This window comes from Myxococcus hansupus, from assembly GCF_000280925.3.
Lineage (GTDB): Bacteria > Myxococcota > Myxococcia > Myxococcales > Myxococcaceae > Myxococcus > Myxococcus hansupus.
In genome coordinates, this window is the sequence record NZ_CP012109.1 from 1,772,095 (window position 1) to 1,829,765 (window position 57,671).

General features: G+C 69.2%; 41 protein-coding genes and 3 tRNA genes (2 of these 44 only partly in view). 26 read left to right on the forward strand and 18 right to left on the reverse strand.

Annotated features, from left to right (window positions below):
* Both A176_RS07365 and A176_RS07370 read left to right on the forward strand, forming a co-directional pair.
* On the forward strand, window positions 1-1,531 hold the 3' portion of the coding sequence (locus tag A176_RS07365) for an ABC transporter permease (RefSeq protein WP_002634679.1). It extends 944 nt beyond the left edge of the window; only the last 1,531 of its 2,475 coding nucleotides appear in the window; its start codon lies beyond the left edge, outside the window; its stop codon occupies window positions 1,529-1,531.
* Window positions 1,532-1,863: 332 nt separating this feature from the next.
* Window positions 1,864-3,312 carry an FAD-dependent oxidoreductase gene (locus A176_RS07370; protein WP_044889536.1) on the forward strand — a complete coding sequence of 483 codons (1,449 nt, stop codon included), beginning with the start codon at window positions 1,864-1,866 and terminating at the stop codon, window positions 3,310-3,312.
* 65 nt (window positions 3,313-3,377) lie between these two features.
* Here the strand turns inward: A176_RS07370 and A176_RS07375 are convergent.
* The 7 genes from A176_RS07375 to A176_RS07405 all read right to left on the reverse strand — a co-directional run bounded on the left by A176_RS07375 (window position 3,378) and on the right by A176_RS07405 (window position 11,284).
* Window positions 3,378-3,454, reverse strand: a tRNA-Asp gene (locus A176_RS07375).
* A gap of 89 nt (window positions 3,455-3,543) precedes the next feature.
* A tRNA-Asp gene (locus A176_RS07380) sits at window positions 3,544-3,620 on the reverse strand.
* Window positions 3,621-3,634: 14 nt separating this feature from the next.
* A tRNA-Val gene (locus A176_RS07385) sits at window positions 3,635-3,706 on the reverse strand.
* 147 nt (window positions 3,707-3,853) lie between these two features.
* Window positions 3,854-7,159: an IPT/TIG domain-containing protein gene (locus A176_RS07390; protein WP_226994233.1), complete on the reverse strand. Its 3,306-nt coding sequence runs from the start codon at window positions 7,157-7,159 to the stop codon at window positions 3,854-3,856.
* Window positions 7,160-7,164: 5 nt separating this feature from the next.
* On the reverse strand, window positions 7,165-8,013 hold the full coding sequence (locus A176_RS07395) for a sugar ABC transporter permease (RefSeq protein WP_002634675.1): 849 nt from the start codon (window positions 8,011-8,013) through the stop codon (window positions 7,165-7,167).
* Window positions 8,010-10,190: an extracellular solute-binding protein gene (locus tag A176_RS07400; RefSeq protein ID WP_044889535.1), complete on the reverse strand. Its 2,181-nt coding sequence runs from the start codon at window positions 10,188-10,190 to the stop codon at window positions 8,010-8,012. The genes A176_RS07395 and A176_RS07400 overlap by 4 nt, the downstream gene beginning before the upstream one ends.
* Entirely contained in the window at window positions 10,187-11,284 is a 1,098-nt protein-coding gene (locus A176_RS07405; RefSeq protein WP_002634673.1) for an ABC transporter ATP-binding protein, read from the reverse strand. Before A176_RS07405 ends, A176_RS07400 begins: the two co-directional genes overlap by 4 nt.
* 238 nt (window positions 11,285-11,522) lie before the next feature.
* Here A176_RS07405 and A176_RS07410 point away from each other — a divergent pair, with 238 nt between their 5' ends.
* The 8 genes from A176_RS07410 to A176_RS07445 all read left to right on the forward strand — a co-directional run bounded on the left by A176_RS07410 (window position 11,523) and on the right by A176_RS07445 (window position 24,515).
* Window positions 11,523-13,961, forward strand: coding sequence for a glycogen debranching protein (locus A176_RS07410; protein ID WP_044889534.1), 2,439 nt, complete (start codon window positions 11,523-11,525; stop codon window positions 13,959-13,961).
* A 39-nt stretch (window positions 13,962-14,000) separates the two neighbouring features.
* Window positions 14,001-15,497, forward strand: coding sequence for a hypothetical protein (locus tag A176_RS07415; protein WP_002634671.1), 1,497 nt, complete (start codon window positions 14,001-14,003; stop codon window positions 15,495-15,497).
* Entirely contained in the window at window positions 15,488-17,854 is a 2,367-nt protein-coding gene (locus tag A176_RS07420; protein ID WP_002634670.1) for an alpha-amylase family glycosyl hydrolase, read from the forward strand. Before A176_RS07415 ends, A176_RS07420 begins: the two co-directional genes overlap by 10 nt.
* Window positions 17,855-17,903: 49 nt before the next feature.
* The gene (hemE, locus tag A176_RS07425; RefSeq protein ID WP_002634669.1) at window positions 17,904-18,950 is read left to right on the forward strand and encodes a uroporphyrinogen decarboxylase; all 1,047 of its coding nucleotides are present in this window, start codon (window positions 17,904-17,906) and stop codon (window positions 18,948-18,950) included.
* Between the two features lie 136 nt (window positions 18,951-19,086).
* Window positions 19,087-20,388, forward strand: a complete 1,302-nt coding sequence (fadI, locus tag A176_RS07430; RefSeq protein ID WP_002634668.1) for an acetyl-CoA C-acyltransferase FadI — start codon at window positions 19,087-19,089, stop codon at window positions 20,386-20,388.
* Window positions 20,388-22,628 carry a fatty acid oxidation complex subunit alpha FadJ gene (gene fadJ / locus A176_RS07435; protein WP_002634667.1) on the forward strand — a complete coding sequence of 747 codons (2,241 nt, stop codon included), beginning with the start codon at window positions 20,388-20,390 and terminating at the stop codon, window positions 22,626-22,628. Before fadI ends, fadJ begins: the two co-directional genes overlap by 1 nt.
* Window positions 22,629-22,716: 88 nt before the next feature.
* Complete coding sequence (locus tag A176_RS07440) at window positions 22,717-23,850, forward strand: mannosyltransferase family protein (RefSeq protein WP_002634666.1); 1,134 nt, start codon at window positions 22,717-22,719, stop codon at window positions 23,848-23,850.
* Window positions 23,847-24,515, forward strand: coding sequence for a class I SAM-dependent methyltransferase (locus tag A176_RS07445; RefSeq protein WP_002634665.1), 669 nt, complete (start codon window positions 23,847-23,849; stop codon window positions 24,513-24,515). The genes A176_RS07440 and A176_RS07445 overlap by 4 nt, the downstream gene beginning before the upstream one ends.
* Here A176_RS07445 and A176_RS07450 read toward each other — a convergent pair.
* Window positions 24,488-25,336: a ChbG/HpnK family deacetylase gene (locus tag A176_RS07450; RefSeq protein WP_002634664.1), complete on the reverse strand. Its 849-nt coding sequence runs from the start codon at window positions 25,334-25,336 to the stop codon at window positions 24,488-24,490. The two genes, A176_RS07445 and A176_RS07450, sit on opposite strands and share 28 nt — an antisense overlap.
* 7 nt (window positions 25,337-25,343) lie before the next feature.
* The gene (locus tag A176_RS07455) at window positions 25,344-26,135 is read right to left on the reverse strand and encodes a glycosyltransferase family 2 protein (RefSeq protein ID WP_002634663.1); all 792 of its coding nucleotides are present in this window, start codon (window positions 26,133-26,135) and stop codon (window positions 25,344-25,346) included.
* Between the two features lie 103 nt (window positions 26,136-26,238).
* Here A176_RS07455 and A176_RS07460 point away from each other — a divergent pair, with 103 nt between their 5' ends.
* The 5 genes from A176_RS07460 (at window position 26,239) to A176_RS07480 (ending at window position 32,122) form a co-directional block, all read left to right on the forward strand.
* Window positions 26,239-27,201 (forward strand): GGDEF domain-containing response regulator, encoded by a 963-nt coding sequence (locus tag A176_RS07460; RefSeq protein WP_044889533.1) that lies wholly within the window; start codon window positions 26,239-26,241, stop codon window positions 27,199-27,201.
* 170 nt (window positions 27,202-27,371) lie between these two features.
* A complete protein-coding gene (locus A176_RS07465) occupies window positions 27,372-28,955 on the forward strand; it encodes an ATP-binding protein (RefSeq protein ID WP_002634660.1) in 1,584 nt (527 codons plus the stop codon).
* Entirely contained in the window at window positions 28,952-30,409 is a 1,458-nt protein-coding gene (locus A176_RS07470) for a sigma-54-dependent transcriptional regulator (RefSeq protein WP_002634659.1), read from the forward strand. Before A176_RS07465 ends, A176_RS07470 begins: the two co-directional genes overlap by 4 nt.
* A 75-nt stretch (window positions 30,410-30,484) precedes the next feature.
* Window positions 30,485-31,330 carry an NAD(+)/NADH kinase gene (locus A176_RS07475; RefSeq protein ID WP_002634657.1) on the forward strand — a complete coding sequence of 282 codons (846 nt, stop codon included), beginning with the start codon at window positions 30,485-30,487 and terminating at the stop codon, window positions 31,328-31,330.
* Window positions 31,331-31,345: 15 nt separating this feature from the next.
* Window positions 31,346-32,122: a YdcF family protein gene (locus A176_RS07480; RefSeq protein ID WP_002634656.1), complete on the forward strand. Its 777-nt coding sequence runs from the start codon at window positions 31,346-31,348 to the stop codon at window positions 32,120-32,122.
* A gap of 359 nt (window positions 32,123-32,481) precedes the next feature.
* Here the strand turns inward: A176_RS07480 and A176_RS07485 are convergent, their stop codons facing one another.
* Entirely contained in the window at window positions 32,482-34,095 is a 1,614-nt protein-coding gene (locus tag A176_RS07485; protein WP_002634655.1) for a bifunctional metallophosphatase/5'-nucleotidase, read from the reverse strand.
* A 242-nt stretch (window positions 34,096-34,337) separates the two neighbouring features.
* Between A176_RS07485 and A176_RS07490 the strand changes: the two genes are divergently transcribed.
* A complete protein-coding gene (locus A176_RS07490; protein WP_002634653.1) occupies window positions 34,338-36,248 on the forward strand; it encodes an alpha-amylase family glycosyl hydrolase in 1,911 nt (636 codons plus the stop codon).
* A gap of 52 nt (window positions 36,249-36,300) precedes the next feature.
* Here the strand turns inward: A176_RS07490 and A176_RS07495 are convergent, their stop codons facing one another.
* The 5 genes from A176_RS07495 to A176_RS07515 form a co-directional block, all read right to left on the reverse strand.
* Window positions 36,301-37,047: an MBL fold metallo-hydrolase gene (locus A176_RS07495; protein ID WP_002634652.1), complete on the reverse strand. Its 747-nt coding sequence runs from the start codon at window positions 37,045-37,047 to the stop codon at window positions 36,301-36,303.
* Complete coding sequence (coaD, locus tag A176_RS07500) at window positions 37,044-37,541, reverse strand: pantetheine-phosphate adenylyltransferase (RefSeq protein ID WP_002634651.1); 498 nt, start codon at window positions 37,539-37,541, stop codon at window positions 37,044-37,046. Before coaD ends, A176_RS07495 begins: the two co-directional genes overlap by 4 nt.
* The gene (locus A176_RS07505) at window positions 37,541-38,752 is read right to left on the reverse strand and encodes an MFS transporter (protein ID WP_002634650.1); all 1,212 of its coding nucleotides are present in this window, start codon (window positions 38,750-38,752) and stop codon (window positions 37,541-37,543) included. The genes coaD and A176_RS07505 overlap by 1 nt, the downstream gene beginning before the upstream one ends.
* Complete coding sequence (locus A176_RS07510) at window positions 38,749-39,348, reverse strand: TetR/AcrR family transcriptional regulator (protein ID WP_002634649.1); 600 nt, start codon at window positions 39,346-39,348, stop codon at window positions 38,749-38,751. Before A176_RS07510 ends, A176_RS07505 begins: the two co-directional genes overlap by 4 nt.
* Before the next feature lie 162 nt (window positions 39,349-39,510).
* Window positions 39,511-40,341: an alpha/beta fold hydrolase gene (locus A176_RS07515; protein ID WP_002634648.1), complete on the reverse strand. Its 831-nt coding sequence runs from the start codon at window positions 40,339-40,341 to the stop codon at window positions 39,511-39,513.
* 188 nt (window positions 40,342-40,529) lie between these two features.
* On the opposite strand from A176_RS07515, the gene A176_RS07520 reads away from it, so the two are divergent.
* Window positions 40,530-40,880: a hypothetical protein gene (locus tag A176_RS07520; protein ID WP_002634647.1), complete on the forward strand. Its 351-nt coding sequence runs from the start codon at window positions 40,530-40,532 to the stop codon at window positions 40,878-40,880.
* Between the two features lie 50 nt (window positions 40,881-40,930).
* Here the strand turns inward: A176_RS07520 and A176_RS07525 are convergent, their stop codons facing one another.
* A complete protein-coding gene (locus A176_RS07525) occupies window positions 40,931-41,485 on the reverse strand; it encodes an adenine phosphoribosyltransferase (protein WP_002634646.1) in 555 nt (184 codons plus the stop codon).
* 407 nt (window positions 41,486-41,892) lie between these two features.
* Here A176_RS07525 and A176_RS07530 point away from each other — a divergent pair, with 407 nt between their 5' ends.
* The 4 genes from A176_RS07530 (at window position 41,893) to A176_RS40960 (ending at window position 49,035) form a co-directional block, all read left to right on the forward strand.
* Entirely contained in the window at window positions 41,893-45,159 is a 3,267-nt protein-coding gene (locus tag A176_RS07530) for a DEAD/DEAH box helicase (protein ID WP_002634645.1), read from the forward strand.
* A 145-nt stretch (window positions 45,160-45,304) separates the two neighbouring features.
* Window positions 45,305-47,041, forward strand: a complete 1,737-nt coding sequence (gene recN / locus A176_RS07535) for a DNA repair protein RecN (protein ID WP_002634644.1) — start codon at window positions 45,305-45,307, stop codon at window positions 47,039-47,041.
* A 60-nt stretch (window positions 47,042-47,101) separates the two neighbouring features.
* Window positions 47,102-47,899, forward strand: coding sequence for a Stp1/IreP family PP2C-type Ser/Thr phosphatase (locus tag A176_RS07540; protein ID WP_044889531.1), 798 nt, complete (start codon window positions 47,102-47,104; stop codon window positions 47,897-47,899).
* Window positions 47,900-48,117: 218 nt separating this feature from the next.
* On the forward strand, window positions 48,118-49,035 hold the full coding sequence (locus A176_RS40960; RefSeq protein ID WP_002634642.1) for a M23 family metallopeptidase: 918 nt from the start codon (window positions 48,118-48,120) through the stop codon (window positions 49,033-49,035).
* A gap of 99 nt (window positions 49,036-49,134) precedes the next feature.
* Here the strand turns inward: A176_RS40960 and A176_RS07550 are convergent, their stop codons facing one another.
* Together A176_RS07550 and rlmM are read right to left on the reverse strand one after the other, a co-directional pair.
* Window positions 49,135-49,842, reverse strand: a complete 708-nt coding sequence (locus A176_RS07550; protein ID WP_002634641.1) for a nucleotidyl cyclase domain-containing protein — start codon at window positions 49,840-49,842, stop codon at window positions 49,135-49,137.
* Between the two features lie 42 nt (window positions 49,843-49,884).
* On the reverse strand, window positions 49,885-51,087 hold the full coding sequence (rlmM, locus tag A176_RS07555) for a 23S rRNA (cytidine(2498)-2'-O)-methyltransferase RlmM (RefSeq protein ID WP_021781065.1): 1,203 nt from the start codon (window positions 51,085-51,087) through the stop codon (window positions 49,885-49,887).
* Between the two features lie 170 nt (window positions 51,088-51,257).
* Between rlmM and secA the strand changes: the two genes are divergently transcribed.
* The 5 genes from secA to frr all read left to right on the forward strand — a co-directional run.
* The gene (gene secA / locus A176_RS07560; protein WP_002634639.1) at window positions 51,258-54,086 is read left to right on the forward strand and encodes a preprotein translocase subunit SecA; all 2,829 of its coding nucleotides are present in this window, start codon (window positions 51,258-51,260) and stop codon (window positions 54,084-54,086) included.
* A gap of 369 nt (window positions 54,087-54,455) precedes the next feature.
* The gene (rpsB, locus tag A176_RS07565; protein ID WP_002634638.1) at window positions 54,456-55,430 is read left to right on the forward strand and encodes a 30S ribosomal protein S2; all 975 of its coding nucleotides are present in this window, start codon (window positions 54,456-54,458) and stop codon (window positions 55,428-55,430) included.
* Window positions 55,431-55,587: 157 nt separating this feature from the next.
* A complete protein-coding gene (gene tsf, locus A176_RS07570; RefSeq protein WP_002634637.1) occupies window positions 55,588-56,241 on the forward strand; it encodes a translation elongation factor Ts in 654 nt (217 codons plus the stop codon).
* Window positions 56,242-56,457: 216 nt separating this feature from the next.
* A complete protein-coding gene (gene pyrH / locus A176_RS07575) occupies window positions 56,458-57,210 on the forward strand; it encodes a UMP kinase (RefSeq protein ID WP_002634636.1) in 753 nt (250 codons plus the stop codon).
* 37 nt (window positions 57,211-57,247) lie between these two features.
* Window positions 57,248-57,671 carry the 5' portion of a ribosome recycling factor gene (gene frr / locus A176_RS07580; protein ID WP_002634635.1) on the forward strand. It continues 134 nt past the right edge of the window, so only the first 424 of its 558 coding nucleotides appear in the window; its start codon is at window positions 57,248-57,250; the stop codon falls past the right edge of the window.

Consider the following 57,671-nt stretch of genomic DNA (forward strand, 5'->3'; position numbering starts at 1 on the left):
GCGGCTCGTGCGGCAGATGCTCACCGAGAGCCTGTTGCTCTCCGTCGCGGGCGGCGGGCTCGGGGTCCTGTTGGCGGAGGCAGTGTTGCCCGCGTTGTTGGCCCTGGCGCCGGACAGCGCAGTGCTGCTGTCCGGGGACGGAGGGGGCGCGCAGGTGGGCATCGATGGCACGGTGTTGGGCTTCACACTGGCCGCGTCGCTCCTCACGGGCTTGTTGTTCGGGCTGTTGCCCGCGTGGCAGGCGTCGCGCACGGACCTCCAGATGGCGCTCCGCGAGGGTGCCCAGCGGACGACCACGGGCCCGGGCGGCGGGCGCACACGCACGTTCCTGGTGGTGGGTCAGGTGGCCTTGGCGGTGATGTTGCTCGTGGGTGCGGCGCTGCTCATCCGTGGGTTCTCCGCGCTCCAGAGCGTGCAGCCGGGGTTCGACCCGCAGGGCGTCCACGTGCTGCGACTGTCGCTCCCGGAGGGACGCTACGGAACGTTGCAGGCGCTGGAGCGCTTCGAGACGCAGGTGGAGGAGCGCGTGCGGGCGTTGCCGGGCGTGGAGGTGGCCGGGTTCACCACCTCGCTGCCCATGGACAGCGGGCCCAGCATGTCGTTCTCCATCGAAGGCAAGTACACGGGGGACGACAACGGCCCTGGTTCAGGCTGGGGGCAGTACCGCCCGGTGACGCCGGGCTACTTCGGCGCGATGCGCATCGGCCTCGTCCGTGGGAGGCTGCTGGCGGAGACGGACGTGGCGGGCTCGGAGCCGGTGGTGGTCATCAACGAGACGGCGGCGCGCAGGTTCTGGCAGGGCGAGGACCCGCTCGGCCAGCGCATCCGGGTGGCGCATACCGTGCCGTCCCTCCGGGATGAGGTGCCGCGCGTCGTGGTGGGCGTGGTGCGCGACGTGCGCGAGGACGGCCTGAATGACGAATCGCCCCCGGTGATGTACCTGGCGCCGGGGCAGATGTCGCAGGGCATCGCGTCGATGATCGTCCGGATGATTCCGCAGAACCTGCTGGTGCGCGCCAGGGGCGGTCACGCGGATGTCGTCGCGGCCGTTCAGCGAGAGGTGTGGGCGGTGGACGCGCAGCAGCCAGTGATGGAGACATTGAAGTTGGAGGACCACGTCGCGCGCTCGCTGGGTTCCGAGCGCTTCAACATGGTGTTGCTGGGGATGATGGCGGCGCTGGCGCTCGTGTTGGCCGCGGTGGGCATCTACGGCGTGTTGTCCTATCTGGTGAGCCAGCGGACGCGGGAGATGGGCGTGCGGTTGGCGCTCGGCGCCACGCGGGGTGAGGTGGTGAAGCTGGTGCTTCGGCAGGGACTGGGCGCGGTGGCGGGCGGGGTGGTGCTGGGCTGCGCGGGTGCGTTGGCGCTGACGCGGGTGGTGTCCGGCTTCGTCCACGGCGTCAGCGCCCTGGACCCGCTGTCCTTCATCGCCGCGCCGCTGGTGTTGCTGGGCGTGGGGCTGGTGGCCATCTGGGTGCCCGCGCTGCGCGCCTCGCGCGTGGACCCCATCATCGCGCTCAAGTACGACTGAGGCAGGCGGGGCCGTGGGGTGTGTCGCACGGGCCCGTCGCGTCGGGGGAGCGTCAGCGGATGGCGAAGCCCCAATCGTACGGCGTGCCCCGGTAGCGGCAGGTGACGCCGTCGCTCCAGGCCCACGTCCTGTCGAGCCGGCCGCCCGGGCAGTACCTCCAGTATCTTCGCATTGGACTCCTGCAGGGGGGCGGTGGAGCTTTCGAGCCCCGGGCCCGAGAGGGCATGTCAGACCGGTGATGTGCAATCTCTTCGGCGGGCGCGCGCGGCGCTGGGGAAGGCGGACCCCGCTGAGCAGCAGCGCCACGACATGAATCCTTGGAGGCTTGGGACTTGGAAACCTCTGGACGCAGATTCGGAAGCGCCGTGGTCATCGGTGGCAGCATGGCGGGGCTCCTGAGTGCGCGGGTGCTCGCGGACCACTTCGACAAGGTGACACTGGTGGAGCGGGATGTCCGGGGGGAGGGGCCCGCCGCGCGCAAAGGTGTTCCGCAAGGGCCGCACATCCACGTGCTGTTGGACACAGGCCGGCGCATCCTCGACAAGTACTTCCCGGACCTGTTCGAGCAGCTCCAGGTCCAGGGCGCCGAGTTCATCGACTCGAGTGGAGACCTCGCCTGGCACCACTTCGGGGTGTGGAAGCTGCGCCGCGCCAGCGGCATCCCCGGGATGCTGTGCACCCGGCCCCTGCTCGAGTGGAACGTCCTGCGCCGGGTGAAGGCGCGGCCCAACGTAGCGGTGCGCGAGGGCTGCTCCATCGAAGGGCTCATCTACGACGAGAAGGGCACGGGGCGCATCACGGGCGTCCGGGTCAAGACACCCCAGGGCGAGGCGTCGTGGGAGGCGGACCTCGTCGTGGATGCCAGCGGCCGGGGCTCGCGGATGCCTCAGTGGTTGGAGGCCATCGGCTACGCACGCCCGGAGGAAGAGCAGGTCATCGTGGACCTTTCCTACACGACGTGCCTGCACGAGCCGCCGCCTCACTTCCAGAAGGAATGGAAGGCGCTCTTCCTCTATCCAAGTCCTCCCAAGGCCTGGCGCGCGGGTTTCATCTCACACGTCGAGGGAGGCCGGTGGCTCGTCACCCTCAATGGCTACTTCGGGGAGCACGCGCCCACCGAGTACGCGGGGTTCCTCGAGTACGCGCGCTCACTGACGCGTTCGGACCTGTACAACTCCCTGAAAGAGGCCACGCCGATAGGGCCCATCTCCCAGCACAAGGTGAAGGACTGCCGGTGGCGGCACTACGAGAAGTTGACCCGCTTTCCCGAGGGGCTGGTCATCCTGGGAGACGCCGCGTGTGCCTTCAACCCCCTCTACGGGCAAGGCATGTCGGTGGCGGGGCTTGGCGCCGAGTTGCTGGACACCTGCCTTCGCGAGCAGACCGAACGAGGCGTGCTATCGGGCCTGGCGCAGCGCTTCCGCGAGCGGCTGCCTGAGTTCATCCGGCTCCCGTGGCTGTTAGGCACGGGCATGGACCTGCTGTATCCGCAGGCCGTCGGGAAGCGACCCTTCGGCTTGGGCTTGCTGCACTGGTACATCCTGCGGCTGATGGAGCGCACGTCGACCGACGCACACGTCCATCACCAGTTCTACCGGATACTGCACCTGCACGCGGGGCTGGAGGCGGTTCTCCAGCCCTCCGTGGCCTTGCCCGTGTTGGGCCACGGCGTCATGTCGCTCCTCCGCCCTCTTGAGCGGCTGGCGAATACCGAGACACGACCTCCCCCTGTCACGCCCCCGCCTCCAATCCCTGTCCCGGTCCAGAAGTCCACGGGGTAGCCGCCGCGGCCCGGGCCCTGAAAAACAAAAAGCCCAGCAACCCCGAAGGATTGCTGGGCTTCTTTTGGCGAGGAGTACGGGACTTGAACCCGTGGCCTCCGGCGTGACAGGCCGGCGTTCTAACCAACTGAACTAACTCCCCACATCGGTACGACACGCGGCAGGGTGAAACTTCTGCCCTCACCCTAAAGGCGAAGGGCCCGGAACCTTGCGGATCCGGGCCCTTCTATTTGGCGAGGAGTACGGGACTTGAACCCGTGGCCTCCGGCGTGACAGGCCGGCGTTCTAACCAACTGAACTAACTCCCCACATCGGTACGACTTGGGCGGAACAGGGATTGAACCTGTGACCATCGCCTTGTAAGGGCGCCGCTCTACCGCTGAGCTATCCGCCCGTCAGGCGTCCGCCGCGCATCGGTGAGGCGGGCTTGTACCGACCCCATCCGACACTGTCAAGCATACGTTTCAGCGCCTCGGATCATTCCACGAGGCCGCCCGGACGCTGATGGGCATCCGAGCGGCCAGCGGAAGGCCGTGCCTGCTTACGGGACGACCGTGCCGATGTCGCCGCCCGAGAAGCCGTTGGTGCTGCCTCCCCGGTCATTCCGGTCGCCGTAGCAGAAGGCCCCGCCGTTCACCGAGTAGCGGTACGCGTAGGACGTCCCAGCGGGCACGCCCGCCGGCAGGTCCACGGAGTACTGGTCGTTGTCGCCCTCATCGCTGAGGTACGTCGCGGCCACCCAGGTCCAACCCGAGACGCCCGGGTCGCTGCTCGCGGGGCCATAGCCGAGCTGCGCGACGACGCCCGCGCCCTGGCCACCGCCCGGGGTGACACCCGCCGCGTAGAGCTGGCCGTACACGGTCCGCGCGCCGCCCTCGGCGCCCACCGCCATGTCGAACGGCCACTGGAGGTTGCAGTAGCCAATCACCGTGTGGTTGCCCACGGTGAGGGCGTGCTGCTGCCCCAGGGTGTAGCCGCCCACGTCGCTGCCGTCCTTGTCGCAGTACGTCCACGTGGTGCCGTCCGTGGTGTAGCGCATGCTGACGGCGCGGTTGCCGGTGTAGGCCGGCGCCAGCGTGGCGGTGAACTCATCCGTGTCCGCCTCGCCGTCCGCCTCGTTCGCGTACGCCGCCGCCGTCCACGTGAAGGTCGCGGCCTGGGTGGACGCATTGGCGTCCGCGGCGCCGATGCCGACCTGCACCTGGACGCCCGCGCCCGGGCCCTCGCCCGCGGTGACGCCCGGGACGTGCACCCGGCCCACCACGTTGACGGCGTCGCCGCTGCCCACCGTGGTGCCGCTCACGCTCTGCAGGCGGCAGTAGGCGGCCGTGGGCTCGGGGGCCGGGCTCACGGCCAGGGTGCCCGTCAGCGCCGGGTCGAAGCCCTCCGGGCCCGTGCTGTTGCCGTCCGCGTCGCAATAGAGGAACGCGCCGCCGTTCACCTGGAAGCGGTAGGCGAAGCGGTAGTTGCCCACGGTGCCCGGGTTGGGCAGCGTGGCCTGGTACCGGTCGTTGGCGAAGAAGTCCTCGGCGAACTGCGCGGACGTGCTCCAGTCCCATTCATCGGACGTGGCCGGGTTCTCGCCCGCGGGCCCCCAGCCGAGCTGGCCCACGATGTCCGCGACCTCGCCCGTGGTGGTGTCGGTGATGCCCGCCACGTTCACGAACGCGACGATGACGTGGCTTGCCGGCTCGGTCGCCAGGTACGTCAGGGACTGCGGCGTGTTGTTCCCGTCCGGCCCGAGCTTGCAGTAGTCGACCGCGTTGATGCTCTGGGCCTCCGTCACGGTGAGCGTGCCCGTCAGCGCCGCGTCGAAGCCGTTGGCGCCGCCGCTGTTGCCGTCCGCGTCGCACAGCAGGAAGGCGCCGTCGTTCACCTGGAAGCGGTAGGCGAAGCGGTACGTCCCCACGGCGCCCGGGTTGGGCAGCGTGGCCTCGTACACGTCATTGGCGCCCAGGTCCGTCCGGTACGTGGCGTTCGTCGTCCAGTTCCACTGCGACGAGGTGGCCGGGTTTTCACCGGCGGGACCCCAGCCGAGCTGGCCCACGACGCCCGTGCCCTGGCCCGCCGAGTTCGTCACGCCCTGCACCCACACCTGCGCCTCGATGACGCGGCTGGGCGTGGTGGCCGTGGTGTACGTCACCGACTCCGGCGTGCTGTTCCCATCCGGCCCCAGCTTGCAGTAGCCGATGACGCGCGGCACGACGGGCTGGCCCGTCACGGTGAGCACGCCGAGCTGGTCCATCTCGAACTCCTGGCCGCCGTCGTCCACGCCGTTGCCGTCGCACACGCGGATGGGGCCGCCGTCGTGGCTGAAGCGCACCGCGTAGCGGTAGTCACCGTTGGCCGCCGGGTTGGGCAGGGTGCCCTTCCACTGGTCGTTCACCTCGAAGTTGTCCTGGTCGAAGGTGAGCTGCGTGGACCAGTTCCACAGCGGCGAGGTGCGCGGGTCCTCACCCACGGGGCCCCAGCCGAGCTGTCCCGACAGGCCCGGCCCCGCGCCCTGGCGGTCCGTCACGCCGGGGAGGTTGACCTGCGCGTACACCGTGTTGAGGCCGGTCGTCTGCGTGGTCGTGTAGTTGATGACCGCGGGAGGCGTCTGGTCGAGGCCAATCTTGCACCAGGCGACGGGCGCCTTCGGGGCCTCGTCACCCACGGTGAGCGTGCCCAGCCGGGCCAGGCTGAAGGTCAGGTTGCCCTCGTTGCTGTCGTTGACGCCGTCGGTGTCGCAGTAGCGCCACGCGTTCTCGCTGATGCTGAAGCGGAAGGCGACCCGCCAGGTGCCCACGGTGCCCGGGTTGGGCAGCTCCGCTTCCCACTCGTCGTTGTTGCCGTGGTCCGTCTTGTACGTGGCGCCAATCCACGTCCACGCGTTGGAGTTACGCGGGTCGGAGTCCGAGGGGCCATAGCCCAACTGCGCGACCAGTCCCGAGCCCGCGCCGCCACCCTGGGTGACGCCGGCCGCGTACACCTGGCCCGGCACCTTCACGCGCGTCGTGTCGCCAGGGCGGTAGAAGATGTTGAGCGGCCCGTTGTTCCCGTCCGGCCCCAGCTTGCAGTAGTCCACGCGCGGCCGGGAGATGAACACCCGGCGCAGCATCGTCTCGGAGATGCCGTTGGCGCTGCCGTCGCCGTCCGCCATCACCCACGTGGCGCCACCGTCGACGGAGAAGCGCATGGTGACGACCCACTCGCGGCTCTCGCCGCCGATGGCCGGCTGGAGCAGCACGGTGCCCTGGTAGATGTCCGCCTCGCGGCTGTCCGTGTCGCCCTCGTAGCTGGCGCTCTCCCAGGTGTAGCTCTCCTGGTTGAGCAGGTCGGCGGTCGCGGGAGCGAAGCCCACCTGCGCGGTGATGCCGCCGCCCTGGCCGGTGCCGCGGGTGATGCCCGTCACGGTGACGGCGCCGCGCACGGTGACGCCCACCGGCTGGCCGCTGCTGACGGCGTCCACGTTGCCGTTGAGGATTTCGGCCTGGTCGATATGGGCGACCGGCGCGCCCTCGAAGGTGAAGCCGCCCACCAGCGTGCCGTGGGCGTTGTCCGGATTCACGACGCGCACGTCCACCGCGCCCGAGGTGGCGGTGGGGGTGTAGCCGTAGATGCGGTGGGAGTTGACCACCACGACCCGCAGCGCTTCCTGCTGGCCGAAGAAGAGCTTCGCGCCCTCCTGGAAGCCGGAGCCGTAGACGTTGATGAGGGTGTTACCCGCGGAGGGGCCGCCCGACGGCTGCACTTCCCGCACGGTGGGCGCGTTGCCGGTGGGTTGGGTTCCGTCGGAATCGCCGTCACAGGCGACAGCCAGGAGCGGCAGGACGAGGAGAAGGGCACGGAGACAGCGAGACGACATCGACATCACCCCTTGACGCCGCCAGCGGTCAAACCGCCGACGAGGTGTTTCTGAAGCGCGAAGAACAGGGCCATGACCGGCGCGGAGACAATCAGCGCGCCGGCCGCGAACTTGCCCCACTCCACCTTGTGTTCGCCCACGTACCGCTGGAGCGCGACGGGCAAGGTGAAGCGGGACGGGTCGTTGAGCAGCGTGGCGGCGAGGATGAACTCGTTCCACGCCGTCATGAAGGAGAACAGCGCCGTGACGGCCAGCGCGGGCCGGGCCAGCGGGAGCACCACGCGGATGAAGACCTGGAAGGTGGAGGCCCCGTCCATCACCGCCGCTTCCTCCAGCTCACGCGGCAGCGTGTCGAAGTAGCCCTTCAGGTTCCAGATGCAGAAGGGCAGGGCGGTGGTGGCGTAGACGAGGACGAGCCCGGACAGGCTGTCGAGCAGGTGCAGCTTCTGGAGGATGCTGTAGATGGGCACCATCATCAGCGTCGCCGGGAACATCTGGGTGATGAGCAGCGCCTGCATCCCGCCGTCCTTGCCGGGGAAGCGGAAGCGCGACAGCGCGTAGGCCGCCGACACCGCCAGCGTCAGGCCCACCATCGTGGTGGCGCCGGAGACGACGATGCTCGCCAGGAGCTGCCGGCCGAACACCCATCGCCCCGCCGCGTCCGTGCCGGAGAGCACCTGACGGAAGTGCTCGAACGTGACGGTCTCCGGGAACGGGTTGGCGGTGAGCGCCAGGCCGTCCGTGGGCGACAGCGCCATCTTCACCACCCAGAGCACCGGGTAGAGCGTCGCCATGCACAGGAGCGTCAGCCCGGCGTGGATGAGGGCCATCTTCAAGCGCGAGGGGTGGTTCATCCCACCACCTCCGACGACGACCGCGTCAGGCGCTTGGTGAAGGTGGACCAGCCCAGCAGCACCACGAAGATGAGCACCGAGTACGCCGCGGCGAAGCCGTACTGCTCGTTGCGCTGGAAGGCCCAGCGGAAGGCCTCGGACACCAGGATGTCGGTGCCGCCGCCCGGCTCACCGCCGGACACCAGGTAGATGATGTTGAACATGTTGAAGGTCCACACGCTGCCCAGGATGACGGCGGGCAGCATGGCGGGCTTCAGGAGCGGCAGGGTGATGTGGCGGAACTGCGTCCACTTGCTGGCGCCATCCACCTCCGCGGCCTCGTAGAGCTCCTGGGGGATGGACTGGAGCGCGCCCAGCGCCACCACCATCATGAACGGGAAGCCCAGCCAGGTGTTGGTGGCCACGTTGGCCGCGAAGGCCGTGGAGAACTGCGTGAACCAGCTCACCGGCTCCAGCCCCAGCGCCACCAGCAGGCCGTTGATGGCCCCGAACTGGCGGTGGAACATGCCCTTCCACATGAGCGCGGTGATGTAGTTGGGAACGGCCCAGGGGATGATGAGCAGCACCCGGTAGACACCCCGCAGCTTGAGCAGCGGATCCTTCAGCAGCATCGCCAGGAACAGGCCGATGCTGACGTGGAGCACCACGTTGACCAGCGCCCACAGCAGCGTCACGGCCAGCGTGAAGTAGAAGGACAGCGGCTCGGTGATGCTGTAGCCGCGGCTGGCCAGGATGTCCACGAAGTTGGCCAGGCCCACGAACGAGTACTCGCCGGCCTCGTGGTGGAAGAGGGACAGGCTCAGGCCCACCACGAAGGGGACGAACACCAGCACCGCGATGCCGGCCGCCGCGGGCGCGATGTACGCCGCCGCTTGTGCAACGTCTGGGTAACGGCGCTTGAAGGGCAGCGTCGCCGCGGGCCGCCGCAGCACCCAGACGGAGCCGCCCAGGGCCATGGCGCCCAGCAGGCCCAGCCACGGCAACGGGCTCGCCTCGGGGGGGCGCTCGCGGTGCAGCGCGCGGTAGCGCCGGTCCGCCAGCGCGCCCGCGTCCTGGGGCAGGGTGCCGCCTTGCAGCACCGCGCGCAGCGCCAGCTTCATGGGCTCCCACACGCGCGCCATCTCCAGCGTGTTGGGCATGGGCGTGGCGTGGCGGGCCGCCTCGCGGAAGGAGGAGATGAGCGTGTCCTCCTGGACCTCGCGCAGCGTGTACGCGGCCACGTCCGCCGGAATCTGCCGGCCCACCGTGGCGCGCACGCGCGAGGCCTCGCCCAGGGAGATGAAGCGCGCCAGCTTCTGGGCCTGCTCGGCCTTGGCGGTGCGCGACGACACATAGGCCGTCTCCACGCCCAGGAAGGGGCGGATGGGGATGCCCGTCTCGCTCACCTGGGGCAGGCCCACCACGCGGTAGTCGACCTCTGGCGCGATTTCGCCGGCGAACCAGGGGCCGCTGATGACCATGGCGGCGCGGCCGTCGTTGAAGAGGCTCTTCACCAGCGCGCCCGAGGCCTCCTGCGGGATGAAGCGCGCGTCTTGCAGCCCCTTCACGAAGGCCAGCGAGCGGGCCATGCCCTGCGTGTCGAAGCTGGCGCGGCCCGAGGCGTCGAACAGCTCGCCGCCGAAGCCGAAGAGGAAGCCCGCGTGGAAGTAGAAGTCGCCGCTCTCGTAGGCCATCCCGAAGCGGCCCTCGCCCGAGTTCGACAGGGCGGGCAGCATCTTCAGCAGTGCCTCCGTCGTCGTGGGCGGCTGGGGCACGTGCTTCGTGTTGACGTAGAGCGCCAGCGACTTGAGCGACATCGGATAGCCGTACACCTGGCCATCCACCTCCAGCGCCTCCACGGCGTTGGGGAAGTAGTCCTCGCGCGCCAGGCCGCTGGCGGGCGCCACCAGGTTCTGTGCGTGGAAGTTGCGCAGCCGCTCGTGGTTGAAGATGAAGACGTCCGGGCCCACGCCGTGGGGAATGGCGTTGGTCAGCTTGGCGGCGTACGCGTCATAGGGCAGCGCGAGCAGCTCCACCTGCACGCCCGTCTTCGCGGTGAACAGCTCCGTGGCCTGGACCAGCGCCGTCTCCTCGCCGCCGCGGTACGCGTGCCACAGCTTGAGGGGGCGGGCATCCTCCGGGGCCGCCCGCGCGCCGAACGCCGTGGCGAGCAGCGCGAGCACGAGCCAGTGCTTCAAGACGCCACCCCCGCCGCGACATCCAACGAAGCGCGCTGCTCCGGGTGGCGCAGCGCCGCCGAGCCGTCCTCGGTGAAGACGTGGAGCGCGTCCGACACGGGGGCCAGGAACACCTTGTCACCCACCGAGACGTTCACGCCCTTGTCGAAGCGCGCCGCCACCGGGCCGGTCTCCGTGGTGACGAAGGCGTAACCGTCGAAGCCCAGGCGCTCCACCGCGTCCACCGTGCCCGCCAGCGGGCCCTGCGTCGCCACGCGCAGGTCCTGGGGGCGCAGGCCCAGCAGCACCCGCTGCCCGGCGGGAACGTCCGTGGGGCAGGGGAGGGTGAAGCCCTTGCCGGTGAACCGGGCGCCGTCTCGCGTCGCCTCCAGGAAGTTCATGGCGGGCGAGCCGAGGAAGCCCGCCACGAACCGGTTGGCGGGGCGGTTGTAGAGGTCCAGCGGCGGGCCCACCTGCTGGAGGATTCCCCCGTTGAAGACGGCCACGCGGGTGGCCAGCGTCATGGCCTCCACCTGATCATGCGTGACGTAGATCATCGTCGCGCCCAGGCGGCGGTGCAGCCGCGCCAGCTCGCCGCGCATCTGGACGCGCAGCGCGGTGTCCAGGTTGGAGAGGGGCTCGTCGAAGAGGAAGACCTTGGGCCTCCGGACGATGGCGCGCCCCATGGCCACGCGCTGACGTTGCCCGCCCGACAGGGCCTTGGGCTTGCGCTCCAGCAGGTGGCTCAACTCCAACATCCCCGCGACTTCCTGCACGCGCGAGGCAATCTCCGAGGCGGGGAACTTCCGGAGCGTCAGGCCGAAGGCCAGGTTCTCCCGCACCGTCATATGGGGGTAGAGCGCGTAGGACTGGAACACCATCGCCACGTCGCGATCACGCGGCGCGACATCGTTCACCCGCGCGCCCCCGATGCGCACCTCGCCCGCGTCCACCTGCTCCAGCCCCGCGATGAGCCGAAGCAGCGTCGTCTTCCCGCATCCGGACGGGCCCACCATCACCAGGAATTCGCCTTCCCCCACCTGAAGGTCCACGCCCTTCACGATGAGGTTCTGGCCAAACGACTTCTTGATCCCACTCAGGGTGACTTCGGACAAGTCGTGCTCGGAATTTTATAGGGGAGACGGCCGCGCACCTTACCCGGACGCCCTCGGTTTCCTCAAACCTCCGTGGTAGTACGCAGTGCGTCATCCGCGTGTGTGCGGGACTGGACGAAGCGCCGCCAGAGGGCTGAAACCCGGGCCCTGCCTTGTCAGGGGCGGAAGGCGCTTGTTATGGAAGCGGAGTTTTATTGCCGGGCCGAGTCATGTCCGGACCTCGAGGTCAGCCTACCTGATGCGCACTCCCAGAATGTCCCGCTTCGTGGGCGCGGCGCTGTCCACCGCCCTGCTCGTCACTGGCTGTAGCGAGAGCGATTACGTCCGGCTGTACCACGGTGAAGCCCGGGCCCCGAGCTACTCCGTCGATGACATCGAGTCCATGCGCTACATCGGGCCGACGTTCGTGGACAAGGGGGTCAATTTCGCCCTGTACTCGGAGAACGCCACCCGGCTGGAGCTGCTCCTCTTCGAGGATCCGGAGAGCAACCGCCCGGCGCGCGTCTACCAGATGACGCGCTACGGCGACGTGTGGAGCGTCTACGTGGAGGGCGTGGGCCTGGGCCAGCACTACGGCTTCCGCGCCTGGGGTCCCAACTGGGAATATGATCCGAACTGGTTCCCGGGCTCCATCCACGGCTTCAAGGCGGACGCGGACGCCTACGGCAACCGCTTCAACCCGAACAAGCTGCTGACGGATCCGTACTCCAAGGCGCTGCACCGCGACCACGACTGGAGCAAGGGCAGCACGGCCAGTGGCCCGGCGCGCAACGAGGTGACGTACGCGGCCTCGTCCAAGAGCGTGCTCGTCCAGAGCACCTACCAGTGGAGCGACGTCGAGCGTCAGTGGCGCGCCAACCGGCAGGACGAGAACTGGGAAGGCCACGGCTGGCAGGACCTCATCGTCTACGAGGTCCACGCCAAGGGCTTCACCGCCGACCCCGCCAGCGGCGTGCGCTTCCCGGGCACCTACCGCGGCTTCGGTGAGAAGGCCGCGTACCTGGCCGAGCTGGGCATCACCGCGGTGGAGCTGCTGCCCATCCACGAGAAGCCGCTGGACGGTGGCTACTGGGGCTACCAGACCATCAACTTCTTCGCGCCCGAGCTGTCCTACGCGGCCCTCCGTGAGCCGCACCAGGTCATCGACGAGTTCAAGTGGATGGTGGAGCAGCTCCACCAGCACGGCATCGAGGTGATTGTCGACGTCGTCTACAACCACACCGGCGAGGGTGGCCTGTGGCGCGAGAAGCTGGAGACGGATGACGTCATGCCCGGCGAGCCGCTCGAGTCCCTGGACCCGGCGGAGACCGCGGGTCTGTACTCGTTCCGCGGCATCGACAACCAAGCGTACTACGCGCTCAACCCCGACCGGCGCACTTACTGGAACAACACGGGCGTGGGCAACCAGACGCGGCCCAACCACCGGCCCACGCGCAAGCTCATCATCGACAGCCTCCGCTTCTACGTGGAAGAGCTGCACGTGGACGGCTTCCGCTTCGACCTGGCGCCCATCCTGGGTGAGCGCGACGGCGACTACAACCGCTGGGATGATCCGCGCAACACGGTGCTCCAGGACGTCATCGACGACCCCGTGATGCAGAAGTACAACACCCGCATCATGGCCGAGCCGTGGAGCGCGGGCGGCTGGTACTGCATGCCGCTGGGCGAGTTCCCCAACTCCCAGACGCAGCCGGGCAACGGCTGGTACGAGTGGAACGGCCGCTTCCGTGACTGGTGGCGCGCGTTCATCAACCAGGACAACTGGAAGCTCAACTCCCACGAGGGCTCGCTGTGCGGCCGGCCCGGCACGGTGGACGGCGGCTTCCTGATGTACGGCAGCCAGGAGTGGTTCGAGCGCAACGGGCGCCGTCCGTACCACTCCATGAACTTCCTCACGGTGCACGACGGCTTCACGCTGTACGACCTGTTCGCCTACGACGAGAAGCAGAACCGCTGCGGTCCGTTGAACCCGGTGTGCTGCGACAATCCCAACAGCCCCTTCTGCGACAAGGTCAGCGGCGAGAACCACAACCGTTCGCGCAACTGGGGCCCCATTGGCGACGAGCGCGGCGAGAGCATGCGCCGGCAGATGATGCGCAACTCCTTCATGGCCATGCTCATCAGCCACGGCACGCCGATGTTGCTGGGCGGTGACGAGTGGATGCGCACGCAGTTGGGCAACAACAACGCCTACTCCACGCTCTCCGACAACCCGTTCAACTGGTACCAGTGGGGCGCGTATCTGGCGCGTGACGAGCGTCACCGCATGTTCGAGTTCGTGAAGGCCGCCATCCGCATGCGCAAGGAGCACGCGTACGCCTTCGCGCCGAAGGACTACGGCAAGGGCGCGCCGCTGGCCTGGAAGAGCGCCCAGAACACCGAGGCGGCGTGGGACAGCAAGCAGATGATGATTCACTACCACGACGCGTCCTACGGGCCGGAGCTGCTGGTGCTCATCAACATGGAGCCGCGCGCGGTGGAGTTCACGCTGCCGGAGGGCCGCAAGTGGACGCGGCTCATCGACACGCAGGCCTACTTCGACAGCCCCGCGTATTTGACGACGGCGGGCCTGGACAGCCGTGCCACCGGAAACTCGTGGCTCGACAATCCGTCGCCGGTGAACGGCGCGACGTACGGCATGCCTGAAAGAACCATCGTCGTCCTGCGTGCGGAGTAGGGCAGGCAGGCAAGGTTGCGCTATAAGCAGGGCCCGCTCATGCGAGTCCTGCCATCGCGCCTCGGCGCCATCCTGTTGACGCTCCTCCCGCTTGTTGCCCTGGCCGACGCTCCAAGAGATCGTTTCGGGGCCGCGGGTTACTTCCGAATCATGACCCGCCCGGACTTCTCGGGCGGTTCGGGTCAGCTCGGTTACTACTGGCTCTACGGCCGTCTCCTCAACGAGAGCCCCTACGGCGAGCTCAACCTCCGGCTGGATGCGCTCCAGGCCACGCCGGGGACCGACGAGGTGTGGGCCGAGGTCCACTCGCGTATCTCCGGCACGTCGTTCCGCTCCGCGGATCCGGGCAACGGTTCGCTGATCAACTTCGCCGCGGACTACCTCTTCGTCCGCGCCGGCAACATCCTGCTGGACCGCGTGACGTGGCAGTTGGGCACGCTCGAGGACCGCTGGAACGACCTGCACATCTACGACCAGCGTCCCGGCACGGTGCTCTGGGACACGGTGGGCCTGTCCGGCACGTACCAAGGTGACCGCTACGACGTCCTGCTGGCGGTGGGTGACAGCGGCTACACGCTGCGGCCTCGGAACTACAACACGGTGCTCACCGGCGCCGCGTCGTTCCGTTACCGGCTGATTCCCGGCCACCTCGAGGTGGGTCTCCGCGGTCAGGTCGGCTACGAGCCCGCGGTGCGCGGCAACCGGAACGCGCTCTATGCGTCTCCGAACCTGAACTACGAGGACTTCGCGCGGCGCGAGGTGGTGCAGCGCTACTTCGAGGCCAACCCCGGGCAGGAGGACCTGGTGCCGAACCTCCAGGCGCGCAGTGCCCTGTCCTATCGGGCCATGGGCTACGTGGGCTTTGGCGGGGTGGGGCCGCTGGTGTGGAGCAACCTGTACCTCACCTTCGAGAAGCGCCACCCGATGCTCTTTTACACGGAGAACTTCCGGGGCCGGGACTGGGTCGTGTACATCGCGGACCAGACCGACGAGCGCTACGACGCCAACATCGGCAACGAGGCGTATCTGCGCCTCATCCCGGACAAGCTCGAGGCGCTGTGGGGCGTGTGGGCCGGCACCTCGTTCAACCGGGACAACAAGATCATGGCGGGCGAGGACAACCGCGTCATCGCCTCCACGGTGCTCCGTCTCCAGTACTTCCTCACCGACAAGGTCCACCTGCTCGTGGAGAGCAGCATCGCGCGCGAGAAGAGCCTGAACGGCAACCTCTACCGCAACCACGTGGACTCGGTGTTCACCAGCACGGGCGGCATGGCGGACTCGCGCGGCCTGGAGTTTGGTGACAGCGACACGCGCGACACCTGGCAGTTCAAGGCGGGTGTGGTGCTCAACCCCACGGGCCGCAGCATCTACGCGCGCCCCAGCCTGCGGTTGCTGTACGGCATCCAGCGTTCCTCCCAGCATGCCGCGTTCGGGAACTCCTTCGTGGACAGCCTGGACCAGTACAACCTTTACGTTGGTCCCGAGCGCCACTGGCACTCGGTGGTCGCCATTGAGGCCGAAGGATGGTTCTGAAAAAGCGATGGGGCGTGGTGGTGTCCTTCTCCGTGGCTGTGGCCGCGGTGGCGCTCGCGGCGTGTCTGCCGCGCGCGGTGCCTCCCCCGCTGGCGCCCAGCGGCACCGTGGTGGCGGTGGCCTATATTCGGGATGACGCGCGCCGGGCCGGCGTGGTGGCGGATGTGCCTGAAGGCTTGAAGAAGCGCATCGCCGAGGCCCTGGCCAAGCGCAACCTGCGGGCGGAGGTGATTCCCTACGCGGACTACGCCGCCTACTACGCGAAGGTGCGTGACTCGCAGCGCCGCTTCGAGATGGCGAAGGCGCTGACCCCGGAGGCGCCGCTGCACCTGCTGGTGGAGACGCGCGTGTCGTTCTTCAGCCAGGTGGGCGGCCGCTTCTCCTGGGACATCTCGGTGCGGACCACGGGCGCGCGCGCGGACTCCCCGATGGCGCCCACCGTCGTCACGAAGGACTACGGCGCGGCGCTCCAGTTCGACCAGCAGCGCGAGGACGATGCGCAGTTGGAGGTCGCCCAGCAGATTTCCGGACAGGTGGCCGGGCTGTTCGACTCCTTCCTGGCCTCGCCCTTCCTCGTGCCGGAGACGGACGGTGGGCCGGGCACGGTGCCGGGGCTCAACGCGCCGGCCGGGCCGGGCATCGAGCCGGGCAAGAGCACGCCGGCGCCGCAGCCCTACCGCGGCTCGTGGGAGCCGCCCGAGGGAGACGCGGTCTACTTCGTGATGGTGGACCGCTTCTCCAACGGAGACGCGAAGAACGACGGTGTGGTGGACACGCAGGACGCGCAGGCCTTTCACGGCGGAGACCTGCAGGGAGTCATCGACCGACTGGACGGGCTGCAGCAGCTCGGTGTCCGCACGGTGTGGCTTTCACCCGTCTTCCAGATGCGAACCGACAAGTTCTACGAGTACGGCGCGTTCCACGGCTACTGGGTCGAGGACTTCGGCAAGGTCGAGCCTCGCTTCGGCGACGAGGCCTTGCTGAAGACGCTGTCCGCGGAGCTGCGCCGCCGGGACATGCGGCTGGTGCTGGACGTGGTGCTCAACCACGTGGGGCCGGAGACGCGCCTGGCGCGTGAGCGGCCCGACTGGTTCCATGGACTGGGGCCCATCAAGGACTGGAATGACCCGCGAGAGCTGGTGATGGGCGACGTGCATGGCCTGCCCGACCTCGCGGTGGAGAAGGAAGAAGTGTACGCGCACCTGCTGGCGCACTCGCGCCGGTGGGTGGACGTGCTGAAGCCCGCGGGCTTCCGGCTGGACGCGGTGAAGCACATGCCCACGAGCTTCTGGGCCCGCTACAACGACGACCTTCGCCAGCACGCGGGGAAGGACTTCCTGCTGCTGGGCGAGATGCTGGACGGCGACCCGGTGCTGCTGGCCACCACGATGAAGGAGGGCCGCTTCGGGACGATGTTCGACTTCCCGCTCGCCTTCGGCCTGGTGGAGGTCTTCTGCAAGGGCCGGTCGCCGGCGCACCTGGGCGCCATCCTCTCCAATGACCGGCTGTACCCGGCGCCCGGCGCGCTGGTGACGATGCTGGACAACCACGACCTGCCCCGGGTGATGAGCGAGTGCGGCGGGGACGTGGAGAAGGTGAAGCGGGCGCTGGCGGTGCAGCTCACCGCGCGAGGCGTCCCGGCGCTCACCTACGGCACCGAGGAGGGGCTGACGGGCGCGAAGGAGCCGGAGAACCGAGGCGACATGCGCTTCACCCAGCACCCGTTGCGGACGTGGATTGGTGGATTGCTGGCGCTGCGCCGTGGCAGTGAGGCCCTCCAGCGTGGCGAGACGATGGTGCTCGCCGCTCGGGAAGACCTCTTTGCCTACGCGCGCGTCACCGCCCAGGAGGCCGTGGTCATCGCGGTGAACGGTGGCGACAGCGCCGCCGATGTCGCGCTGCCCGCCGAGTTCTCCGGTTCACGGCTGGAGCCGCTGGCCGTGGCGCCGCCGGTGCCGGGCTCTTCCGAGGGCGCGGTGCGGGTGGGGCCGGGGCAGGTGGCACTGGTGAAGGTGACGCCCGGTGCGCCCGGCGGTTTCGCCGCGGCGGCGAAGCTCGCGGGCTTGCGTTGGCGGGGCGGGGGCGTGCGGCGCAACGTGGAACTGTCCGTGGCCGACCCGAGCATCCGCCTGGTGGGCAGCGGGCCTGAGCTTGGAGGCTGGAAGGCCGAGCGCTCGCTTCGTTCGGGGCCGGACGGCTTCTCGCTGTCGCTGCCCGTGGGCGCCGTCTTCGAGTACAAGCTCTTGCGCGACAACGCCTCCGGGAAGGTCGACTGGGAGGACGGTAACAACCGCCTGCTCGTCGTTTCCGAGGGCACCGAGCCGCTGCGCCAGACGCTGGCGTGGAGCCAGCGCTGACCTGTTTCCTTTCGCCTCGCCTGGAGCGGGGCCCACTCCGAGGTCCGAAGTGAACGACCGACTCCTCCGCGCGGCGCGCCGCCAGCCCACCGATACGACGCCCGTGTGGCTGATGCGCCAGGCGGGCCGCTACCTGCCCGAGTACCGCGCCATCCGCGGCAACATCGCGTTTCTCGACCTGTGCAAGAACCCGGACCTGGCCGCCGAAGTCACGGTGCAGCCGGTGACGCGCCTGGGCGTGGACGCGGCCATCATCTTCTCGGACATCCTCATCCCCGTGGAGGCGATGGGCATCACGCTGGAGCTCGGGGACAAGGGGCCGCACTTCCCCAACCCCGTGCGCAGCGCCGCGGACATCGACAAGCTGGGCGTGCCCGACCCCGTGGAGGGCACCGGCTTCGTGGCCGAGGCCATCCGCCGCACGCGCAAGGCGCTGAACGACTCGGTGCCCGTCATCGGCTTCGCGGGCGCGCCCTTCACCCTGGCCGCGTACATGGTCGAGGGCGGCGGCTCCAAGAGCTACATCCTCATCAAGCGGCTGATGTTCGAGCAGCCCGAGCTGGCGCACCGCCTCTTCGGAAAGCTCACCGACACGCTCATCCCCTACCTGAAGATGCAGGTGGAGGCGGGCGCGAGCATCGTCCAGATTTTCGACTCGTGGGGCGGTGAGCTGTCGCCGTGGGACTACGAGCGCTTCTGCATCCCCTACCTCAAGCGCATGGTGTCCGAGCTGAAGGCCACCGGCGTGCCCGTCATCGTGTTCGGCGTGGGCATGTCCACGCACCTGCAGCTCCTCAAGAGCACCGGCGCGGACGTGGTGGGCCTGGACTGGACGCTGCCCGCGGACGAGGGCCGGAAGGTGCTGGGCCCGGACGTGGCGATTCAGGGCAACCTGGACCCGCTGCACCTGTTCCTCCCCCGCGAGGAGCTGGACGGCCGCGTGAAGGACATCCTCCGCCGCGCGGGCCCCGTGGGGCACATCTTCAACCTGGGCCACGGCATCCTCCCGCCCACGGACCCCGACGCCGCGAAGTTCCTGGTGGAGGCCGTCCACCGCCACGGCGTGGCGCTGCGCCAGGGCACGCTGGGGGGGTAGGGTCGCTTTCACCCCCCACGGGCAGCCTCCCGTGGGGAGTGTCCACCGATTGATTTTTGAATCAACGGACGATTGACGCGACGCATTGTCGCTCGTTAGATGCCCGCCTCCCGACTTCGCTGGAGGTGAGGCACACATGGCAAGCGAGAAGCGCAACGGCCCCCGAAGGGTGGCCATCGTCCGTGGCCTGCGGACCCCGTTCGTGAAGGCGGGCTCCGTCTTCTCCGGGCTGACGGCGTTGGACCTGGGCCGCATGGTGGTCCAGGAGCTGGTGCAGAAGACGGACCTGGACCCGAACCTCATCGACCAGGTGGTGTTCGGCCAGGTCATCCCTACGCTGACGGCGCCGTCCATTGCCCGCGAGGTCGTCATCGCGGCGGGGCTGCCCAAGAAGATTGACGCCTTCACGGTGTCGCGCGCGTGCGCCACGTCCATCCAGGCGATGACGACGGCGGCCAACGCGATTGCCACGGGCGAGGCGGACGTCATCATCGCCGGCGGCACCGAGTCCATGTCGGACGCGCCCATCTTCACCAGCCGGCCGCTGGCCCACGCGCTGGTGGCGGCGTCCAAGGGGCGCTCGCTGCCGGACAAGCTCAAGCCCTTCCAGCGCCTCAAGGCGAAGGACCTGCTGCCGGTGCCCCCGGCCATCGCCGAGTACTCCACCGGCATGACGATGGGCGAGAGCGCGGAGAAGATGGCCAAGGAGAACGGCATCTCCCGCGAGGAGCAGGACCGCATCGCGTACAACTCGCACCGCAACGCGGCCAAGGCGTGGAAGGACGGCCTGTTCGACAACGAGGTGATGCGTGTCGTGGTGCCGCCGAAGTTCGACAAGACGGCCGAGCGCGACAACATCGTCCGTGAGGACTCCAGCATGGAGGCCCTGGGCCAGCTCAAGCCGGCCTTCGACCGCAAGTACGGCACGATTACGGCGGGCAACGCGTCGCCGCTGACGGACGGCGCGGCGGCGCTGCTGCTGATGAGCGAGGAGAAGGCGCGCGCGCTGGGCTACGAGCCGCTGGGCTTCTTGCGCAGCCACGCCTACGCGGCCACGGACCCGGGCGACCAGTTGCTCCAGGGGCCGGCCTACGCGGTGCCCACGGCGCTCAAGCGCGCGGGCATGAAGCTGGCGGACATCGACCTGGTGGAGATGCACGAGGCCTTCGCCGCGCAGGTGGCCAGCAACATCCAGGCGCTGGCGTCGCCGGCCTTCGCGAAGAAGGCGGGCTGGAGCGCGCCGGTGGGGGAAATCGACCGCGAGCGGCTGAACGTCACGGGCGGCTCCATCGCCATTGGCCATCCCTTCGGGGCCACGGGGGCGCGCATCGTCACCCAGGCCCTCAACGAGCTGAAGCGTCGGAACAAGAACACGGTGATGTGCACCGTCTGCGCGGCGGGCGGCCTGGGCGCCGTCGTCATCCTGGAGCGTGCGTGATGGCCACCAAGGTGGAAGAGCTCGAGGCGAAGCAGGGCTTCTCGTACCAGGTGGAGGGCGGCGTCGCCGTCATCACCTTCGATTTGCCGGACTCCCCGGTGAACACGCTGTCGCCGGAGACGGGCGAGGCCTTCCTGCGCGTCATGTCGCGCGCGGAGCGGGAGCCCGAGGTGAAGGCCGTCGTCTTCACGTCCGGCAAGAAGGACTCGTTCGTCGCCGGGGCGAAGATCGACTTCCTGCAGACCATCAAGACGGCGGAGGAGGCCACCGCCATCAGCCGCAACGGGCAGGAGGGCTTCGACAAGCTGGACGCCTTCCCCAAGCCCGTCGTCGCGGCCATCCACGGCGCATGTCTGGGCGGCGGCCTGGAGTGGGCGCTGGCGTGTGACTACCGCATCGCCACCGACAGCCCGAAGACGTCGCTGGGCTTGCCGGAGGTGCAGCTCGGCCTGATTCCGGGCGCGGGTGGCACGCAGCGACTGCCGGCGCTGATTGGCGTGCAGGCGGCGTTGGACCTCATCCTCACCGGCAAGAGCCTCAAGCCCGCGAAGGCGAAGAAGCTGGGCGTCGTGGATGAAGTGGTGCCGGTGCCCATCCTCCGCGACATCGCGGTGCGGCGCGCGAAGGAGCTGGCCGAGGGCAAGCTGAAGGTGGAGCGCCGCCACGGTCAGGGCTTCAAGGGCGTGGCCCGGGGTGGCAAGGCCAAGGGGCTGGCGGGCTTCCTCCAGGGGCTGGCCAACAAGGAGCTGTGGGCGGAGGTGGCGCTGGAGGACAACCCGCTGGGCCGCAAGGTCCTCTTCGACCAGGCGCGCAAGCAGCTCCTGAAGAAGACGCGCGGCAAGTTCCCCGCGCCGGAGAAGGCGCTCCAGGTCATCCGCGTGGGGCTGGAGTCCGGCCACAAGGCGGGCCAGGAGGCCGAGGCCAAGGCCTTTGGCGAGCTGGTGGTGTCGGACGTCTCCAAGCGGCTGGTCGAAATCTTCTTCGCCACCACGGCGCTGAAGAAGGAGAACGGAACGTCCAACCCCGACGCGAAGCCGCGCGAGGTGAAGAAGGTGGCGGTGCTGGGCGGCGGGTTGATGGGCGGCGGCATCGCCTATGTCGCCAGCGTGCTCCAGGGCGTGCCCGTGCGCGTGAAGGACAAGGACGACGCGGGCGTGGGCCGGGCCATGAAGCAGGTGCAGACCATCCTGGACGAGCGCGTGAAGCGGCGCTCGCTCACGCGCCGCGAGGCCACGGCGAAGTCGGCGGTGGTGACGGCGGGCACGGACTACAGCGGCTTCAAGTCGGCGGACCTCGTCATCGAGGCGGTGTTCGAGGACCTCAAGCTCAAGCACCGCGTCATCGCGGAGGTGGAGGCCGTCACGGGCGAGCAGACCATCTTCGCGTCCAACACCTCGAGCCTGCCGATTACGGACCTGGCGAAGGGCAGCCGGCGGCCGGGGCAGGTCATCGGGATGCATTACTTCAGCCCCGTCCACAAGATGCCGCTCTTGGAGATCATCACCCACGCGGGCACCGAGGACTGGGTGACGGCCACCTGTGTCGAGGTGGGGCGCAAGCAGGGCAAGACGGTCATCGTCGTCAACGACGGCCCGGGCTTCTACACCTCGCGCATCCTCGCTCCGTACATGAACGAGGCCGCGTACCTGCTGGGCGAGGGCGCGGACATCGCGGAGCTGGACAAGGCCCTGGTCGAGTTCGGCTTCCCGGTGGGCCCGATTACCCTCCTGGACGAGGTGGGCATCGACGTGGCGCAGAAGGTGGGCCCCATCATGGAGGCCGCCTTCGGCAAGCGCATGGCGGCGCCCAAGGCCTTGGAGAAGGTGGTGGCCGACGGCCGCCTGGGGCGCAAGTCGGAGAAGGGCTTCTACCTGTACGAGGACGGGAAGAAGCAGGACGTGGACCCCTCTATCTACGCGCTGCTCCCGCACGGCACGGAGCGCCGCTCCTTCGATCGCGCGGAGATGGCGGAGCGCGTGGTGCTGCAGATGGTCAACGAGGCCATCCGCTGCCTGGGCGAGGGCATCCTCCGCAGCGCGCGGGACGGTGACGTGGGCGCCATCTTCGGCCTGGGCTTCCCGCCGTTCCTGGGTGGCCCCTTCCACTACGTGGACAGCCGCGGCCCCGCCGAGGTGCTGCGCAAGCTGGAGCACTTCCACGACAAGCTCGGGGAGCGGTTCATCCCCGCGCCACTCCTGGTGGAGATGGTGAAGGCGGGCAAGACGTTCTACCCGCGCTGAGCCGTCCGGTGTCGCTCCCGGGAGTCCGGCGTATCAAGGACTCCCGGGTTGACTGGAGCCCGCCATTGGCCCGAGCCTCCCGGCCCGAATGGCACGCTCCGCGTCCCGCAGCATCGCCCAGTTCGTCCTCGCGGCCGTGGTGGCCTGTGGCGCCGCCGCCACCGCGGGGGCCTGGCGCTTCTTCCACAAGGACCCCAGCAACCCCGTGGTCCGGCTCGACGAGTACTTCACCATGGGCTGGGTGGCCTGGGACTCGAGCTGGTACATGCGGATTGCCCAGGAGGGCTACCAGTTCGCGCCGGGGCAGCAGAGCTCGGTGGCGTTCTTCCCGCTCTATCCGCTGCTCATCCGCGCGGTGGAGACGCTGGGGCTCAACGTCTACCAGTCCGGTGTGTTCATCACGCTGTTGTGCGGCCCGCTGGCGCTGATTCTCTTCACGCGCTGGGCGCGCACGCTCACGGACGAGGACACCGCGCTGAAGGCCGGCCTGCTGATGGCCTGCTACCCCTTCACGTTCTACTTCTACGGCGCCATGTACTCGGACGCGCTGTTCGTCCTGTTGGTGGTGGCGGCGTTCCTCCTGCTGGAGAAGGGGCACTTGATGCCCGCGGTACTGGTGGCTGCGGTGGCCACGGCGGCCCGGCCCGTGGCGCCCGCGGTGGTGCTGGGGCTGCTCGTGCGTCGCCTGGAGTGGAAGCACGCGCGCGGGGAGAAGTGGAGCGCGGTGGATTTCCTGCCGGTGCTGTCGGGCCTGGGCTTTGGCGCGTACATGCTCTTCCTGTGGCACCAGTTCGGTGACCCGGTGGCCTTCGTGAAGGTGCAGGGCGCGCCGGGCTGGGAGCAGGTTCCGGGCTGGCACACGTGGTTGAAGGTGCGCTGGTTCGAGCGCGTGGTGCTCGCGCCGCAGGACAAGCGCGAGGCGTTCCGGCTGGCGGTGCACGCCTTCTTCACGGTGTTGGCGCTGGCGCTGGTGTGGCCCACGCGCAAGCTGCTCGGCTGGGGGTATGCCGTGTACGTGCTGGCCATCGTCGGCCTGCCGGCGTGGTCCACGAAGGACTTCATGGGCATGGGGCGCTATCTGCTGTCCGCGTTTCCCGTCTTCCTCACCGCGGCGCTGCTGCTGCGCGAGCGGCCGATGCTCCTGCGTGGGGCGCTGGCGGTGGGCGCGGCGTCGCTGCTCGTTCTCTCCTGGGCCTTTGGCGCGGACTACTACGTTTCATGAGCACACTCCTCGAACAGGCCCTCCTTCGTTACGACGGGCTTCCCGTCGGCGAGCGGTTTCACGTTCACGCGCGCGCCTTCTCCGCGCCCTTGTTGGCCATGGCCTCGCGGACTCCCAGCGGCTTGGTGGCGGACATTGGCTGTGGGCACGGGCTCTTGTCCGCGCTGCTGGCGTTGGGCGACCCGAGTCGCACCGTGCACGGCGTGGACCCGGACCCGCGCAAGGTGGCCTGGGCCCGGCGGGCGCTCGCGGGGCAGCCCAACGTGCGCATCGAGGAAGGCACGGTGGAGGAGACGCTGGCGCGCGGGGCCGCTGCTCGCTTCGACGCCGTGGTGGTGTGTGACGTGCTGTACCTCCTGCCCGAGGAGAAGTGGGCGGGGTTCCTCTCCACCGTGCGGGGCCTGCTGAAGCCCGGCGGGCGGCTCTTGCTCAAGGAGGTGGAAGGGGACGGCTCCTGGAAGCACCGTAAGGCGCTGGCGCAGGAGTGGGTGATGGTGTCGCTGCTGGGGCGCACGAAGGCCAGCGGCGGCATGGCGCTCAAGCCGCGAGCGGAGATGACGCGCTACCTGGAGGACGCGGGCTTCGCCGTGCGCGAGGTGGCGGACCTGGGCCAGGGCTACACCACGCCCCATGTCCTCTACGTGGCGGAGACCAGCGTGCCGTAGCTGTGGAGCTGGACACCGCGCGCGTGCAGCCGCGCCTTCACGCGGGCGCTGGTCAGCGCTTCCAACTCCGCCTGCCACCCGTAGGTCCAGACAGGGTCCTCCGGAACATGCGGCGCGCCTTCGCCTGGATGACACCCCAGCTCGAAGTCGCCCGCCGGCAGCGCGTCCACCACAGCGAGCAGCGCGGCTTCATCCAAGCGCCCCGCCTCGAAGACGCCACCCGCGCTCACGCGTCGGACCCCCAAGCCCGCCCGGGGCGCCGTGCGCGCGAGCACCGTCAGCACCGTCGCCTTCAACGCGGGCCCCGGCGTCCGCAGCCAACCGGGGCGGGGGAGGGCATCCGGCCAGCGTAGGGGAAGCCGTTCCCGCGCGGCCATCGCCTCCACCAACGGGCGCACGCCCGGCAGCAGGTGCAGGTGCTGATGCCCATCCAGGTGGTCCACCGCCACACCCAGCGCCCGCGCCCGGTCGAGCTGCGCCTCCAGCTCACGCGCCAGCTCATCACGGCGCACCTGTCCCGTCAGCCACGCTCGGGCGAAGTCCGCCCAGCTCCCACGCATCCGCCCGCCCGGGGCCACCGTCGGAACTTCCCGCACGGGCGCAGCCGGAGGAAGCCGCGTGGAGAGTGCGAGGTGCAAGCCCACCGCGAGCCCGGCCTCCCTCGCACGCGCCGCCGCCTCGGGCGCCGTCGGCCCCGTGGCCAGCAGCGTCGCGCTGGTGACGATGCCGTCGCGATGTGCGCGCAGGATGCCCGCGTCCAGGGAGGCATGGAGCCCCAGGTCGTCCGCGTTCACCACCAGCCGTGTGATCTTGCGCGCCATCCGGGGCTCAACCTCGCGCCGTGCGGCCCGGAGGCACCGCGTGGAGCTGCTGCACGGAAGGCGGCAGTCGCACGGGATGCACCGGCGGCTCCGGCGAGCGCAGCTTCGGGTAGAGCGACATCAGCTCCCGCACCATCTTCACGATGACGGACGGCGAGGCCAGCGTGGACACGCCGCGCGTGCGCGGGAAGTAGTCCACGCCCATCTGGAACACGCGGAAGCCCTGCCGGATGGCCTTCACCACGAGCTCCGCGTCGATGAACGAGCCCTGGCTGTGCAGTTCCATGGCCTCCAGCACGCGGCGGTGCATCACCTTGAAGCTGAAGTTGACGTCCTTGATCTGGATGTCGAACAGCGACCGGATGAGCAGGTTGTAGACGTACGAGTAGACGATGCGCTTGGGGCCCTCGCTGGTGCGGTCGAACCGGAAGGCGCAAATCATGTCCGCCTCCAGGTACGTCATCAGGTGCAGCGCGCGCTCCAGCTCCCGCATGTCCCAGGGCAGGTCCACATCCGAATACACGACGATGTCCTTCGTCGACGCCGCCAGCCCCGTGCGCATCGCGCCGCCCAGCTTCAGGTTCACCGGGTGGTGGATGACTCTCAGTTGGGGGACCTTCTGGGCCAGCGCCTCGCAGACCTCTCGGGTGCGGTCCGTGGATGCGTCGTTGACGACGATGATTTCGAAGTCGTCCGTGAGGGCCGGCAGGACCTCCAGGGCCCGGCTCACTGCGCGCTCGACGTAGTCCTCTTCATTCCACGCGGGGAAGAACAGGCTGATGCTGGGGTATTGGGCCACGGGCGACCTCTGAAGGCGGACCTGCGGGGTTGGCGGCTCGCTAGCAGAGAATCCGGCTTTTTTCCAATGAAGGGGTCGCACTCCGTCATACGTCTGTGGTACCGTGAAAGCACCATTTTGCGGGGACACTGTGAACTCCAGGCCCTTCACCCTGCTGGTAGTGGATGACTCGCAGTCGACGTTGCCACGCTTGGCCCGAGCCCTGGGCCCGGAGGACTTTGCCCTCCGAATCGCTGCCCACGGCCCGGAGGTGCCGAGACTGGCGCAGGAGGTTTCCTTGGTCGTCCTGTGTCCGGGCGAGGATGCGGCCGGCACCTTGGCGCTGCTGGAGCGGCTGACCCCGGGGGACGGTGCGTTGGGCCCACCGGTGGTGCTCCTCACGCCCCCCGAGCACCGGCCACTTTGGGTGGAGGCACTTCGGCGTGGTGCTGAGGTCGTCTTTGACCCATGGGCGCCGGATGAACTGCTCTCCCGGGTGCATCGCGCCCTGGCTGTCCATGCCCGAATGGAGGCCCTCGCCACCCAGGTGGGCGAGCTCCAGCGGCTGTCCGCCACGGACGGCCTCACCGGGGTGCACAACCACCGGCACTTCCAGGAGCGGCTGCGGGAGGAGTTCCGCCGCGCCCAGCGGTATGACGACGCCCTGTCGCTCATCCTGCTGGACTTGGATTTCTTCAAGGAAATCAACGACAAGTACGGCCACTCCGCCGGCGACGGGGTGCTGCGCGCGGTAGCGGGCGCCCTGACGCGCGGCGTGCGCGAGACGGACCTGGTGGCCCGTTATGGCGGGGAGGAGTTCGCGTTGCTGCTGCCCCGCACGCACTTCACCGGGGCCCTCACCGTGGCCGAGCGCGTCCGCCGGGAGCTGCGCGCCCTCACGTTGGACGTGGACGCGGGCCTGCAAGTCACCGCATCTCTTGGGGTTTCCAGCTTCCCCCACCGCACGGTGCTCAGCCCGGAGCAACTGCTCCTGACGGCGGACGAGGCCCTCTATCAGGCCAAACGGGACGGCAGGGACCGCATCTGCCTACATCCCCAGCTCCCCATGGGCCCGTCGGGCACCTAGGCCCGGGTCAAAGACCCGGGGTCTGTTTTGACCCGTTTGGTGGGGATGGGTCTGGATGGACCCTGTGTTGTTTCGTACCGTATAAATGTCAAGGCCCGTGATTCCAGACTGTTGGGCAGGGTGTTTCTGCTGGCAGGGCCATTGCATTTGTCTAGGGGCGGAAACAATCCATGGGTTCTCAAGCCGCACATGTCCACGGTCAACAGGCCGTTTCGCCGCGCGGGCGGCTGCTCCTGGTGGATGACGAGGAGAACATCCTCAAGTCCATCCGCCGGGTGCTCCGCCGCGGGGACTGGGACATCGAGACGGCGACGGACGCCGAGCAGGGCCTGCAGGCGGTGGAGGCGTTCCACCCCGAGGTCGTCATCTCCGATTTCCGCATGCCGGGGATGAATGGCGTCGACTTCCTTACCCGGGTGAAGCAGCAGGCGCCGCGGGCCCAGCGCATCATGCTGACGGGGCAGGCGGACCAGCAGGCCATCGAAGAGGCCATCAACCGGTCCGAAATCTTCCGGTTCATCTCCAAGCCCTGGAACGACAGCCACCTGGTGCTGACGGTGAAGAGCGCGTTCGAGCAGTACGCGCTCCAGGCGGAGAACGAGCGGCTCTACACGGTGACGCAGGCGCAGAACGCGGAGCTGAAGCTGCTCAACGCGGACCTGGAGGAGCGCGTCGCCCAGCGCACGCGCATGCTGAGCCAGGCCAAGCGCGAGTGGGAGCTGTCCTTCGACTGCATGGAGACGCCGCTGTGCGTGGTGCGCGCGCGCGACTTCGCGGTGCGGCGGGCGAACCTCGCGTACGCGGACGTGGCCGGGCGCTCCATCGAGGAGATTCCCTCCGACACCACGTGCTTCCGCTACCTCTTCGGCCGCAACGAGCCGTGCACGGGCTGTCCGCTGCCGGCGGCGGTGGAGAGCGGCAAGGGCGCTCGCGGCGAGGTCCGCCAGGGAGGCCGCACCTTCGTGGTGGCCGCCTACCCCATGGCGGGGGACGAGCGCGTCGTCTGCACCTACCGGGACGTCACCGAGGAGCAGTCGATGACCCGCCGTCTCATCGAGACGGAGAAGATGGCCGCGGTGGGCCAGCTCGCTGGCGGCGTGGCGCACGAAATCAACAACCCGCTGGGCGGCATCCTCGCCTTCGCGCAGTTGATGTCGCGCGACGCGGGCCGCAGTGACGCGGACCTGGAGTCGCTGGGCCTCATCGAGGAGAGCGCGCTGCGCTGCAAGCGCATCGTGGAGAGCCTCCTGAAGTTCAGCCGCCACAGCCGCGTGGAGGACCGGCGGCCCTTCGACCTGTCCAAGTGCGTGGAGGACGCCGCGGTGCTCTTCCGCGCGCAGCTCAAGTCCATGCCCACGGTGGAGCTGTCGCTGGGCCTCACGGACGGTCTGCCGAAGGTGTACGGCGACCCCGGTCAGCTCGCGCAGGTGGTGCTCAACCTGCTCCAGAATGGTCTCCAGTCGCTGCCCACGCTCGAGGGCAAGCTGACGCTGGTGACGGGTCGCGAGGGCGACCGCTGCTACTTCGCGGTGACGGACACCGGCACGGGGATCGAGGAGAAGCACCTGCCTCGCATCTTCGAGCCGTCGTTCACCACCAAGGCCCCGGGTGAAGGCACCGGCCTGGGGCTCTCCATTGCCTACCGCATCGTCCAGGACCACGGGGGCAGCTTCCACGTGGACACCACGGTCGGCCAAGGCTCCCGCTTCACCGTTTTTCTGCCCATCCCCCTGCAGCTCGAGAGGTTGCCGTGAACCAAGTCAAGCGCGCCAAAGTCCTCGTCGTGGATGACGACTCCGTCGTCCTCAAGGCCGTGACGCAGATTCTCCAGCGCGAGGGCCACCCGGTGGTGGCCATTGACGACGCGGTGGAGGGCCTGACGGCGGCGAAGGACCCCACCATCGACGTGGTCGTCCTGGACATCAAGATGCCGAACCTGTCCGGCATGGACCTGCTGCGCGGCATCAAGGCCGACCGCCCGGACGTGGAGGTCATCATGATGACGGCCTTCGCCACCGTGGAGACGGCGGTGGAGGCGGTGAAGGCGGGCGCGTACGACTACCTCACCAAGCCCTTCGAGAACATCGACGAGGTCAGCCTCACGGTGGCCAAGGCGGCCGAGCGCAAGGCACTCAAGGACCGCGCCCGCGCGCTGGAGGAGGCCCTCACGGTCCGCAGCCAGTTCGAGGACCTCATCGGCCAGTCCACGCAGATGCGCTCCGTCTTCAAGCTGGTGGAGACGGTGAGCCACTCCACGGCCACCGTGCTCATCCAGGGTGAGAGCGGCACCGGCAAGGAGCTGGTGGCCCGCGCCATCCACTACCGCAGTGCGCGCAAGGACAAGCCCTTCGTGGCCGTCAACTGCTCGGCGCTGACGGAGACGCTGCTGGAGAGCGAGCTCTTTGGCCACGTGAAGGGCAGCTTCACCGGCGCCACCGGCAACAAGAAGGGCCTCTTCGAGGCGGCCGACGGCGGCACCATCTTCCTGGATGAAATTGGCGATGTGCCCCCGGCCACCCAGGTCCGCCTGCTGCGCGTGCTGCAGGAGGGCGAGGTCAAGCGCGTGGGCGCCAACGAGCCGGTGAAGGTGGACGTGCGCGTCATCGCCGCCACCCACGTGGACCTGTCCCGCGCCAAGGAGCAGGGCAAGTTCCGCGAGGACCTCTTCTACCGCCTCAACGTCATCACCATCGACCTGCCGCCGCTGCGCGACCGGCCCGAGGACGTGCCGCTGCTGGCGCACCACTTCCTGAAGCTCTACGCGTCCAAGGCCGACAAGAAGGTGACGGGCATCTCCCCGCGCGCCATGGAGGCCCTCACCTGCAACCGGTGGACGGGCAACGTGCGTGAGCTGGAGAACGTCATCGAGCGCGCGGTGGTGCTCACGGGCAATGAAGTCATCGACGTGGAGGACCTGCCGCCGGGCTTCCAGTCCGCGCCGCAGCCGGACTCCACCGTCGAAGTGTTCAGCCTGGCGCATCTGCCCTACGCCCAGGCCAAGCGCCTGGCGATGCGCGCCTTCGAGCGCCGCTACCTGTCCGCCCTGCTGGAGAAGAACAACCAGAACGTCTCCAGCGCGGCGCGCGCGGCGGGCGTGGACCGCTCCAACTTCCGCCGGCTGCTCAAGCAGTACGAGGTGGCCGGCCGGTCGATGAAGCCCCGCGTGGCCCAGGCGGACGACGCCGAGGCGCTCGAGGCGGCCTCCTGACGTGTGTCAGCAGGCGGGCACCCCGGCATTTCAGATGCGCGCCGGGGGGCCTCCTGGACTAGAACCCGGGGTTGCGTGCAGACCCTGGCAATCGTCGCGAAGAGGGACAAGCCCGAGGCGGTAGCGCTCGCGGCTCAAATCCGTGAGCGGTACCCCCACCTGACGGTGCTGGCGGACCGCACCCTGGCCCACGCATTGGGCTGGCCACGGGTGGAGGACCGGGAGCTGGTGTCCCGGGCGGACCTGATGGTGGTGCTGGGCGGTGACGGCACGCTCATCTACGCGGCCCGCCTCCTGGGCGGCCGCGGGGTGCCGATTCTCGGCGTCAACCTGGGCAGCCTGGGCTTCATGACGGAAGTCCCGGTGGAAGAGCTGGACCCCATGCTGGAGCAGGTGCTCGCGGGGCGCTTCCAGGTGGACTCCCGGATGAAGCTCACGTGCCGCCTGCTGCGGGGTGGCCAGACGCTCATCGAGGACGAGGTCCTCAACGACGTGGTCATCAACAAGGGTGCGCTGGCGCGCATCGCCGACCACGAGACGGCCATCGACGGGGTGCCCATCACCACCTACAAGTCGGACGGCGTCATCCTGGCGACGCCCACGGGCTCCACGGCGTATTCGCTGTCCGCGGGAGGGCCCATCGTCCATCCGTCGGTGGACTGCACGGTGCTGTCGCCCATCTGTTCGCACGCGCTCACGCAGCGCTCCATCGTCGTGCCGGCGGACCGGACCATCCGGGTGACGCTGCGCAGTGAGACGGCGGACACGTACCTCACCATCGACGGGCAGACGGGCCACGGCCTGCAGGGCGGGGACTGCATCGAGGTGGTGCGCTCGCCCAACCGGGTGAACCTGGTGCGCAACCCGAAGGTGGCCTACTTCTCCATCCTCCGGCAGAAGCTCCACTGGGGCGAGCGTTAGGGGCGCACGGCTTTCGTGTTCCTCTTCCTGTCGAAGGTGCTGGACCTGCTGCTGGCGCCGCTGAGCTGGGCGCTGCTGCTGTGGCTCGTGGCCGGGGTGGTTCGCCGGCGTCGCGCGCGGCTGGCGCGGGGGCTGAGCGTGCTGGGCACGCTGGTGCTGTACGCGTTCTCCAGCGAGCCGGTGGCCATGGGGTTGATGCGGGCGACGGAGGCGGGCGCGGTGACGTCGCTCCAGCCCCGCGTCACGTATGACGCCGTCATCGTCCTGGGCGGAGGGTTGGACCCGGCCGCCACGGAGCGCGCGGGCGTGCCGGAGTACAACGCGGCGGCGGAGCGGGTGCTGCGAGGCTTCGAGCTGCTGCGCGAGGGCAAGGCGCGGCAGGTGCTCATCTCCGGCGGTTCGTTGGACCCTCGGCCCGAGGCCGTGGTGGAAGCGGAGGTCCTGGCGCGGCAGCTCCAGCAGTGGGGGATTCCGGCCGACCGCATCGTCCAGGAGGGGCGCAGCCGGAATACGCGGGAGAACGCGCTGGAGTCCGCACGCATCGTCCAGGAGCGCGGCTGGAAGTCGCTGCTGCTGGTGACGAGCGCCGCGCACATGCCGCGCGCGGCGGGCTGCTTCGCGGCGGTGGGCTTGCGGCCGGACACGTTGCCCGTGGACGTGCGGGCGTCCAACTCGCCACTGCGGCGCATGAGCTGGTTGCCCCGGGCTGGCGCGTTGAGCGTGAGCACGGACGCGCTGCGCGAGCTGGCGGGGCGCGTCGTTTATCGTCTTCGCGGCTGGACGGTGGAGTAGGCCCGTTCTCGAGGCTCGCGTGTCCGTGCCACCTTCGCAGCTGGACGGCGGAGTGCTCGCGGCTCGCTCGCGCGTCCGTGCCACCTTAGCGGCTGGAGGGTGGAGGAGGCCCGTGTTCGCGGCTCGCTCGCGCGTCCGTACCACCTTCGCGGCTGGACGGTGGAGGAGGCCGGTGCTCGCGGCTGGAGTGGGCCGCCATCAGCGGGGCATGGGCGCCCGCTGTCGACGTCAGACGCCGCCCAGGAGCGGCGCCTGGGTCTCAGGCAGTGGCTCGCCCATGCCGGGGTGAGTTCGCTCAACGCGGGGGCGCCGCATGCCAAGCGTCGCTCCCGTACTGAGGCGCGGGGCCACCCCGTCAGCTACTTGAGCGGAGCGGGAGGCTGCCGCGCATCGGGCGCCAGCGCGCCACTTCCGCGCCGGGAGATGCGCCCCGCCGCCTGGGCGTGTGGTGACGGCGTGCCCGTCCGGAACGCCTCCGCCAGGACATCCAGCGGCGAGTGCCCGTTCACCATCGCGGGCGTGGTCGGCTGGTTCTTCAGCATGTCGTAGCCGTCCTTCCCGCTGGCGAGGAAGCTCAACGTCGCCAGCCGGTACGTCGCCGCCGCGTCCAGCGGCTTGCCGCCCACCGTCACGCCCAGCACCCGCTGGCCTGCGGGCTTGTCCGCATCGAAGGTGAACTCCATCCCGGACACCTGGGGGAAGCGGCCCGGGCGCGAGTCCTCGCGGCTCAAGCTGACGCCGTTCTCCAGCGCCGCGCGCAGCGTGTCGCCCTTCACCTCCAGCACCACCAGCTCGTCCGCGTACGGAAGGATGGAGTGCAAATCCCGCCGAGTCACGCCGCCTGCGGGCAGCACCGCGTCCGCGCGCAGGGCCCCGCCGTTGACCAGCGCCACGTCCGCGCCCGCCGCCGCCCGGAAGGCGTCCGCGACGAACGAGCCCAGGTTCGTCTCGCGCGTGCGCACCTCGGCGGCCCGCGCATCCAGCGCCACGGGCGTGCGGCCCACGCGCTCGGACAGCTTGCTGAACAGCGCCGCGTACGGCTGCATCGCCGCGTTGAACTCCGCGTCCTCCGGCAACTGCCGCGTCACCGGAAGCGTCTGCCACACCACCTGCCGCACCGTGGCCGTCGCCGAGTCCACGTCCATCGTGAGCCGGCCCAGGTCCACCGCGTCCGCGGCCACCTTGAAGATGGGCGTGCCCGTGGTGTGGTCCTCCAGCGCCTCGTGGTCATGCCCACCCAGCACCACGTCCACCTTCACGCAGCGGGTGAGGGCCCGGTCCTGGTCCGCCGTCTGGTGCGTGAGCGCCACGATGACCTGGGCGCCGTCCTCGCGCAGCTTCGCCACCGCGCCCCGGGCCGCCTCGCACACGTCCCCGAAGTGGGTGTCCTTGCCCGCCTTGGTGGTCGTCTTCGTCTCGGGGAGCACCACGCCGAACAGGCCCAGCTTGATGCCGCCCAGCTCCCGCACCGCGTACGGCTTCACGCCCGTGAAGAGCCCTCCGGCCTTGGTGTCCTCCACGTTGGCGCCCAGCCAGGTGAAGCGGGACTCGCGGATGCGCTCGCGCAGCACGTCGTCGCCAAAGTCGAACTCGTGGTTGCCCAGCACCGCGTAGTCCAGCCCCAGCGCGTTCCAGGCGGCCACCATGTGGCGGCCCTTGAGCTGCTGGCCATCCACCTCCACCAGCGACTCCACGGACGGAGACAGCGTGTCACCCCCCATCAACGTCAGCACATGGGGTGAATCCCGCAGCACCTGCTTGCGCAGGGTCGCGGCGCGCGCCATGCCACCCCGCTGACCGTCGTCGACCGCTTGCACCTGGTAGACGTCCGCGAGATGCAGCAGCGTCAGGCGCACCGAGCCGGCCGGCGGGGCGGGGGGAGTGGCCGGTGAGGTCGTGGCGCAGCCGCTGGCCAGGACCGCGGCCAACGCCAGGAGGGCCTCACGTCGGGCCAGCGCTGTCTTCTTCTTCATCGTGCGTCGCTCTCTCCAGCGCGCTCCCAGAGCGGAACGCAACGTTGGGGGCCTATCGCACTCAGGCGTGGATGGCGAGCACCGGGGACTTCACGCGGCGTGTCACACACGGCCGCCCGAGCGCCGACTGATACATTTGACGCAGCTCGGTATGGTGGAAAGTTACAGATTCCGTGCAGAGCCGTTTGCGCTGGATTCGCGCTGGTTGCTAGGACGCTCCCTGACCAAGGGAGGTTGTCACCATGACGCACAGCAACAGGTGGAGTGCGCTCCTGCTGGCCGGTGTGATTGCCGGCTGTGGGGAGTCCGCGCTCGAGGGGCAGCAAGGTTCCACGGAAGAGACAGCGGTCATCAGCCAGCAGCTCAGCTCGTCCACGCGGCCGGGCATGGGCGCCACCATCTACAACGGTGGCACCACGTTCCGGACCTGGGCGCCCATGGCGAGCCGGGTGTTCGTCTCCGGCGATTTCAACGGCTGGGGCACCTGGATTGAGCTGGGCAACGAGTTCAACGGCAACTTCTCCGGCGACGTCGCCGGCGCGGTGAAGGGCCAGAAGTACAAGTTCATCACCCGCAACCAGTGGGGCAGCGACGCGTGGCGGGCGGACCCCCGCTCGGCGTGGCAGGAGAACTCCACCGGCTCCAGCATCATCTACGACCACGGCGAGTACTGGTGGAACGCCCAGCAGTTCAGCACGCCGGGCTTCAACGAGATGATCATCTACGAGCTGCACGTCGGCACGTTCAACGACTCGCCCGGCTGGGGCCCTGGCAACTGGAACAGCGCCATCGCCAAGCTCGACCACGTGCGCGACCTGGGCGCGAACATGGTCAAGGTCATGCCCGCCTACGAGTTCGCGGGTGACTTCTCCTGGGGCTACAACGCGGCCTTCCCGTTCGCGCCGGAGAGCGCCTACGGCCACCCCAACGACATGAAGCGCTTCGTGGACGAAGCGCACATGCGTGGCATCGGCGTCATCTTCGACGTGGTGCACAACCACTACGGCCCCAGCGACCTGCCGATGTGGTGCTACAGCGGCGACTGCCTGGGCTCCGGCGGCGAGTACTTCTACAACGACTGGCGCAAGAGCACGCCGTGGGGCGACACGCGCCCGGACTACGGCCGCCCCGAGGTTCGCGCGTACATCCGCGACTCGATGATGAACCTGCTCCACAACTTCCGGGGCGACGGCCTGCGCTGGGACGCCACCAAGTACATGCGCACGCAGGATGGCAGCGACGGCACCGCCATCCCCGACGCGTGGCGCGTGTTCCGCTCCATCAACCGGGAAATCAACTCCACGCAGCCCTGGAAGATCAGCATCGCGGAGGACTTCGGCGGCGGTGACGCCATCACCAACGCCTCGACCTCCGACACCGCGGGCGGCGCGGACTTCGACTCGCAGTGGGGCGGCAACTTCGTGCACGCCATCCGCGCGGCCGTCATCGCGCAGAACGATGGCAGCCGTGACATGAACGCCGTGCGCACCGCCATCACCCAGCGCTACAGCGGGCGGCACACCGCGCGCGTCATCTACTCGGAGAGCCACGACGAAGTGGCGAACGGCAAGGCGCGCGTGCCGGAGGAGATCTGGCCGGGCAACGCCGGGAGCTGGGCCTCCAAGAAGCGCTCCACGCTGGCGGCGGGCGTCGTCTTCACCTCGCCCGGCATCCCGATGATCTTCCAGGGCCAGGAGTTCCTCGAGGACGGCTACTTCCAGGACACCGACCCCGTGGACTGGGGCAAGAACAGCACCTACAGCGGCATCCGGACGCTGTACCGCGACCTCATCCGCCTGCGCCGCAACTGGAGCAACAACACGCGCGGCCTGCGCGGCGGCAACGTCAACGTCCACCACGTGAACAACACCGGCAAGGTGATTGCGTACCACCGCTGGGAGAACGGCGGGCCCGGGGACGACGTCGTCATCGTCGCCAACTTCAGCGGCACGTACTTCCCCAGCTACAACGTCGGCTTCCCGCGCGCGGGCACCTGGTACTCGCGCTTCAACAGCGACTGGAACGGGTACTCCGGTGACTTCGGCAACACGGCCACCGTCAACACCGTCGCCTACAGCGGCGGCAAGGACGGCATGTCGCACAACGCGTCGTTCGCCATCGGTCCCTACTCGCTGGTCATCTTCTCGCAGTAGCGCCTGACGGAAGCGGGCGCCCGGGCCTCGTGTCCCGGGCGCCTTTTTCGTTTCAGACGGTGTAGCGGCGGCCCTGCGCGAGCGGCTCGATGACGCTCGCGCCGGTGTCGAAGTCGTCCGGGTAGTGGATGAGCCGCATCCGGGCGCGGAGCTCCGCGGGCAGCGCCGCCAGCTTCTCGTAGGGCGTGTGCACGCCGTAGTTCGTCTCGTGGATGATGAGGTCCGCCGAGGAGAGCCAGTGGATGAGGCCCTCGTCGAAGGCGGTGTCCGCGCTGTACCCCAGGCAGCGGCCCCCCGCGTGGATGCGCAGCGCGGTGGTGGGCACGTGGTGGTACGTCATCCGGCTCTCGATGAGGAAGGGCCCGTGCCGCACGGAGGACTCCGTGGAGAGCGGCGTGTGCTCGAAGTAGTCGTCGAAGTGCTTGGGGTTGGGCGGCTCGCCGCGCTTCTCGATGAGGCACTCCATGCCCGCGGCCAGGTTGCCCGCCCACAGCCGGTGGGCGACGTCCGGATGGGCCAGCACCTCCAGCTTCCGCTGCAGGACGAAGAAGGAGAAGTAGCCCAGGCTCTCCAGCCCCGACGCGTGGTCCGCGTGCAGGTGCGTGAGGGCCACGGCGCTGATGCGGTCCGCGTCCAAGGGCACGCCGGTGGATTCGGAGGCCTCGCGCATCATCTTCCGGATGGGGTGCGGGCAGTCCACCAGCAGCACCTGGTCCTCGGCCTCCACGGCGAAGCAGGACGAGTAGCGCAGGGCGGAGAAGGCGTCGCCGATGCCAAGGGTGGTGAAGGACAGGCTCATGCCGGGCTCCGGTGGGTGGGGGCGAGTCGCTCCTGAAGCTTCGCCGCGACGGCCGGTGGACAGAAGGCCGAAACGTCCTCGCCACGCGCCACGCGGGCCTTGAGTCCGCTGCTGCTCACCTCGGCCAAGTGGGCTTCGGCGGGCAGGAAGAGGGTGGACAGCTCGGGGGCCAGCGCGCGGTTGTTCTGCGCCAGGGTCGTCTCGAACTGCGCATCCATGGCGCCGCGCACCCCGCGCAGCAGGACGCTGGCGCCAATGTCGCGCGCGAAGTCGACGATGAGCCCCCGCGCGAAGGCCACGGTGACGTTGGGGTGGTGGGTCACCGCCTCGCGTATCAGGGCCATGCGCTCCTCGGCGGTCAGCAGGGTCTGCTTGTCCGGGTTGCGGGCCACCACCACCACCACGTGGCTGAAGAGGCGGGCCGCCTGCCGGATGACGGACATGTGGCCGGCGGTGACGGGGTCGAAGCTGCCAGCGTAGACGGCGATGGTCATCACGACACCTCGGGAGTGGCCTCGGGCGCGAGGCTCCGAGGCGGGTGGAAGGTGAGGGCGGCGTACCCCGTGCCCGCGACGCACAGGAACGCGGCCAGGGTGAAGTGTCCGGCATACCCGAGCGCCTGGGCGCTGAATCCGCTCACCGCCGCGGCGGCGCCCGTGGCCAGCACCACCAGCGAGGCCTGCACGGTGTAGTCGGTGGCGGCGTGGCCCGGACGGCACGCGTCCATCATCGCGGTGAAGACGGCGGCGGTGGCCATGCCGCTGGCCACGTGCTCCACGCCGCAGACCAGCGTGAGCACGGCGGGCGTCGCGGGCCCCTTCGCGATGAGGGCATAGAGCAGCACCGCCCCCGCCTGGATGCCGCCGAAGAGCAGGAGCGCCCGGCGCCGTCCGAGCCGCGCCACCAGGCCGCCCCCCAGCAGCGCGCCCACGAGCCCCGCGGTGAAGCCCACGCCTCCCAGCATCCAGCCGATGTCCGTCAGCGACAGGCCCACGTCGACCAGGTAGGTGCGCAGCATGCCCGTGGCCAGGGCTTCGCCCGCTTTGTAGACGACGAGCAAGGTGAGCCACGGCGCCGCGCCCGGCCGTTTCAGCCACCACCGCAGGCCCAGGCTCTGCGCGGGCGGCGGGATGGAGGGCGGCTCGCGGTAGCGCGCGATGGGCACGGTGGCGGCGAGCAGCAGCGCCCCGAGCGCGAGGAACGTGGGGCGCCAACCCACCGCGTCGAACACGGCCAGCATGACGCCGCCGCCCAGAATCATCCCCACGCGGTAGGCGGCGACCTGGATGCCGTTGCCCCAGCCTCGCTCGGCGGGCGCGAGCAGGTCCACGGCGAGGCCATCCGTGGCCACGTCCTGCGTGGCGGCCAGGAGGTTGACGCCCAGCACCGCGGCCATCAGCAGCCGCGTGTCCAGGGTGCCATCGGGAAGCGCGAGCGCCAGGAGCAGGCCCGCGGACAGGCACTGCAGCGGGAGGATGTAGCCGCGCCGGCGGCCCCATCGCGCCGAGCCGTGCCGGTCCATGGCGGGGGCCCAGAGGAACTTGAGCGCCCAGGGCAGCGCGAGCAGGTGGGCCAGGCCAATGGCGGGCAGGGACAACCCTTGGTGGCGCAGCAGCACGGGCAGCGCCTGGGTGAAGAAGCCGAAGGGGAGGCCCTGCGACAGGTAGAGACTGGAGAGCAGTCCGAGCTTGGTTGCGGTCCTCATGCGTCCTCCGTCGAATCCAGGAGGCCCGCGGCCATGCGCTTCACGGTGCTGGCGGCGGAGCCCGTGGGGACGAGTCCCGGCACGCTGGCGGAGAGCACGAAGTACCCCTGCACGGCGGCGAACAGGCCCGCGGCCAGCGCCGGGGCCTTCCGCTTGCCGGCGACGGCCGCCACCAGCGTCGTCAGCCGCTCCAGGTCCGCGCGCACCACCTGCTCGTAGATGGCGCGGACCTCCGGCTGCCGGATGGCCTCCGCGCTGATGACGACCCAGCTCGCGACGGCGTTCGGTGCCGCGTCGTCGCCCGTGGCGAGGAAGGCCTCCAGGAAGGCGTCCACCTGGGCGCGGGCGCTGGTGCTCTTCACGCGTGAGAGCTTCGCCTCCACGCGCTGGCGGGCCTGCGCGGCGAGCTGCTCCACCAGGGTGAGGAGAACCTCCTGCTTGCCACTGAAGTGGTAGTGCACCAGCCCGGGGCTCAGGGCCGCCGCCTTCGCGATTTCGCCCACGGAGGCGCGCTCGTAGCCGCGCTCCGACATGACCTTCAGCAGGCCCGCGACAATCTGCTGACGGCGCTCCTCGGTATTGGATGGGCGGGGCATGGCGGCCTGTTTATTGGTTGTTTGACCAACTTATAAACAGGGCGATGCCGGGCGTCAATCCCACCGGGGGCCTTCCGCGCGCCGCCGTCGCCATGCGGGGCGCCCGGGAGCGCACCGATGGCATGTGGGACGCGCGGGGGCTGGGGCCGCTTCCGCCCGCGCTCAGGCGGGCACGGCGCCCGCGTGGATGGGCACCTCGCGCGCGGACACGAGCGCTTCGATGCCCGCGGCCACCATGTCGGGCACCTCCAGTGCGGGGAAGTGACTGGTCGCGGGCAGCTTGAGCACGTGGAAGCCCGGGTGCTCCACGCCGAAGTCCACCTGCGCGGCGAGGTAGTCGTGCGACTCCGGCCGGGCGTACAGGTGCATGGTGAGGGGCATGGGGTCGAACGCCGCGAGCGCCCTGAGCGGCGAGCCCTCGCGGGCATACGCGGCCTCGATTTCCCGTCCGGCCCGAGCCCACATGGCCTCTCCGAACGCGCCCATGTCGTCGCGCACGAAGCGGCGGATGGCCGCGTCGTCCAGTCCTTCCAGCCAGGTTTGCAGCAGCCCATCGCGGACCTCGCCCCAGCGCTCGGTTTGAAGGCCGCGCACCGCGTGGAGGAAGGACGGCGTGGGCTCGGTGGCAATCCAGTCCAGCATCACCATGCGGGGCACGCGCACGGGGCCCAGCGCCCGCCGCAGCTCGAGCGCCCACCAACCCGCGTGGGACATGGCCACGGGCACGATGTGCCGCGCGCCGCTGGCCTCCACCACCGCGAGCAGGTCCTCCAGCACCGTCGTGCTGTCGAAGTCGGTGTCGCCACCCTCGGATTCGCCATGGCCCCGGAGGTCCACCGACAGGACCCGCCGGAATGCCGAGCAGCGGGGCAGCAGCTTCTGGAAGGTCGCCCGGGTGGTGCACCAGCCCGGGATGAAGAGGAGCGCGGGCTCGCCGCGTCCCATGTCGTCAAAGCGGATGCGGGCGCCGCCGCGGCTGTGTACTTCCGGCATGTCGTCCCCTCCGTGGATGCGTTGGTTGATTCTCGTCGGAGGGTGCGCAGGGCTGGCCTGCATGTCAGCAGGCGGCACGGAGGGGGCCTTCCCGCTCGGCCGCGAGTCCACCCGTGACGGCCAATGCATCGAATGCTTGATATCCTGCTTGTGGGGTCCGGGCGCGTCCGGGCCATGGAGGAGTCCACATGCAACTGAAGTCGCTCATGGGAAGCTGCGTGCTCGCCGTTGCCGTCCTGCTGGCGGGGTGTGGTGGCACGGAGCTGGAGGCGGAGCTCCGCGAGCCCCTCGGAGAGCAGGAGGCCGCCATCTACCAGTGTTTGCCAGGGGCCCCCGCCGGCTCGAGCTGTGGCAACGGCGGAACCTGTGTCTACGACTACGCGGGGCAGTACGCGCCGCCGTGTCGGCCCCGGTGCAACCTCACGAACCTGTCCTGCGGGGGCTCGCAGGTGTGCTGCTCGGGCATCACGGCGAACCCGTACTGCATGCCGGCGCACATGGGCTGCGGCCCCATCATCCGCGAGCCCGTGGAGTCGTAGCCGCGAGGTCGCGCGCTCCGGTCCTCGCGCTGGAGCGCGCGGCGCACCGTTCAGAAGGACAGCAGTGTCGTCACGCGCTCGCGGCCCAGCCGGTTGGGGCCTTCGAGGAAGTCGAGGCTGAGGAGGAAGCTGAAGCCCACCAGCTCCCCGCCGAGCCGGGACACCAGCTTCGCCGTGGCCTCCGCCGTGCCTCCCGTGGCCAGCACGTCGTCGACGACGAGGATGCGCTCCCCCTGGAGGATGGCGTCCTCGTGCATCTCCACGCCGTCGGAGCCGTACTCCAGCGAGTAGCGCTCCACCACCGAGCGGTGCGGCAGCTTTCCCGGCTTGCGCGCCGGCACGAACCCCGCGTTGAGCGCCAGGGCGATGGGCGCGCCCAGGATGAAGCCCCGAGCCTCCACGCCCACCACCTTCGTGACGTGCTGGCCCCGGAAGGGCGCTGACATGGCGTTGACCACGCGGCCGAAGAGGCGTGGGTCCGCCAGCACCGGGGTGATGTCCTTGAAGGTGATGCCAGGCTTGGGGAAGTCGGGGACGTCTCGGAGCCGGGCCGTGAGGTCCGAGACGAGGGTGGTGTCGGTCAGGCTCGTGACGGGCATGGGCATTCGCGGCGCTCCGGGCTGGGAGAAGGGAAGGGCCGTCACCAGGCGGTGGGGCAGGGTAGGTCGGCCAGGCGCATCGGGGCCAGGCTGTTCGCCCGCTCTGCCAGTGGGCTGACAGGCCGCTGCCCCGGCGGGATGGTGAGGGGACCCACCAATACCTTCCGAATGAGTTCAACTGCTTCTGGGGGTGAAATGGACTGTCCGCTCGACGGGCCGGATGCCTTCCCTGGAGGCGGGCGGCTTTTGGGAGCGCGGAAGCGGACGGTCCAGGCCATGGCGGGGGTTGATGCTCTCACAGCTTGATGCCGGCGGCGGATTCCGCTGGCGGACGCATTGATTTTTCCCGCGACCGGGAGCCTCGTTGCTGTGGTAGTTCAACGGGTTCCCTGGCGATTTGGAGCCTGGGTCCTGTGCCAGCCGTGCAATCCACCGCCGATATCCGAGAGATCCTCCCGCCTCAGGACACCCAGTGGCTCCGTGCCCTGAAGGCCGAAGTCCAACCCACGACCTTCAAGCAGGGGCGAGAAGTGGCGGAGTCACGCCGCGTCTTCGGCCTCACTCGTGAAGGTGACCGCATCAGCGCCCAGGTCGCCAGTTCGACGGGCGAGCGGTATCAGACGGCCCTTCAACTGGGGAACGGCCGAGCCACGTCGACGTGCACCTGCACGTCGTGGAACGTTGGCGGTCCGCACTGCAAGCACGTGGTGGCCGCGGCGCTCATCTACGCGGCTCGCTTCCGTTCGCCCGGTCCGCCGCAGCCCCGCCCCGCGGAGCCTGTCGCTGCCGCCGCGCCGGAGTCCAGGGAGGTCGTCGTCGTTGACGACGAAGTGCCCGTAGAGCCGTTGCCGTCGAACGGTGAGCCGGTGAGCCTCCCGGCCCTGGCCAAGGTGGAGAGCTGGCTCGGCCTGTCTTCTCAGCCGGACTACGAGTTCTTCTACCGGCTGACCGCGGCCAGCAACGCCAATGGCAGCGCGCGGCAGTGGGTCATCGACGTGCGCCGTCAGGACGCGCAGACGAAGGGCCCCATCCACGTCAAGCGCCTGCTCCAGACGGGGGGCCGCATCTCGCCCGCGGACGAGCGCGTCTTCATCGTGCTGTCGCGCCACGAGCACCGCTACGACTCGCGCATCGTCCTGTCGGACGAGGAGCTGAGCGAGGCGCTGGAGCTGCTGCGCTTCCGCCGCGTCATCTACCGCGGCACGCAGCTCATCAACACGGAGGTGCCGGCGCGGCCCCAGATTCATCTGGAGTCCCGTCCGGACGGCGCCACCGCGCGCATCGAGCTGCTCTTCCCGGACAACACGAGCCTCGCGCTCAAGGACGTCATCCTCCTGGCAGGCCGCCGCACCTGGGTCATCCAGGCGCAGAACCTCCACCCGGTGGAGCCGGACTTCCCGCCGCGCCTGCTGCGCAAGTGGCTGCTCGAGCCGACCATGGCCTTCCCCACGGGCCAGTTGGACCGCGTGCTGACCTTCTTCGCCGCGCACCTTCCGCGCTTCCGCATGGCGCTGAAGGCGGACGACATCGAAGTGGACGAGTCGGTGGAGCCTCGCTTCATGCTCACGCTCGAGGGCACCCCCGAGCGCGTGAAGGTGCAGCTCGCCGCGAAGTACGGCCAGACGACGGTGCCGGTGTCCCCCACCGCCACGCACCTGGGCTACGCCAGCGGCGTGGGCGGGGACAACCGCAAGCTGTACCGCCGCCGCGAGGAGCTGGAGCGCTCGGCCGGGAAGCTGCTGTTGGACCTGGGCCTGCGCTTCGAGTCCCAGGCCCAGGCCTTCGACGCCGGCGGCGACATCGCGCTGGAGTTCTGGGCGCGCGGTCTGGCCTCGCTGCCCGAGGACTGGGAGCGCTTTGGCGTGCAGGCCCCCAAGGTGCGCCTGCGCCCCAAGCTCAAGCCGCGCATCCGCGTGGGCATGAGCGGCGTGCAGTGGTTCGACCTGGACGCGGAGTTCGTCACCGACGACCAGGCCGTGGACCTGGGCGCGGTGCGCATGTGGCTGGAGTCCGGCCGCCGCTTCGTGCCCCTGAAGGACGGCTCCTTCGCGGAGGCGGACCCGGTCGAAATCAAGCGCGTGGCGGACCTGCTCGAGGAGGCCGGCGCGCTGCCGGGCCGCTCTCGCACGCGGCTGCCGCTGCACCAGGCCGTCGCGTTGGATTTGCTGGCGGACCTGGGGGAGTTCACCGAGGTCGAGGCCAAGGCGCGGCAGGCGATGCTGGAGCTGCGTGAGACGGCGGGCGTGCCGAAGGTGGCCGTGCCCGACGGCTTGCAGGCGACGCTGCGCCACTATCAGGAGGCCGGCCTGTCCTGGCTCTGGTTCCTGCGCCGTCACGGCCTGTCCGGCATCCTCGCGGACGACATGGGTCTGGGAAAGACCATCCAGTCGCTCAGCCTGATGCAGAAGGTGGCCAACGAAGAGGGACGCAAGCCGTCGCTCGTCGTGGCGCTCACCAGCGTGCTGGCCAACTGGGAGCGCGAGGCCGAGCGCTTCACGCCGGGCCTCAAGACGATGGTGTGGCACGGTCAGGACCGCAAGGAGCGGGCCGAGGACCTGAAGGGCATGGACCTGGTGCTCACGTCCTACGCCCTGGTCCGCCGCGACCTGGACCAGCTCTCCCAGGTGGGCTTCCGCTACATCATCCTGGACGAGGCGCAGAACATCAAAAACGCCGACAGCGCCACCGCGCAGGCGTGCAAGGCGATGCCCAGTGAGACGCGCCTGGCGCTCACCGGTACGCCGCTGGAGAACCGCCTCTCCGAGCTCTGGAGCATCTTCGATTTCCTGATGCCGGGCTTCCTCGGCAGCGCGGACGGCTTCGGGGACCGCTACGAGCAGCCCATCCAGGTGGCCAACGACGCCACGGCGAAGGACCGCCTGCGCCGCCGCATCCAGCCCTTCATCCTGCGCCGCTTGAAGACGGAGGTGGCCAAGGACCTGCCGCCGAAGACGGAGAGCGTCGCGTGGTGCGAGATGGAGCCCGGCCAGGCCGCGCTCTACCGCGAGGTGCTGGACGAGAGCCGCCGCAAGGTGAGCGAGAGCATCGAGAAGGTGGGTTTCAAGCGCAGCCGCGTGTCCATCCTCGCCGCGCTGATGCGCCTGCGTCAGGTGTGCTGTGATCCGCGCCTGCTCAAGCTGCCGCCCGGCACGCTGATGCCGCCCAGCGCGAAGGTGGAGCGCTTCCTCCAGTTGGTGGAGGACCTGGTGGCGGAAGGCCACCGCGCGCTCGTCTTCAGCCAGTTCACGGAGATGCTGGAGCTGCTGAAGCAGGAAGCGGACAAGAAGGGCCTGCGCTACCTCTACCTGGACGGCCGCACCAAGGACCGCATGGGGAAGGTGGACGAGTACAACAACCCGGACGGTCCGCCGCTCTTCTTCATCTCGCTCAAGGCGGGTGGCACCGGCCTCAACCTGACCGCGGCCGACTACGTCATCCACTTCGACCCGTGGTGGAACCCGGCCGTGGAAGACCAGGCCACGGACCGTACGCACCGCATCGGTCAGACGCGCGCCGTCATCAGCTACAAGCTCATCACCCGCGGCACCGTGGAGGAGAAGATCCTCGCGCTCCAGCGCCGCAAGCGGGAGCTGGCCGCCGGCGTGCTCGGCGGTGACGGTGACGAGATGGGCCGGACGCTCACGGAAGAGGACATCCAGGAGCTGTTCACGGAAATCTGAGGACTTAGGAGGTTGGGGGCCCAACGAGGCCCCTTCCTCTCCCGCCCGCCATCCGTGCGCTCAACCCGAACGCCTGTGCAGTGTCAGTCGGACCTGCTAGGGTGTTCAGGTACCAGAGCCGTCGTACGGACATTGGAGGGCGCGCGTGCTGCTGGGTCTGCGGATTTCGAACGTGGCGGTGATCGAGGAGGTGGAGGTGGCGTTCGGAGCCGGCCTCACCGTCCTCACGGGTGAGACAGGTGCGGGCAAGTCCATCCTCGTGGATGCACTGGGCCTTTTGCTCGGAGGGCGCGCCGACGCGGATGTCATACGCGCCGGTTGCGAGGAGGCGTCCGTGGAGGGCGTCTTCGCGCGCACCTCGGCGCTGGAGGCCCGGCTGGAGGAGCTGGGGCTGCCGGACCTCGGGGAAGAGGTGCTGGTGCGCCGGGTGCTTGGACGCACCGGGCGGGGCAAGGCCTACGTCAACGGCTCGCTGGTGACGGTGGGCGTGCTGGGCAAGCTCACGCGCGGGGCGGTGGACATCGCCGGCCAGCACGAGCACGTCAGCCTCTTCGACTCGGGGCTGCACCGGGTGCTGCTCGACAGGTACGGCAACCTGGAGACGGTGCTGGGCGCCTTCTTCCGGGAGTACACGGGCCTGCGCGAGGTGGACGCGCGCATGGAGGCGCTCGGGGGCGACGAGGCGAAGGTGCGCGAGCGCGCCGAGTTCCTGCGCTTCCAGCTCGACGAAATCGCGCGCCTGGAGCCGGAGGCGGGCGAGGACGCGCGCCTGGACGCGGAGCGCAAGCGCCTGGGCGGCGCGGAGAAGCTCAAGCGGCACGCCTCGGAGGCGGAGCTGCTGGTGGCCGGTGAGGAGCAGTCCGCCGTGGAGACGGTGGGGCGCGCCCTGGGGCTGGTCCACGACGCGGTGAAGTGCGACGCCACGCTGGAGCCCGTGTCACAGGCGCTGAGCACCGCGCTTTCGGAGCTGGAGGAGGCGCAGCGCCGGCTCAACCGCTACGTGGAAGGGTTGGAGTCGGACCCTTCCCGGCTGGCGGACGTGGAGGAGCGGCTGGATGCCCTCAAGCGGCTGTGCCGCAAGCACGGCACGCACCTGGACGGCCTGTTGAAGAAGCAGGGCGAAATCGAGGTGGAGCTGGGCACGCTGGAGAACCGGAAGGAAATCCTGGAGGAGCTGGCCGCGGAGCGGCGCAAGGTGGAGGAGCGGGCCCGGAAGGCGGCCGCGGCGCTGACGCGTGCGCGCACGGCCAGCGCGGTGGCGTTCGCGGCGCAGGTGCGCGAGGGCCTGGGGCAGTTGGCCATGGGCAAGGCGGCCTTCGAGGTGCGGGTGACGCCCTCCGAATCCCTGCGTCCGGATGGCGCGGACGACGTGGAGTTCTTCTTCAGCGCCAACCCTGGCGAGCCGCCGCGCGCGCTCGGCAAGGTGGCCTCGGGCGGTGAGGCCAGCCGGCTGCTGCTGGCGCTCAAGAAGGCCCTGGCGGACAGCGACGGGGGTGGGTGTTACATCCTGGACGAGGCGGACGCGGGCGTCAGCGGCGCCATCGCGGACGTGGTGGGGCGGATGATCAAGGACGTGAGCAGTCACCGTCAGGTGCTGTGCATCACCCACCTGCCGCAGGTGGCGGCCTACGCGGACGCACACCTGCTCATCCGCAAGGGGCTCAAGGGCGAGCGCACTGTCTCCGAGGTGGTGGTGCTGGAGGCTGGGGCGGAGCGGACCCGGGAGCTGGCGCGGATGATGTCGGGCGTGGAGGTGACGCGCGAGGCGCTGGGGGCGGCCGAAGCCCTGGTGCGTTCCGCACACCGGGCGTTGGGAAGTCGAGCCCGCAGGGAGTCCGGACCGGAGGGGAGCCCCCGGGGCCGGCTCCGACGCACCGCGTGAAGTACACTCGGTGCATCCGTGTCCTTGCCCCATCCTTGGGCCTCACATAGCATCCTGGGTGTGTCCAGCACCGCAGGGCAGACCGCGGCCTCCCGCTTGAAGATAATTTCCGCCGGCCTGACGGATGTCGGGCGTAAACGTAATCACAACGAGGACAGCTTCCTCATTGATGATGAGCTCCAGCTCTACGTCGTCGCCGACGGCATGGGCGGCCACGCAGGAGGTGGCACGGCGTCTCGTATCGCCGTGGAGACCATCGACAAGGAGATGCGCCGGGCGCGGGAAGGCAAGGAGAACCCCTTCCTGTCCGTGCCCAACCTCCAGGATTCGCCCATTCCCGAGGCGCTCCGCACCGCCGTGGAGCGGGCCTGTCTGGCCATCTTCACGACGGCGCAGGAGGACGCGCGGCTGTCCGGCATGGGCACCACCGTCATCTCCCTGGTGGTGCGCGACGAGCACGTCTTCTTCGCTCACGTGGGCGACAGTCGCGCGTACCTCATCCGGGGCGACCTCATCCAGCAGATCTCCGAGGACCACTCGCTGGTCAACGAGCAGATCAAGGCGGGGATGATTACGCCGGAAGAGGCGAAGCACTCCCGGTACAAGAACATCATCACGCGCTCGGTCGGCTTCGAGGAAGAGGTCCAGGTGGACGTCATGGGGCTGGTGTCAGAGCCCGGCGACGTCTTCCTGCTCTGCTCGGACGGCCTCGCCAACATGATGGAGGACCGGGAAATCCACGAAGTCGTGGCGAATACGCGGACCTTTGATGAGGTCCCGCAGCGTCTCATCGACTTCGCGAACGAACGCGGCGGCGACGACAACATCACCGTCATCGTCGTTCGAGTGGAAGCCTGACGCACCCGGAGTCTGAACGTGGCCAACAGACCTCCCTGCGGGTCTGTTGACCTTGACACTCTTGGAATGTGAGTGGTAGCTGCCCCAACGTTTCCAGCCGAGTCGAAACGCCGGTGGGTGACGAAGCCGGAGGGGTAGGCGGCGGGGGGAGGTGTTGCGCGAGAGCAAGCGACTTAGCTTGCTTCGCCAGAAGTCCCACGCAAGCAGGGAGCTGTCCCGTGGCGAAAAAGTCCTTCACACTGATGGTGATTCCGGACCACGACGCTCCGGTCAAGCGGTACACCATCCAGCGGTCCTTCTTCACCCAGGTGGGGATGGGGCTGATGCTCGTGGTGGGACTGGGTGTGGGTGCGAGCATCCACTACTTCCAGGTGGCGGCGGACGCTTCCGAGAACCGCATCCTTCGCGAAGAGAACCTGACGCTGCGCTCCCAGTTGAAGTCCGTGCGTGAGCGCATCGAGCACATCGGTTCCACGTTGGATCGCGTCGAGCGCTTCGACCAGAAGCTGCGCGCGGTGACGCTGCTGTCGGATCCCCAGCGCAACCTGGCCATGGGCCCGACGGAGCCCGAGGCGGGCACCGTGGCTCCGGCGACGGACACGCAGTTCACGCAGCTCACCTCCACGGAGACGCCCAAGGCGCTGATGGGCCGCCTGGACCGGCTGAGCGCGGAGGCCACCCGCCAGGAGCAGAGCCTCCAGGAGCTGCAGGCCTACTTCCAGGACCAGAAGTCGCTGCTGGCCTCCACGCCGTCCATCTGGCCCGCGCGCGGCTGGGTGACGAGCGATTTCGGCTCGCGTCTGGACCCCTACACCGCTGATCGCGTCATGCACGGCGGCATGGACATCGCGGCGCCGCACGGCAAGGAAGTCTTCTCGCCGTCGGACGGCACGGTGGTGTTCGCGGGCCTCGAGGGCGGCTACGGCAACGTGCTCGTCATCGACCACGGCTACGGCATCAAGACGCGCTACGGCCACCTGTCGAAGATGCTGGTGAAGGCCGGCGACAAGGTGAAGCGCGGCATGCACATCGCCGCCGTGGGCAACACCGGCCGGTCCACCGGTCCGCACCTCCACTATGAGGTCCGGGTCAACGGCATCGGGCAGAACCCCCGCAAGTTCATCCTCGAGGAGTAGCGCCTCGCCTGCCTCGGCCGCGTGCCGAGGCGCACTGCGTCTGAGCCCCCTCCGTACTTCACAGGGGGCTCCGCTCCGCCGACCGGCCCAAGCTGAAGCTCAGTAGAGCGTCGCGGGCCCCGGAATCGCCCCGTCCAACCGGATGCGCCGCCGCTGAAGTCCCTGCGCGCGGCCGGTGCGCTCCATGACGTGGGTGCGCTCCAGCTCCGCCCACAGCAGGGTCCCCAGCACCTGCCAGTGCGAGGGCGCGTCCACCGTCAGCTCCAGCAGGCTCACCGTCCACGCGGGCACGTCCGCGTCGAGCGTGGACGGGGGCAGCACGCGCCGGACGTCCTGGCCGAGCCGCTCGCGCGTGGGCGCGGCGAGGTGCTCGCTCACCGTGAGCTGCGAGGTGGGCACCAACAGCGCGGCGAAGGCGTCCGCGTGGATGCGCACCACCTTGGCGCCGGGGTACTGCGCGGACAGGGACTCCACCGTGGCGCGCAGCACCGCGTCGCCGGTGGGGAACCCGAAGCGGGCGTTGACGTTGATCATCCCCTGCACGTCGGCGATGACGGCGCCCACGCGCCACCCGTCATGGTGGGCGTGCGTGGACAAGTCGTACTCCTCCTTGAGGAGGCTCCCCTGGGTGAGGGCGGGCACCTGGAAGGCGCCCGTCTTCGCGTCCGGCTGCCCCCGGCGGGCCTGCTCCGCCTGGACGAGCACCTCCACGGCGGCCTGCACCGGGGCCTGGGGGCTGCGGGAGAGCACCCAGGGGTTCAGGGCGATGAGGGCGGTGGCGGTGTCGTCATCGAGCGCGTAGGGCATGGCGACCCTTGTGTAGCGCGTCCTCACCTTCCGCGCAGGGGCTCACTTCAGCTTGTGCGCGGTGACGGTGACCTCATCCCGGTCATGGTAGAGTTGGCGGACGGTGAGCCCCTCCCAGCCGCCCTCCTGGGTGAGCGTGTGGCGCACCCGCAGCAGAATGGGGTTCTTGTCCTTCATGGGCAGCTTGATGTTGGCCACCAGGTGTTGGGCCCAGCCTCGGCGCCCCCACTTGGCCAGGAGCTGTGCCACCTCCAGCGGCCGCCACGCCATGTCACAGAAGAGCCAGTCCACCGGTTCATCAGGCGCGTAGGAGAAGGCGCTCTCCTGGACGTGCTTCACCCGGGCGTGGCCCGTCAGCTCCGGCATCAGCCGGGCTGGATCCACCGCCACCACCTTGGCGCCCCGGCTCACCAGTCGCTGGGTCCACCCGCCCGGCGCCGCGCCCAGGTCCGCGCAGACGTCGCCGCGCCCCGGCTCGAAAGCCAGCCCGTCCAGCGCCTCCTCCAGCTTCATGGCCGCGCGAGACGGCGCGTCGCCCGCCCTGCGCATGCGCCTGCGCCCGCCCGGGGCCAGGGACACGGCCTCGCGCGCGGTCACCGCGCCCACCACCGTCACCCCATCCGGCGCCACGCACAGCGAGAAGAGCACCGCGCCCGCCTCGCGTGCCCGCTGGGCGTCCTCCACCCGGCGCTCCGCGGGCAGCCTGGCGGCGACGGCGGCCTCCAGCGACTCCGCGAAGGGCGCCAGGGCGTTGCCTCGGGGCGTATCCGGCGTGAAGACCTGTAGGACCCAGGGCGTGCGTCCGGAGGCGGACAGCACCGCCCGGGCCGCGGCCTCGGCGACGACTTCGGGCGCGGTCTCCGTCAGCGTGGCCACCACCTGATGGCCCACGCGGGCGAAGGCCGGGGCCTGTCCGGCCACGGCGTCACTCTCCACCAGGGCCTCGCCCAGCAGACGCGGCTCGGCGCCGGCCCAGGCCAGCTCCTCGAAGAGGTGGGCTTCGAAGCCGGCGCGGCACGTCCACAGCCACCGTCCGGGGCGGGCGGCCAGCGTGCTGGCGGGCAGGGCCGGGACCTTGGCTCGGGGCGGCGCGCGGGGGGCGGGCGGCGCGGTGTGTGCAGGGGCCTTGCCCTTGGGGGCAGGCCCTGGCTGCTTCGGTGGCGCTCCAGGGCGTCCGGAGTGTCGGGAGGGAGGGCGTCGAGAAGGCCGGGCGGGGCCGCGGCGTTGTTTTCGTGAGGGGGACATTGCGTGGACGAGGTTCCGCTTTACTCTGAGCCGCTGCGTGGTGGGCGGCCAGCCGGGTGGAAGTTTCGGCGGACGCACATGGTTTCCATACGTTTCTCCCTTACACCTCCAGGGATTTCCCTTCACTCGCCGCCGTCCTTCGAGGATTCTCCGGCGAGAGAGCCGACCGAATGATCGAATGGACGCTAAAGAAACTGATTGGGACCAAGAACGAGCGTGAGCTGAAGAAGGCCCACTCGAAGGTCACCCGAGTCAACGAGCTGGAAACCCGCATGCGGGCCCTCAAGGACGAGGACTTCGTCTCTGAGACGAACCGCATGCGGCAGGAAATCCAGAACGGCCGCTCGCTGGACGACCTGCTCTTCGAGGCCTTCGCGCTCACCCGTGAGGCGGCGCGCCGTGTCATCGGCCAGCGCCACTACGACGTGCAGCTCATCGGCGGCATGTTCCTCCACGAGGGCTGCATCGCGGAGATGCGCACCGGTGAAGGCAAGACGCTGACGGCGACGCTGCCCACCTACCTCAACGCGCTGTCGGGCCGTGGCGTGCACGTCGTGACGGTGAACGACTACCTCGCCCGCCGCGACGCGGAGTGGATGGGGCGCGTCTACCGCTTCCTGGGCATGACGACGGGCTGCGTGCTGCACGAGCTGAACGACAAGCAGCGCCAGGAGTCGTACCGCTCGGACATCACCTACGGGCAGAACAACGAGTTCGGCTTCGACTACCTGCGCGACAACATGAAGTTCCGCCTGCAGGACTACGTCCAGCGCGAGCTGAACTTCGCCATCGTCGACGAGGTGGACTCCATCCTCATCGACGAGGCCCGCACGCCGCTCATCATCTCCGGCCCCACCGAGGACAGCACCGACAAGTACTACCGGGTGGACCAGGTCATCCCCGGGCTGGTGCCGGACCAGGACTACACCCTGGACGAGAAGCACCGCTCCGTGTCCCTCACGGATGACGGCATCGAGAAGCTTCAGAAGCGGCTGGGCGTGGGCAACCTCTACGACCCGGGCGAGATTGAAACGCTCCACCACGTGGACCAGGCCCTGCGCGCGCACACGCTCTACAAGCGCGACAAGGACTACGTCGTGAAGGACGGCGAGGTCGTCATCGTCGACGAGTTCACCGGCCGCCAGATGCCGGGCCGCCGCTGGTCGGACGGCCTGCACCAGGCCATCGAGGCCAAGGAGGGCGTGAAGATCGAGAACGAGAACCAGACGCTCGCGACGGTCTCGTTCCAGAACTACTTCCGCATGTACTCCAAGCTGGCCGGCATGACGGGCACGGCGGACACGGAGGCGGAGGAGTTCGCGAAGATCTACAACCTGGACGTCCGCGTCATCCCGACGAACCGCGCGCCCATCCGCAAGGACCTGCAGGACGTGGTCTACAAGACGGAGCGCGAGAAGTTCGAGGCGGTGGCCGCGGAGATCGAACAGCTCCACAAGAACGGGCAGCCGGTGCTGGTGGGCACGGTGTCCATCGCGAAGAGCGAGGTGGTGGCCAGCTTCCTCAAGAAGCGCGGCATCCCCCACAACGTCCTCAACGCCAAGCAGCACCAGCGCGAGGCCGACATCGTCGCGCAGGCCGGCCGCAAGGGCGCCGTCACCATCTCCACCAACATGGCCGGCCGTGGAACGGACATCCTCCTGGGCGGCAACGCGGAGGTCCTGGCCAAGGCGGCCATGGGCGCGCCGCCCGAGCCGCCCACCACGGCCCCGGAAGGGCAGCCGCTGGACCTGACGGCCTACGAGCAGGAGATGGCCGCCTGGGAGGAGAAGTTCAAGGCGACCAAGGTCCGGCTCGAGGAGGAGACGAAGAAGGAGCGCGAGGAGGTCCACAACGCCGGCGGCCTCTTCATCATCGGCACCGAGCGGCACGAGTCGCGCCGCGTGGACAACCAGCTTCGTGGCCGCGCCGGCCGCCAGGGTGACCCGGGTGGCAGCCGCTTCTTCCTGTCGCTCGAGGACGACCTGATGCGCATCTTCGGGTCCGAGCGCATCCAGGGCCTGATGGAGCGGCTGGGCATGGAGGAGGGCGAGGTCATCGAGCACGTGTGGCTGTCACGTGCCATCGAGGGCGCCCAGAAGCGGGTCGAAGGCCACAACTTCGACATCCGCAAGAACCTCCTCGAGTACGACGACGTGATGAACCAGCAGCGGCGCACCATCTACAAGCTGCGCCGCCAGGTGCTGGCCTCCGGCGCTGGCATCCCGCTGGTGGAGTACGAGGAGGATCCGAAGACGCGCGTGAAGACGCGCTCCGAGCGGACCCTGAGCTGGGCGGACTTCCGGGAGATGGTGCTGGACGCGACGGAGGACGTCATCGTGTCCCTCACCGACACCTACGCGCCCACCCGCGGCGTGGAGGGCTGGGACATCGGCGCGCTCCAGCAGTCCGTGAAGGAGACCTTCAACCTCGAGATGAACTTCGAGGGCGTGGGCAACCGCGAGGAGCTCCAGGAGCACATCTACAAGGCGGCGGAGAAGGTCTTCCAGGCGCGCGAGGAGGAGTTCGGCGAGAACTTCATGCGGTTCCTCCAGTACAACTACCTGGCGACCATCGACCGGCTCTGGAAGGACCACCTGCTGGCCATGGACCACCTGCGCCAGGGCATCGGCCTGCGCGGCTACGGCCAGAAGGACCCGAAGCAGGAGTACAAGAAGGAGGGCTACCAGGGCTTCATCCAGATGCTCTCCGCCATCAAGTCGCAGTTCGTCACCCAGTTGATGCACGTGCAGCCCCGCTCCGCCTCCAGCGCGGCGGAAGAGGCCGCCCGCATCCAGCGTCAGCTCGCCCAGCAGCAGAAGAAGGCCGTCGAAGGGCGCGCCACGGCGGACGGCAAGCTGGACGAGGGCTCGGTGGCGGCGGCCGCCCGTCCCGCGGCGGCGACGTCCAACAAGCCCGCGGTGGGCCGCAACGACCCCTGCCCCTGCGGCAGCGGCCGGAAGTACAAGAAGTGCCACGGCGCCACGGAGGCCAGCGTCTAGGACGCGGGCTTTCTGACGGCGGCGGGTAGGATGCCGGCGCGGCGGCCCCTTTCGGGCTCCGCGCCGGTGCCGTTTCCGGGTGGACGGTCCACGCCGGGACGGCGGCAGGGCAGGGGAGCGGCACGCGCCGTTCTCGCCCGGACGGGCGGTGCGGCGAAGCTTGCGCGGCCCGGAGGGGTTCTGTTAAGGACCCCCCGCCCCGAGGTATGGGGACCGGGGGTGGTTCACCCTGGGTAGCACCCACTACACACACGCTCGTGCCGGTCGCCGGTGCCTCCGTGGGCAGGTTCCTCCTCGAAGGAGGGCGCGCCCCCGGACGTTTCGGCCGGAAGGTTTGCTCGGGCGTGGCGGAATAACCGGAGAGACAACATGGAAACGCAGGACACGCAGTCGCAGCAGCAGGCGATGGCCGCCGCCGGTGGCATCACGATGAGGCAGCTCCTGGAGGCCGGTGTTCACTTCGGTCACCAGACGAAGCGCTGGAACCCGAAGATGAAGCCGTACATCTTCGGCGCCCGCAACGGCATCTACATCATCGACCTGCAGAAGACGGTCGTGATGGCCCGCTCGGCGTTCCGCTTCGTGGCGGACATCACCGCGCGCGGTGGCTCGGTGCTCTTCGTGGGCACCAAGAAGCAGGCGCAGGACGTCATCCGCGAGGAGGCCTCGCGCGCCGGTCAGTTCTTCGTCACCAGCCGCTGGCTGGGTGGCACGCTGACCAACTTCAAGACCATCAAGCAGGGCATCGACCGGCTGAAGGGCCTGGAGAAGATGGCCGAGGACGGCACTTTCGACCGCCTGCCCAAGAAGGAAGTCGCCCTGCTCGAGCGTGAGCGCGAGAAGCTGGAGAAGAACCTGGGCGGCGTGAAGGAGATGTCGAAGCTGCCCCGTTGCGTCTTCGTCATCGACCCGAAGAAGGAGCACATCGCCATCCACGAGGCCAGCCGCCTGGGCATCCCGGTCATCGGCCTGGTGGACACCAACTGCGATCCGGACGGCATCGACTTCGTCATCCCCGGCAACGACGACGCCATCCGCTCCATCAAGCTGTTCACCTCCAAGATCGCCGAGGCCTGCATCGAGGGCGCCGCGCGTTACCGCGCCTCGGGCGCCGCCGAGCGCGACGAGCAGGAGGAGCGCGAGGGCCGTGATGACCGCGGTGATCGCCGTGACGACCGCCGTGGCCCGCGCCGTGGCGACCGCCGCGATGACCGTCGTGACCGGGGTGGTGACCGTGGCGGCGAGCGCCGTGGCCCCCTCGTCGAGATGAAGGGCGCCGCGGCCCCCGTCGCGTCCGAGCCGGCCGCCGAGGCCGCTCCCGAGGGTGAGGCGGCGGCCGAGTAGCCGTCCCTTCCTCACGTCAGTGCTGAAGCGGCCGGGTGGCGCCAGTACGGGCCTGCTACCCGGCCGCCTCTGTTTCCTTGGTACGCAGTTTCCCCTTGAACTTGGATTGCTCCGCCCGGCGCGCTGCGCCCTGGAGAGGCGGAGGCAGGAGACGACAATGGCCGAAGTGAGCGCCCAGATGGTGAAGGAACTCCGCGAGCGGACCAACGCGGGCATGATGGACTGCAAGAAGGCGCTCGCCGAGTCGGGCGGCGACTTCGCCAAGGCCGAGGAGTGGCTGCGCAAGAAGGGCATCGCCAAGTCCGCGGGCAAGGAAGGCCGCGTTGCCGCCGAAGGCGTCGTCGGCACCTACGTCCATGGCGGCCGCATCGGCGTCATCGTCGAGGTGAACTGCGAGACGGACTTCGTCGCCCGCAACCCCGACTTCCAGGAACTGGTGAAGGACGTGGCCATGCAGATCGCCGCGGCCGGCCCCAAGTTCGTCCGTCGTGAGGAGGTCCCCACGGACAACCTGGACAAGGAGAAGGACATCCAGCGGGAGATCCTGAAGCAGCAGGGCAAGCCCGAGGCGATGCTGGAGAAGATCCTCGTCGGGAAGATGGAGAAGTACTACGAGGGCGTCTGCCTCGTGGACCAGCTCTGGGTGAAGGACGACAAGAAGAAGGTCGGCGAGATGATCTCCGAGCGCGCCGCCAAGATTGGCGAGAAGGTCTCCGTGCGCCGCTTCGTCCGCTACGAGGTCGGTGAGGGCATCGAGAAGAAGAAGGACGACCTCGCCGCCGAAGTCGCCAAGACGCTGGGCCAGGCGTAAGGCCCCCGCGGTCCCCTGGGGGCCGCGCGCCTGAATGCAGGCAGGACCAGGGCCGCGCGCACCGGAAATTCCCCACCACGGGGTGTCCGGGCGACGCGGCCCTTCCATTTGGGTCTGGATGACCCCTCCCCTGGCGACCGCCAGCGGACGATGTGACATGTGTGGGCCGACTCCAGCGTTGATCCCTCGCGGAGCGGGGGATAGAAGCGGTGGCGCATGTCCTCCGACACGACGAAGCCGCTCCCGTATAAGCGCGTTCTCCTCAAGCTCTCGGGCGAGGCCCTGATGGGGGAGGGGAAGTACGGCATCCACCCGCCCACCCTGATGGGAATCGCCGACGAGGTCATCGAGGTGGCCCAGGCGGGCGTGGAAGTGGCCCTGGTGATTGGCGGAGGCAACATCTTCCGGGGCGTCGCGGGCGCCACCGAGGGCATGGACCGGGCCAGCGCCGACTACATGGGCATGCTGGCCACCTGCATCAACTGCATGGCCATGCAGGATGCCCTGGAGAAGAAGGGCCTCCACACGCGCGTGCTGTCCGCCATCAAGATGGAGCAGATCGCCGAGCCCTACATCCGCCGGCGCGCCGTGCGCCACCTGGAGAAGGGCCGCGTGGTGATTTTCGCGGCGGGCACCGGCAACCCGTACTTCACCACGGACACCGCCGCCTCCCTGCGCGCCATGGAAATCAACGCGCAGGTCATCCTGAAGGCGACCAAGGTGGACGGCGTGTACAACGCGGACCCGAAGAAGGACACCACCGCGCGGCGTTATCGGTCGCTGACGTACATGGACGTGTTGAAGCAGAATCTCAACGTCATGGACTCCACGGCCATCTCGCTGTGCATGGACAACAAGCTTCCCATCATCGTGTTCGACCTGACGCTGCGGGGAAACATCCGCCGCGCCGTGCTGGCGGACGGGGACATTGGTACGTTGGTGGGTGGCAGCGAGACGGTCTGGGCCTGAGTCCGGACCACCGGCAAGCACTCAAGGAGAGAAAGCAATGAGTGGAGACGTCGTCGCCGAATTGAAGGGCCGCATCGACAAGTCGCTCGAGGGCCTGCGCACGGACCTGACGAAGGTCCGCACGGGCCGCGCCAGCACCGCCATCCTGGATGGCGTGCGCGTGGACTACTACGGCACGCCGACGCCGCTGTCCGGCGTGGCCAGCGTCAATGCGCCCGAGCCCCGGCTCATCACCATCAAGCCGTGGGAGAAGAGCGTCCTCAAGGAGATCGAGAAGGCGCTGCGCGAGGCGAACCTCGGCATCAACCCGATGAACGACGGCGAGATGATTCGCCTGCCCTTCCCGCCGCTCACCGAGGAGCGCCGCAAGGACATCGCCAAGCAGGTGAAGAACAAGGGCGAGGAGTTCAAGGTCGCCATCCGCAACCTCCGCCGCGACGCGAACGAGGCGCTGAAGACGC

What these genes read in the sequence shown, in the direction of transcription:
- A176_RS07410 (WP_044889534.1), top strand. Translation starts at nt 11,523, where the DNA reads ATGCGCACTCCCAGAATGTCCCGCTTCGTGGGCGCGGCGCTGTCCACC.
- rpsB (WP_002634638.1), top strand. Translation starts at nt 54,456, where the DNA reads ATGGAAACGCAGGACACGCAGTCGCAGCAGCAGGCGATGGCCGCCGCC.
- A176_RS07490 (WP_002634653.1), top strand. Translation starts at nt 34,338, where the DNA reads ATGACGCACAGCAACAGGTGGAGTGCGCTCCTGCTGGCCGGTGTGATT.
- pyrH (WP_002634636.1), top strand. Translation starts at nt 56,458, where the DNA reads ATGTCCTCCGACACGACGAAGCCGCTCCCGTATAAGCGCGTTCTCCTC.
- A176_RS07450 (WP_002634664.1), bottom strand. Translation starts at nt 25,336, where the DNA reads ATGGCGCGCAAGATCACACGGCTGGTGGTGAACGCGGACGACCTGGGG.
- A176_RS07515 (WP_002634648.1), bottom strand. Translation starts at nt 40,341, where the DNA reads ATGCCGGAAGTACACAGCCGCGGCGGCGCCCGCATCCGCTTTGACGAC.
- A176_RS07505 (WP_002634650.1), bottom strand. Translation starts at nt 38,752, where the DNA reads ATGAGGACCGCAACCAAGCTCGGACTGCTCTCCAGTCTCTACCTGTCG.
- A176_RS07495 (WP_002634652.1), bottom strand. Translation starts at nt 37,047, where the DNA reads ATGAGCCTGTCCTTCACCACCCTTGGCATCGGCGACGCCTTCTCCGCC.
- A176_RS07520 (WP_002634647.1), top strand. Translation starts at nt 40,530, where the DNA reads ATGCAACTGAAGTCGCTCATGGGAAGCTGCGTGCTCGCCGTTGCCGTC.
- A176_RS07440 (WP_002634666.1), top strand. Translation starts at nt 22,717, where the DNA reads ATGGCACGCTCCGCGTCCCGCAGCATCGCCCAGTTCGTCCTCGCGGCC.
- A176_RS07485 (WP_002634655.1), bottom strand. Translation starts at nt 34,095, where the DNA reads ATGAAGAAGAAGACAGCGCTGGCCCGACGTGAGGCCCTCCTGGCGTTG.
- rlmM (WP_021781065.1), bottom strand. Translation starts at nt 51,087, where the DNA reads ATGTCCCCCTCACGAAAACAACGCCGCGGCCCCGCCCGGCCTTCTCGA.
- A176_RS07445 (WP_002634665.1), top strand. Translation starts at nt 23,847, where the DNA reads ATGAGCACACTCCTCGAACAGGCCCTCCTTCGTTACGACGGGCTTCCC.
- A176_RS07510 (WP_002634649.1), bottom strand. Translation starts at nt 39,348, where the DNA reads ATGCCCCGCCCATCCAATACCGAGGAGCGCCGTCAGCAGATTGTCGCG.
- coaD (WP_002634651.1), bottom strand. Translation starts at nt 37,541, where the DNA reads ATGACCATCGCCGTCTACGCTGGCAGCTTCGACCCCGTCACCGCCGGC.
- fadJ (WP_002634667.1), top strand. Translation starts at nt 20,388, where the DNA reads ATGGCCACCAAGGTGGAAGAGCTCGAGGCGAAGCAGGGCTTCTCGTAC.
- secA (WP_002634639.1), top strand. Translation starts at nt 51,258, where the DNA reads ATGATCGAATGGACGCTAAAGAAACTGATTGGGACCAAGAACGAGCGT.
- A176_RS07465 (WP_002634660.1), top strand. Translation starts at nt 27,372, where the DNA reads ATGGGTTCTCAAGCCGCACATGTCCACGGTCAACAGGCCGTTTCGCCG.
- A176_RS07395 (WP_002634675.1), bottom strand. Translation starts at nt 8,013, where the DNA reads ATGAACCACCCCTCGCGCTTGAAGATGGCCCTCATCCACGCCGGGCTG.
- tsf (WP_002634637.1), top strand. Translation starts at nt 55,588, where the DNA reads ATGGCCGAAGTGAGCGCCCAGATGGTGAAGGAACTCCGCGAGCGGACC.
- A176_RS07390 (WP_226994233.1), bottom strand. Translation starts at nt 7,159, where the DNA reads ATGTCGTCTCGCTGTCTCCGTGCCCTTCTCCTCGTCCTGCCGCTCCTG.
- fadI (WP_002634668.1), top strand. Translation starts at nt 19,087, where the DNA reads ATGGCAAGCGAGAAGCGCAACGGCCCCCGAAGGGTGGCCATCGTCCGT.
- A176_RS07525 (WP_002634646.1), bottom strand. Translation starts at nt 41,485, where the DNA reads ATGCCCATGCCCGTCACGAGCCTGACCGACACCACCCTCGTCTCGGAC.
- A176_RS07415 (WP_002634671.1), top strand. Translation starts at nt 14,001, where the DNA reads ATGCGAGTCCTGCCATCGCGCCTCGGCGCCATCCTGTTGACGCTCCTC.
- A176_RS07550 (WP_002634641.1), bottom strand. Translation starts at nt 49,842, where the DNA reads ATGCCCTACGCGCTCGATGACGACACCGCCACCGCCCTCATCGCCCTG.
- A176_RS07420 (WP_002634670.1), top strand. Translation starts at nt 15,488, where the DNA reads ATGGTTCTGAAAAAGCGATGGGGCGTGGTGGTGTCCTTCTCCGTGGCT.